This is a genomic window from Desulfonatronovibrio hydrogenovorans DSM 9292, assembly GCF_000686525.1.
GTDB lineage: Bacteria > Desulfobacterota > Desulfovibrionia > Desulfovibrionales > Desulfonatronovibrionaceae > Desulfonatronovibrio > Desulfonatronovibrio hydrogenovorans.
Window position 1 is genome coordinate 1 of record NZ_JMKT01000009.1, and the last position, 55,510, is coordinate 55,510.

A 55,510-nucleotide genomic window follows, 5' to 3' on the forward strand; every position below is an offset into this window, starting at 1 on the left:
CCGCTGCTCCCGCCACCTCTTGATGTTTGAGTGATAAAGACCTTCTCTGCGCAGCAGGGCTCCGAATTGGCCTTGGCTGGTACACTCATCAGCCTCCTGGAGGATGCGAAGCTTGTAGTTGGCGGTGTAATAACGTCTTTTTTTCTTGGGAACCACCTCAGGATCGTTTTGGTTCCCGTTTCCCACCCCCTTCCGGAAGGGGGTGGGACTGCCCTGGCAGCTGCCAGAGGTTAACTTGAAAACATCATGTTCATTCTTCTTGTGCATCATGTGAGCCACCTTAACCGCCCTTGCTTAAATTCTCAAATGGTCGGTGTCTCACTCTCATTGGCACAGAGGGGGCAGGGAATCAGCATGATCAACGTGCAACCCGGAAGACAACAGTGATACCCCCTGTGTTTGTGACTTTAAATTGCAAACACAGGGGGTTGACGGGTAGTTAAAGAATAATATTTACTTGAATTTGTTTTGAATAAGTTCCATGGCCGGAGTTCCTGCAGGGGTTGTGATTCCGGCAAACCAGCTGGAAACAATGTCCATATTGTCTTTTATCCAGGTAGTGGCCACTTCTTTGGCAAGCAGGTTTTTCTGACCATACTCATTGATCCAATAGCTCTGGATCTCAGAGGTGACCTGCATTCGTTGTAAGAACTGATATGCATCCGGGTACTGGGCAGCAAAACCGTCACGAACAACCGTGTGGATAAGTGACTCGCTGGCAAAACTTTCTGTTCCGTCCACCGGTTCAAGATACTTCATGTCAATTCTGATGTTCATCCAATGCGGCCTCCAGCAGGCAAATGCAACCCACTGATCATTGTTGATCAGATTCATGACCTCGGTGAGCATAATGGGAGTGGTGGTTCCTGTCTGATCCCAGTCGCCCAGTCCTGCCACATCATTGGCGATGATATCCTCCATGGCAGTGTGCATAGGCGATCCCACCTCAATATTGTAAATATGGCGTCTGAACTTGTCAGCATGAGGGTTGAGATCGGCAAAGCTTTGTACTCCTGCTTCGGCCACGAAATCAGGTACGCACAAACCGATAAGGGCGTCGTCCAAATTGGTCTGAACTATTTCCACAGCTCCCGTGTCAAGCAAGGGCTCCAGAAGAGGGTTCTGCTGCGGAGTCCAGACCCCGAGAAAAACATCCACCTCACCGTCTTCCATGCCTTTGTACACTACTGGAGGACCGATCTGCAGCTGGTCTGAATCATACCCCAGTGCATCCAAAAGCTGTGCAGTGATCTCGGTTTTGACCTCTACACCCGGCCAGGGCGGCACACCAAAGCGAATCGGGTCTTTAGCCATCGAAACTGAACCCAGCCCCAGGAAAAGGATAACTGCCAAGCATAAGGTGATAGTCGATTTTTTCATTCTGCCTCCTTGTTAAAATTCATGAGAATGATCCTGTCTGGACCATCACCCGGATATGTTGCGGGTGATATGCATAAAGCGAGGAAGTGATTTGTCGTAAAAATACTTCCACCCCCCGCACAGAACGCTTTTTTGATTGTTTTGTTTTAAACGGAATCCAGGGCAGTCTCCCTGGCATAGTTCAAGATAGGGGCACTGGCTGCACTCTGGGTTCCGGTCTGATTTGAGACTGGAAAACTCTAAACTCTTGGCTGAATGAAAAATCTGTGCAAAAGAATCCTTGTATATATTTCCCAGCCTGTACCCAGGCTGAACAAAAAAATCACACGGATAGACATCCCCATTGTATTCCACAACCAGGTATTGACCACAGAGGTCTGCCATGCGGCACTCGGCTGCCTGGCCCATGATCAGTTTAGCCAGGATCGACTCAAAATTGCGGATGCTGACCTTAAAGACATCGTCTGCAAACCATTGGTCAAAAACCCGGATCAGGAATTGTCCCCACTCTTTCCCGGTTATGCCCGGGTCAGGCCCATTGCTCCTGGTTTCTTGCTGCAGGCAGGGTATAAACTGGATGTGTCTGAAGCCAAGATTTTTCAGGTGGGCATAGACTTTCCCGGGATGATCCACGTTGGCCGATGAAACCAGGCAGACCGCATTTACAGCTACCCCATGCTCGATAAAGGTCCTGATCCCCTGGACAACCTTTGCGTGAGTGGCCTTGCCTGCCAGGGTTTTGCGAAAGGAGTCATGCACTGCAGCCGGGCCGTCAATGCTGCATCCGGCAAGAAACCTGTACCTGGCCATGTGTGCGGCCATTTCCGGGGTGACCCGGGTGGCATTGGTCTGAATACAGTTGACAATTCTTGAGCCTTTAGGCGCAATTTGTTTTTGCAGCTCAGTGACCCGCCTGAAAAAATCAGCTCCCATCAGGCAGGGCTCCCCTCCCTGCCAGGTCAGCGAGTAGACCTCTTGATCCCAGGCAAAATAACTCTGCAGCAGACGTTCAAGGGTATTTTCAGACATGCGGTGCTCCTGCTCTTCTGGATAGAGTTTTTTCTTGTCCAGATAAAAGCAGTAGTTGCACTTGAGATTGCAGTCAGCAGAAGCCGGTTTGACCAGCAGGGAGAACTCACGCATTACTTGCTAAGGCCAGGCAGTCTGGCAGATTAATTATGTTTTTGATGTGATCCTGGCGCAACGCTCAACATCGTTGAGATTCAGGTGGTTGCGCATGTATTTCTGGGACGCATCCTGAACAGGTTGAAAATCCCATGAAGTATGCTTTCCAGACATGTGCGCCCGGAAGACGAGCCTTCTTTTTTTCTGGCTGTCTAAGATGTCTTTGTTCAGTTCGTCCAGATCCTGATGTTCTGAGATGATTTTTTCAAACTCCAGACACAAATCATGGTGTCCTGATTCCAGGGCAAGATTTTCCAGCTCGTCAGGATCAGCCTCAAGGTCAAAAAGAAGTGGTGGATCAGCAGGACTGTGAATATACTTGTATCTGCCCTGTCTGACCATGATCATGGGCGCAACTGCTCCTTCGCCCAGGTATTCAGAAATGACCGGCCTTTTAAATTCTTTTGCTTCACCCCTAAGCAGAGTCAGCAGACTGTTGCCGTCCAGCCTGTCCGCTGGATCTTGCATATGAGGGTCAGCAGTCAAATCAAGCAGGGTGGGCAAAAGATCAACCAGAGAAACAGGGGTGGTGATCCTGCCCGGTTGAAAGAATTGTGGACTGGATACAATAAAGGGCACCCTGGCTGACCATTCATGGAAAGACATCTTATACCACAGCCCACGCTCGCCAAGCATGTCACCATGGTCAGCCGTAAAGATGACTACTGTGTTTTCCTTGAGTCCGCTATGCTCAAGGGCTTTAAGGATGCGCCCGATCTTGTCGTCGATGTAACTGATCTGGCCGTAGTAGGCATGTCTGGCATTGCGGATGTAGTGTTCATCTATTTTCTGCCTGTCCATTTTACAGGCGTGGCGCAGTCTCTGACTGTGCGGGTCACATTGTTCATAGTCAATATGCTCCACCTTAGGCAGATCAATGTCTTCGTGGTTATAGCGGTCCCAGTATTCTTTTGGACAGGCATAGGGGTCATGCGGATCAGTGAATGATACTGCCATACAGAATGGACGCTTATCATTGTCCCTGGCCAGATCGTAAATGTGTCGCTCGGCCAGAAAGCCGACTTCATCGTCAAAATCAATCTGGTTGGTCCGCTCACACGGTCCGGCCTGATAGACACTGTCCATATTGTGATACCACCAGTCAAAACGATGCGTTGGCCTTGTCCAGTCCGGGGTCCAGCCATGGTCAGCCGGGTAGACGTCTGTGGTCAGGCGTTCTTCAAAGCCGTGCAGCTGGTCGGCTCCGACAAAATGCATCTTTCCGCACAGGGTTGTCCTGTATCCGTTGGCCCTGAGATAATGGGCAAAAGTCGGAATGTCAGCCGGGAACTCAGCTCCGTTGTCATAAGCCCCTATTTTTGATGAATGCTGTCCGGACAACATGGAGAACCTTGAAGGAGCGCACAATGGGTTGTTGCAGTAGGCGCTGTCAAAAATTACTCCACCTTCGGCCAGGGAGTCTATGTTGGGGGTTTTGGTCACCTTGTGCCCATAGCATGACAGGGCAGGCGCTGCCAGCTGGTCAGCCTGGATAATCAGAATATTCGGTTTTGGTTCAGCCATGATTAATCCTTATTTGAATAGTCGTTGAACACTTCCTCCAGGCTGGACCTTGTTTGTTCCAGTCTGGAGGCTATTTTTCCGCACAGGTCGTTTTTAAGCATGCGCGCTTCAAGCACCCCAAGCCCCAGGACCATTACGGTCTGGTCCTGTTCCCTGATGGGAATGGCAAATCGCCTCATTCCCGGATAGAACAAAGCCCTGTCATCCTGCATTTGTGTATTCCCGGCCTTCCGGATCATTACCTGCACATCATCTAAGGAGATTGGTTCATGATGTGCTGCAAGCTCTTGCTTTAAAAAAGTTTCATCAGTGAGCGTTGCAGGATCATAGAAAAAAATCGAGCCCACCACAGGCAGGCTTAAGGCCAGGCTCTGCCCGGCAGGCCACATGGCAGGCGATTCAGGGGCTACAAAGCTCTCTAAACAGAACAGTCTGCCCTGAGACAAGGTAAACAGATTCACAGATGCCTGGAATTCATCATGAAGCCAGCGCATATGTGCTCTGACGACCTGCATGGGCTGGTTTCTTTTAGCTGCTGCCTTGCCCCAGAAATAGGTTTTGGTTCCCAGAACGTATGTTCTCCTGGATGTTTTGTGCAGAACATCCACAGCTACCAGCTCCTTGAGTATCTTGTTCACCGTGGTCGGACTGGGGTTGCCCAGAAATATTCGGATTGCTGAAAATCCCAGTCCATTCTGATGTTTGCTTATTTCGTCAATTACCCGGAGTGCTCTGGCCAGGGTTGTTTCACTCATAAATTATACTCATTTATGTAGTTTGGTATCTAAATATGTATTGCGTAGCACTTGCAAACTGAGCTGTCAAATCCTTAAACAAAACTTCCTCCCTTATTATGGAAAGGGCTGACAGTATGTCGGACTCAGATTGACATCTTCAGGGGTTTTATTAATGAGAATATTATGAACCCCTTACAAGGAAGCACCTATGAAAGTGCAACCTACTAGAAGGCTTGTTTTTATTATCACTGGCATTAAGTAATGTCATGGATGCTGAAGCACAAAGAGGGTGGTAGGTGCCGGGATATCAACAGAATCAGGATGTCGAAGGCACGTGGGGCTCTAGGAAAAATCCAATAGATTCGGAATGATGGGGACGGGTATGATGACTGGATCAGGCATGATCCGGTGAAAACACCAATTTTTTCGGAAGCATGCGGCTTGTGGCTCAGGCCCGGCACTCCAAGTCCCGGGGCCAATACCTGGCCGACCGGGCCGCTCATATCCTTGCCAGGGCAGCGCTTGGTGCTGGAGTTTGCCCCTTATCACTTGGCAACTCTTGGGCGTTCCCCTTTTTGTTTGCCCCGCTTTAGGCTGGAAGTTTGCTAATATTCGCCAGAGGGGGGGAACTGCCCCCTTCGGACACTTAACAATTTGGTTGCAAACGCGGGGCATCAAAAAGATATTTATTGCTGAAGCCCATGCCCGGCAGTACTGGATTAGAACTGCCGGCAACTGTTCAACACATGGAGACAAGATCAGATATCAGTCACAACCGTCTTTACAAAAATAATGCTCTGATCAGGGTGGATACGGATTGTAATTCAGGTTCAGGAAACATTGTCAATAAGTTCCATGAATCTTCTGAAAAAGTATCTGCTGTCATGAGGGCCTGAACTGGCCTCAGGATGATGCTGGACAGCAATTATTGGCTTGGTTTTGTGCCGGAAGCCTTCCAGGGTCTGGTCATTCAGGTTGACATGGGTCTGTTCCAGAAAATCGAGCTGGCTTATATCAACGCAGAATCCGTGGTTTTGGGATGAAATCTCAATTTTTTCTGTAACCAGGTCCTTGACTGGATGGTTGGCCCCGTGATGGCCGAATTTCAGTTTAAAGCTCTTGCCGCCCAGGGCCAGTCCCAGAAGCTGGTGTCCCAGACAGATGCCGGCTATTGGAAATCTGTCCGCCAGTTTGGCTATGGTTTCTATGCTGCTGGTCATGGCAGCCGGATCACCTGGTCCATTGGTCAGGAAAATCCCGTCAGGATCAACTGCGCAGGCCTCATCAAAAGTAAAGGAAGCCGGGACCACCAGCAGGTCAACCCCCTGGGCCTTGAGCAGCCTTAGGATATTCCATTTTGTTCCATAGTCGTAGACAAGGACTTTAGGTCCGTGGCCAGGCCAGTTGTATTTGCCCTTGTCCAGCCTGGCCGGGATGGGTCCATCATCGGTCCAGGCATAGGGAGCTTTGCAGCCGGCCTGTTCTCCAAGGTTCAGGCCTTCCATATGAGGGAGTTCTTTTGCCCTTTGGCTCAGTTTTTCTGGATCAAGTTCTGTTGTGGACATGATGCCCCGCATGGCCCCGTGAATTCTCAGATGGGTGGTCAGAGCCCTGGTGTCAATCCCCTCAATGCCCATGACATTGTTCCGGGAAAGGTAATCCGGCAGGTTTTCTGTTGACCGCCAGTTGGATGGTTCTTTGCAGCATTCCTTGACAATAAGGGCGGCAGCCTGAACTTTATCCGATTCTACATCTTCTGGATTGACCCCGTAATTACCGATCAAAGGATAGGTCATGCAAACCATCTGCCCTACATAGGAAGGGTCTGTAATGATTTCCTGATATCCGGTCATGCCAGTATTGAATATCACTTCTCCGCCGGACTCTCCAGGTCCGGTAAAAGACTGTCCTTCAAACCAGGTACCATCCTCAAGTGCCAGAATAGCTTTCATTATGTTTCTCCTGAATCAGTTTAGTTACGTTTATGATATCATTGGGAGTATCTACTCCATGACATTTTAATTCGGTCACCACCACATGAATGGGAATATCAGCCTCAAGCAGTCTTAATTGTTCAAGTTTTTCCGTAAGTTCCAGCCTGCCCTGGCTCAGGCTGCTGAAAAGCTCCAGGTGGCTCATCCTGAAAGCATAGAGTCCGATGTGGGCAAACTGGACAGCTTTATTGCCCCGGGAAAAGGGAATGGGACTCCTGGAAAAATATAATGCCCTGTTGCTTTGGGAAAAGACCACCTTGACAACATTTGGGTTTTCCACCTCGTTTTGGGCGGCCTTTCTGGCCAGGGTACAGATGTTGACATGGGGATCTGATACAAAGGGAGACAGAAGCTGTTCCAGCATCCGGGGATCAAGGGCCGGTTCATCTCCCTGGATGTTGACAACTATTGCCTTGGAGGAAATATCGAGCATTCTTGAAGCCTCAAGGACTCTATCGGTCCCGCTGCGGTGGGAGACAGCAGTCATGACTGCAGGTACCCCCAGCTCTCTGGCTGCATTTAAGATCTTTGGATGGTCAGTAGCCAGGACAATATGGTCCAGAAGGGTGCACTCAGCAGCCCTCTGATAGACATGCCAGAACATTGGCTTGCCAAGGATGCTGGCCAGGGGTTTTCCAGGAAATCTTGAAGACTCGTACCTTGCAGGAATGATTCCTATCATATCGGGTTTGCTGCTCATGTCAGAACCAGGTCCTTGCTATCTTTCCAGGGAATTAATGAGATCCAGGCTACCACCTTGGCGTTCCTCAACATATTTGCTGAACCCGGCAAAGACCTTGTCCCGGGAAGAGGAAGCATACCTGGTCAGCTTGTGATACAGGTCCTTTTCGTCTTTGACCATCCAGACCAGGCCCGATGATACCAGTTCTTGACCGACCCAGTGGAAATTTTCCCAGAATGGGCCTATGCAGGGAGAAACTCCCTGAGAAAGCGGTTCCAGAAAGTTCTGCCCTCCGCAAGGAACAAGGCTTCCTCCGACATAAACAGATTTGGCCAGGGCATAGGCAGACAAGAGTTCTCCAAATTTATCCCAAAGTACAACCTGGGGCAGGGTTGTGTCAGCAGAAAGTGAGCTTCGCAATGACCAGCTGATGGTGCATTGTTCAAAAAAGGTCTTCCAGGCCGGAAGACGCTGCATATGCCTGGGAAAAAGGGCAATGGTTGTTTTGGGACGGTTCTGGATGATCTTTTCAATCACCCACTGAATTTTTGATTCCTCCTGTTCCCGGATTGAGGCCAGTACAATCAGAGGGTGACCTGGCTTGAAAAAGGATGAAAGAGGGTTTTGCACATAGGGTATGGGTTTAGTACTGGCAGTGATATCAAACTTAATATTGTGCATGGATTCAACGCGGGCTCCAGGGAATATCCAGGAGAATCTCTTTTGGTCCCGATCCGAAACTGCCAGAATCCTGCCGGGCGCCATGGTATTGAGGATGCCGGAAATGGAGTAGTATCTGCAGAAACTTTTGAGACTGACCCGGGCATTGCCAATGGTCACCGGGATTTTTTGCTTTTGGCAGGCCTGGAGAAGAGCAGGCCATATCTCGGTTTCCATGAGTATCAACCGGGCAGGTTTGATTTTTCTGAGGGCCGCTGCCCAGACCAGGGGAATGTCAAAAGGAAAGAAAGACAGTTCAGCCCTTCCCTGGACCTGATCCTGGAGGGTTTCCATTCCCTGCCTGGTATTGGTGGTGATGAGCACTCTGGGATATTTGTCTGGAGGCAGCTTAAGGAGCATGTGCAGGGCCAGCCTGGCTTCACCAACAGAGGCTGCCTGGATCCAGAGATCAAAAGGACCCTGAGGCAGCTGAATGCCGAATCGTTGGGCAGCTATGGGCCTGAGCCTCTTTATGAACACCAGGATCGGAAGGGCAATTATCCAGATAATGGCGTAGGCAAAGTTGAACAGGCCGATGGTAAGGCAATTTGACTTATTCATATCGTCCTTGGGGTCTTTTGTCCCGGTCCCTGGCCATGGAGATGAGGCGCTGGATCAAGGCATTGAAATCCAGACCGGCTGCCTGGGCGGACTTTGGGACAAGGCTGGTTTGGGTCATCCCGGGCAGGGTATTAACCTCGAGAATATATGGTACTCCCTGTGGATCCACAAGAAAGTCTGTTCGACTGTAATCCCTGAGTCCCAGAATATGGTGAACCTTAAGAGATAAACTGGTGATCTGCTCAGTCAATTCTGGTGATACCGGGGCAGGGCAGATTTCCTTGGCTCCATCAATGTCATATTTGCTGGCATAGTTAAAGAATGACCCTTTTACTGGTTGAATTAAAATAGGAGGCAGGGGCCTGTCATCCAGCACAGCGCAGGTCAGTTCTGTTCCAGTGATATATTTTTCCAGAATCACTTCAAATTTCTGGGCCGGGATATCTTTCAAGTAAAAGTCAAGATCCTGCTGGTTTTCCAGGACAGCCATGCCCAGACTGGATCCTCCGGTATTGGGCTTGGCCACCAGAGGAAACTCCAGACCTTCCGGGACCGGCTGGTTGGGGCCGGTGATCAGGGTCCAGTCCGGTGTGGGCAGGTGGTGGTTGCGAAAAATCTGTTTGGAAAGAGCCTTGTTCAGGGCAAGATATGACCCCATGGGGCCAGTGCCTTGATATGGGAGGCCAATATCATCCAAAAGGGCCTGGATGGTTCCATCCTCGCCAGGCAGGCCGTGAAGATTGATAAAAGCAAGGTCAAAGTCCCTGGCCATGGCCGCAAGCTTACCCAGGTCCGGAGACAGGTCCAGGAAAAAAACCTGGTGGCCCAGGTTGTTCAAGGCTTTTTCGATCTGGGCGGCTCCCTTCAGGGAGACCTCTCTTTCCTCAGACCATCCGCCGGCTATTAAAAGTACACGCATTAAGATCTATTCCGGTTTTTTGATTGAGTTGGTCCTGAATAGTCAGGGCCTGATCAAGGGACCTTTGAATTAATCCCTTCATTCTATGGTTTGTGCCGTATCTTGCAAACAGGTCTTCAAATCTGGCCTCAAGGGAGACTATCCGGTCATGCATGACTCTTTTGTCGCTGTAAATAAGCACCAGGGGCAGAAAAAATTTCTCAACATCAACCTCTCCGGGCCAGTAGACATGGTGCATCACTCCCTGGGCAATGGCCGGGTTGCCGGAAATCTCCATGACCAGACTGGCCCCAAGCTGATGGTGGTAGCCTCCATGTTCTATGCAGTATAGTTTCCCCAAATCGTGCAGAAGGGCAGAAGCTACAACAGCCTCAATGGGAACATTGAGCCAGGATTTTGAAAGCAGGCAGATCTCCTGAGCAATAATGGCCACCAAGCGGCTGTGCTCTCTTATGTGCTCGGGAAGATTGAATTCCTGCCAGTATCTGAAGCACTGGTCTTTGTCAGGGATTTTCCAGCTTGAGTCGTAAGGGTAATATGAAGGCTTAAAGCTCATAGTTTGATACAGACGGTTGAAACCTTACCGATAACAATCAAATTTACCATCATGATGGTTAAAAGGCAAAATAAAAGTTTCAGCCTTTTTGACTGCTCATGTTGACCTTTGGGCATTGCCTGACTATGTAAATTGACTGCCAAAAAAAACCGGGAGGTTCTTATGTGTCTTGCCGTGCCCATGGAAATAATGTCCATCGAAGATAACGTGGCCCACGTGGAAGTAGGGGGGGTGAAAAACCAGGTTCGTCTGGACATCATTGATGAACCTCCTCAGGTGGGCGATTTTGTCATTGTCCATGCAGGCTTTGCCTTGCGCCGGATTGACCGGGAGGAAGGACTTGAAACCCTGAAATTATTTCAGGAGGGGCTGGGCCTTGAACTTATTAAATAAATTCAAGGATCCTGAGCTCTGTCTGAATATTCTGGACCAGATAAAATCAGAGATTCAGGGCGAGTTCAGGTTTATGGAAGTTTGCGGGACCCATACGGTGGCCATTTTTCAAAGCGGAATAAGGACTCTTCTGCCTGAGTCCATTATCCATGTATCAGGGCCGGGTTGTCCGGTCTGCGTTACCCATGATCGGGAAATTGCCTCTTATCTTGCTCTGGCTGAAAAGGATCTGATTCTGGCCACGTTTGGCGACCTGATCAAAGTCCCTGGTCCCGGGGGGAAGAATCTGAAAGCAGCCCAGGCCGAGGGGGCCCGGATAAAGATAGTTTATTCAGCCTTTGACGCCTTAAAGCTGGCCCTGGATCATCCCCAAGACAAAGTGGTCTTCCTGGGAGTCGGCTTTGAAACCACTGCCCCTACGGTTGCAGCAACCATCAAGATGGCGGCTGAACAAGGGGTCAGGAATTTTTCAGTCCTGTCCTTTCACAAGCTTGTTCCGCCGGCCCTGAAGGCCCTGGCAGCTGACAGGGACATCCAGGTGGACGGTCTGCTTCTGCCCGGGCACGTTTCAACCATTATCGGGCTTGAGCCGTACAGATTTCTGGCAGAGGAGTATCAGGTTCCTTCAGTCATCGGAGGATTCGAGCCTCTGGACATTCTCCAGGCAATTCTGATCATGATCAAGCAGAAAAACAAGGGCAGGCCCGAGGTTGTCAACAACTATAAGCGGGTGGTTCCGGATCAGGGCAATGCCAAAGCCATTGAGACCATGTATGAAGTATTCAGGCCTGCAGATGCCCTGTGGCGCGGACTTGGAATCATTCCAGGCAGTGGGCTGGCTGTTGCTCAAAGGTATGAACAGTTTGACGCAGCCCTGGTCTTTGACCAGGAACTGCCCCAGGTGGATGAAATACCTGGATGTAAATGCGGTGAAGTCCTGAAGGGACTGATATCTCCGGACCAGTGCCCCCTCTTTAGTACCAGGTGTACACCGGCCAACCCAGTGGGACCCTGCATGGTATCCACTGAGGGGTCATGTGCAGCCTACCATAAATACAGATTGTAGCCTGCTTCTGACCGGCAGATCTTCTGCAGAACTTCCAAGACTTAAAAAAAATGGAATACTAAATGCCTGAAAGAATAATCCTTGATTACGGCAGTGGTGGAAAAGCTTCACAAAGACTGATCAAGAATCTGTTCATGAAGCACTTTGCCAACCCGGGTTTGAACAGGATGGATGATGCAGCATTGATTTTGGATCTGCAGGGCCCTCTGTCCATGAGCACGGACACCTTTACAGTGGATCCTGTCTTTTTCCCAGGCGGGGACATCGGGTCCCTGGCTGTGCATGGCACTGTCAATGATGTAGCCATGCTGGGAGCTGTGCCAAAATATATCAGCTGTGCTTTTATTCTGGAGGAAGGGCTGGTCATGGATGACCTTGAGAGGATTGTCCAGTCCATGGCCCGGGCTTCTTCACATGCAGGAGTGCAGATAATTACTGGAGACACCAAGGTCGTGCCCAGGGGGGCTGTGGACAAGATCTTCATAAACACCACCGGCATAGGTCTGGTGGTTGCTGACCCTGCACCTTCAGGTCACCGGGCAGAGCCAGGAGATGCCATCCTGATCAGTGGAAGCATGGGTGATCATGGTCTGGCCATCTTGTCTCACCGCCAGGGTATTGCTTTTGAAACTGATGTGCTGAGCGATTCCCAGGCCTTGAACCATCTTATCCTGAGGCTGATCCGGGAAGTCGGAGACATTCATGTCCTCCGGGATCCTACCAGGGGAGGGCTGGCCACTACTTTGAATGAAATAGCTCAGCAGTCAGATCTTGAATTCATCATTGATCAGGAGTTGATTCCCATCAAGGAGGCTGTTGAAGGCGGCTGTTCTTTTCTGGGTCTGGACCCACTTTATCTGGCCAATGAAGGCAAGTTCATCTGCATCTTGCCCGAATCTCTGGCTACCAAGGCCCTGGACATCATGCGCAATGATCCGGCTGGGCAGGATGCAGCCTTTATCGGGCGGGTGGCAGAAGGCAGAAATGGAAAGGTGGTGCTGAAGACTGCACTGGGTGGACACAGACTGCTGGATATGCTGGAGGGGGAGCAGCTGCCAAGGATTTGTTGAGGATCAAGCTATGAACGACTGGTCCGCAATAGGCAAGGCCATCATTTTGGCCGGAGTGGTGCTGGTAATCATTGGGCTGGCAGTCCTGTTCAAAGACAAGCTGCCCCTGGGCATGGGACGGCTGCCAGGGGACATTACCATTGAAAGGGATAACTTCAGGTTTTATTTTCCACTGGGCACAAGCATTGTCATCAGCATCATCCTGACCCTTATTTTTTCCATATGGAAAAAATAAGGGTCAGGATGTGCCCGGGATATGGCCGGTCATTTTTTCAACATTTGACCTTAATTCACACCGCTTCTCTAAAATAATCAGCCGGAAGCCCGCTTTAAACGGTTCAGTACTTTTTCTCTGCCAAGGACCTCCATGGTTTCAAAAAGGCCTGGACTGGCGGTTTTTCCGCTGATGGCAACCCGTAAAGGCTGGGCAATGGCCTTGAATTTGATCTTTTTCTCCTGGATATAGGCACTGAATTCCTGTTCAAGACTGTTCTGGTCGAATTCATTCAGATTATTATCCAGTCTGAAAGCAATTTCCTTTAGATATTCTTTGGCTTCAGGGGTCAGGAATTTGGCCACGGCCTTGTTATCAAAGGCCAGGTTTGTGTCTTCAACCAGAAAAAACTCTGCCATCTCAGCCATTTCCTGCATGGTTCCGGCTCTGGTCTGAAGCAGGGGGATGATTTGCTCCAGGTAGCTGCGATCATTCGGGATCAGCTCCGGAGCAAGATGCTCTGTCAGGATATCAGCCAGCCTGGAGATGGCTGTTTCCTTGATGTAGTGGGAATTGAGCCAGGTCAGTTTGTTCACATCAAAGACACAGGCTGAAGATCCCAGATTGTCCAGTGAGAATTTTTCAATCAGGTCCTGTCTGGAAAAAATTTCCTCATCCTGGTACGACCAGCCAAGACGGACCAGGTAATTAAGCATGGCCTCAGGCAAATAGCCCATTTCCTTGTAGGCCATGACTGAAAGAGCTCCGTGTCTCTTGGACAGTTTTTTCTTATCCGGTCCCAGGATCATGGGGACATGACCGAACAGGGGGAGGTCTGCTCCCAGGGCCTGGTAGATCAGTATCTGTTTGGGTGTATTGTTGATGTGATCGTCCCCGCGCAGGATATGGGTCATTTTCATCTCAATGTCATCTACTACCACAGCCAGGTTATAAGTGGGAGAGCCGTCCTTTCTCTGGAGCACAAAGTCATCAAGCTCCTGGTTGTCAAAAGAGATGGGCCCCTTGACCAGGTCCCGGAACATGGTCCGGCCGGTCAGGGGGGCCTTGAGCCTGACAACAGTGTCCGGCCCGGGTTTGATCCCAGCGTCTCTGCATTGCCCATTGTATTTGGGTTTTTGTCCCTTTTGTCTGGCCTGTTCGCGCATCCTCTCCACCTCTTCCGGGGTGCAGGTGCAGTGGTAGGCGTTACCGCTTTCAACAAGTTTCTGGATATATTCTAAATATAAGCTGGTCCGTTCACTCTGGAAAAATGGTCCTTCATCGCAATCCAGCCCCAGCCAGTTCATGGCGTCAAGGATGGCTCCGGTCATTTCCGGGGTGGACCTTTGCTGGTCTGTGTCCTCTACTCTCAGGATGAAGCGTCCTTTGTTTTTTCTGGCAAAGAGCCAGCAGAAAATTGCGGTTCTGGCTCCTCCGATGTGCAGGTAACCGGTTGGACTGGGGGCAAACCTGGTTGCAATGGTCGTCATAAAAATGTGCCTCAATCTACAGGATTATGAAAAAAATGGCGGACCATAAAGGCCCGCCCGTGACTTTTAATAAAAAGATTCTATTAGGATACCGGCTCTACACCCTTGATCTCGGGCAGCTCCTTTAAAATCAAGCGTTCAATTCCATTTTTCAGGGTCATCTGGGACATGGGGCAACCCTTGCAGGCCCCAGTCAGGCGGACCTTGACAATATTCTGGTCAGTTACTTCCACCAGTTCCACATCTCCACCATCGGCCTGCAGGGAAGGCCTTATCTTGTCGAGTACAGCCTGAACTTTTTCCTTCATTTTCATCCTCCGTATAAAGTTAATTAATAATTCTGATGCTCAGGTTTGTCAAAACAGCCGGATCAAGTAGCCAGGAAGCGCTGTTGAAGATACTATGTTCTGGATATGGCCTGAACAACCTCGTCGGCTGTGTCCACCAGCTGAAACATGGCAAAATCTTTTTCGCTGATGTAGCCATTGGTCAGGAGTTGATCCTTGAACCAGTCAACTATTCCAGACCAGAAATCCTTGCCCACAAGAATTATGGGAAAGGGCTTGATGCGTTTGGTCTGGGTCAGGACCAGGGCTTCACTCAATTCGTCCAGGGTGCCGAACCCTCCGGGCATGACAACGTAGGCCTTGGCATACTTGATGAACATGACTTTTCTGACAAAAAAATACCGGAACTCACACCGAATATCGATAAAGTCGTTGGACTTCTGCTCAAAGGGCAGGTGGATGTGAAGACCTACTGAGCTGCCGTCACCTTCCATGGCTCCTCTGTTTCCGGCCTCCATCAGGCCTGGCCCCCCGCCGGTAATGACATTGAACCCGGATTCAGTAAGTTTTTTAGCGATATCAAAAGTCAGTCTGTAAACCGGATCGTTTTCCTTGACTCTGGCTGAGCCGAAAATGGAAACAGCCGGTCCCAGGTCGTTGAGCTTTTCAAAGGCATCCACGAATTCGGCCATGATTTTGAAAAGCCGCCAGGAATTAGCCTGGGACAGATCGTCAATAAGGTATTGTCTGGAATTTGCCATTATCTCTCCTGAAAGGATTTATTCTCAGCAGCTTGCTCTGCAGAATCAAGGCCTGTCCCGGGAACAGCCGGTGCTGGACAGGCGCTGTCCTGCAAACCGGTCCTATTACCGGCAATTTCCTGATAATTCAAGTCCTGGACAGTGGCGGGCCCGGTGGTGGCTGTTTCACCATCTCCGGGACAGGACAGACGGCCATGGGTCCTCCAGGTACGGTCTGAAATCACAGCCGATATCAGGCAGCGAATAAAGCCTGCCTTTCAGTTCTATGGCTCTGGGGTACATGAGATGCAAAGGTTTTCCAGGGATCTGGTGAAAATGGTTATCCTGGTTAAGAATAACCGCGTTTTTTCCAGAAATTTCTGCAGCAATGACCCGGGCCGGGAAGAAAAAGGCCTTGGCCAGCAGGTGGGAAAAGTTGGCAAAAAGAACTCGGTTGATTTTGATGAAGTCCTCTTTCCAGAGCCTGGCTGATGCTCCGGGCAGGGTTTCATTGGTCACACAGGTCACAGGCCTGTTTTTCAGACAATCATAAGAAGACACTTTTCTGGCATCTGCCATGGACACTTTGCCCAGCCGCAGTGTCCGGGCAATAAGGGAGGTCCGCTCACAGGTGGGCTGATCTCTTTCCAGGCCAATGATTTCCATCCGGCTGAACCTGTTCCGGCGGGCTGCGATCTGCTGGGCAAGCATGAGGATCCCGGTACCGGCACCGATGTCCAGACCGAGAAATGTATCTTTGTATTCATCCGGGTTCAGGGTCTGGCCTGCGATTTCCCGGAAAATGGCGGCGGACTTGGGAATATCCGCCAGCATGGCCAGGGCGAAGCCGTACTTTAAGAGGGTGGCCCGAAGTTCCTTTTGATCCCAGAGCAGCTCGCTTCCCAGTCTTCGATGCACAAAAGCATCAAAGCCGGCAGAAATTTCTTTGAGGCTGATTACTGTTTCAATGCTGCCGGGATGGATATAAGCATGGAAATACTTGACCAGGATGTTCATGATGTCCTGGTCTGTAACCAGGTGGTCCGGACATGACGCTTTTTCTATGTCCTGGACCAGGGAAGTGGGCGAGTATATACCGGGTTTGAGTATGTTCCGGTCAAGAGGTGGACGGAGCAAGAGCCTGAGGCTGGCGGACTGAATACTGTTCAAGCCTGGTCCTTCTGTTTATTCCTTGTTTTTCCTGGTCTTGTTCATGGTGAAGTTGAGCATCTTCCTGGCCTGGTCAAAGTCCGGATTGATCTTCAGGGCTTTCTCAGCACAAAGTCTGGCCTCTGTTAATTTCCCGGCATCAATGTAAAGCCTGCCCAGGTTGAAGTGCAGGTATTCGTCCTTGGAATGAATCTGGATGGCCTGCTGATAGGCCTTTTCCGAATCTTCAAAACGTCCGAGCTTTCTAAGGGCCATTCCCAGGCGGTTATAAATATGAACTGAACCTGGATTGTCCTTGTAGGCCAGTTTAAGATACTCAATGGCCTTCTGGTATTCCTGGGCATTGATGAGCAGGTCGGTGATGTCGATTTTCAGTTCAAAGTCTTTGTCAAAATCCCGGACCAGTTTTTTGAAGATGGCCTGGGCATTATCAATATCTTTTTCATCCAGGCGCTGCCTGGCCTGGGCAAGGGATTCTCTTTTTCTTTTTTCCAGCTCGGCCAGGGTGTCCTTGGCATTGTCCGCCAGGGAATTCTGCATGGCATTCAGGAGTTCCCGCAGATTTTCAACCAACTCTTTTTCTTTGCCTGACTCAAAGGTCAAAAGGATAGGATAAATTTCCCTGACTTTGGGATGGCTGTTCACCAGGTAGACGGTTTTGTCCAGAAGATCGGCAAATTCTTTTTTTTCATTTTGCAGCAGATTGCCTTTGAGATAGGTCAGCAGACCATCATAAAATGCGTTTACAGCCGGCAGGATCTTGTTCTGCTTGAGAAGGGAAGATACACTGTTCAGATTTTTACGGGCTTTGGTTATTTCGTTGGACATTACGGGTGGCTCCGGATCCGGCTGGTTGAGATTACCTGGGTGCCTATGGCCGGAAATTTTGCTTATGGCTCAGATTAGGTGTTACCGATGTCTTTGTCAAAAGGTGGATTAATCCCTAACACGTCCTTCATCATGGTGCCAGGATTAAATATGATCTTCCCGGACCAGTCTGCACAGGATTTTTTTGAGGTCCAGGCCGGCAGCTTTAAATCCCTGGGTGCCGAACTTCATATTGGCTTCCAGAACATAAAACTTTCCTTCTGATTCGCAGATATCCATGCCTGTATAATTGAATCCGCATAAATGGCAGGCGGTCAGGGCCAGGTTCTCGGCCTGTTCAGGTATGTCCTCAAAGCAAAGGGTGGCTCCCAGGGAAACATTGGCCCTGAAGTCATCCTCCTGGGGAATACGCTGATAGGAGTGAATAATTTTTTCCCCGGCAACAACGATCCGGAAGTCTCTTATCCGGGGAAGAAATTCCTGGATATAGGCCGGTTGGTTGCTCTCCAGGTAGGAGCTGAGTTCTTCTCTGTTTTTGACGAGCCAGACCCCGTTGCCCCTGGATGAGTACCTGGGGGTTTTGGCGATGAAGGGAAAAGAAAAATCCCTGCTGATATTCTGCTGCTGGACTGGTCCGTAATAAAATCTTGTTCTGGGCACTGGAAGGCCCACAAGCTGGAACATGATCGTCTGCTTTATCTTGTCTCCAACAAAGCGGTACGATTCTATGGATGGAAAGATTTCCTTGCCCATGGCCGAGAACATCTCCGCATAAAGGGAAGTGGGAAAGAATATTTTTTTGGAATCCAGGATCAGCTGGAGTTTCCACTGGGGATAGTGGCTCAGGTTGGGACAGACTCCCAGGGTGGTGATCTGGGGACAGTGTTTAAGCTGTGATCCAATTGCCACCTTGGGCAGGCCGCAAGGTTCGGTCATTGTGGTTATCCCCGGCTGTCTGCCGGGCCGGACCCGGGGGAGAGGCCGGATGAATTTTCCAGGAGCTTGATGTCCATGGGCTTGCTGGCAGATCCGAAGTAGACTGATCTGTGGGGAAAGGGGATTTCGATCCGGTTTTCATCAAAGGTCTTTTTGATCCTGCGTAGAAATTCCCTGCCTACTTCCCATTGTTTAATGGGTCTGGTCTTGATGCGTCCCCTGATCATGACTGCAGAGTCTGCAAACTTGTCCACTCCAAAGACTTCCAGGTTGTCCACCATCAAGGGACCAAAATACTCGTCTGTTTTAAGGGACTCACCAACTTTTTTGATGAGTTCCACCACCTTGTCGGTGTCTTCCTTGTAGGCCACGCCAAGGTCAAAGATATAGGCCGACCAGGTGTTGGTCATGTTGGAAAGGGTGTTGATGGTGCCATTGGGGAAAACATGGACTGTCCCGGTCAAATCGCGAAGAACAATGGTCCTGAAATTCACTTTTTCCACCAGTCCTCCGGTGCCGTTGATTACAGCCACATCTCCCACCCGGATCTGGTCTTCCAGGATAATGAAAAAACCGGAAATAACGTCCCGGACCAGGTTCTGGGCTCCAAACCCCACTGCCAGCCCGATAATGCCTGCTCCGGCCAGGATGGGAGCTATTTCAAAGCCCAGTTGGCGCAGCAGGACCAGCAGAGCCAGGACCCATATGGCAGCATAGATACCCTGGCGTAAAAGTTTGATCAGGGTCTCAGACCTCTTCTGGACTTCAGACGGAGGCTCGCCGGTTGTTTTCCCGCGCTGGACCAGTCTGCCTTCCAGACGTTCCAGGGCTGAGCGGACAACTTTTTTGATCAGATATACAATGAATAAAATGACCAGCACCCTGAGGGTGGTTGGGATTATGGATTCCCATCCGATCTCCTGGATGATCTGCTGAAGCATATCCATGCATACCTCCTGTGGTTCAGTTCCAGGTCTGTCAGGTAAAATCCCATTTAGGACCTTCAGGAGTATCCATTACTTCAATGCCCAGTTCTGTCAACTTGCCCCGCAAGTTATCAGCCAGCTCAAAGTCTCTGGATTTTCTGGCAGCCTGTCTCTGCTCGACCAGGGCCTGGATTTCAGCCGGGTCAATGTTCCTTCGTTTGCAGATGATCTCCTTGATGCGGTCCAGAAAAGTCAGGGAGTGCAGGCTGAGCAGTCCCAGGACTTGTCCCCATTTTTGATAGAGTCCCAGAATGTCTTTCATAAGCTTGCGTCCGGCCTCTGATTTGCGAAAGGACTTGGTCTCAAGCATTCTGTTGGCCAGCCTGGTCAGACTGAAGACATGGCCCAGGGCTTCAGCCGTGTTCAGGTCATCGTTCATGGCCTGATCCCATTTGGCCGAGATTTCGCTTATTTCCTGCTCAGTTTCTGGAAATTCGGGTCCCCTGGTCCATTTGGTCTTAGCCAGTTCCCCTTCCAAAAGAGAAATGGTCTGGTATATCCTTTTAATGGCCTTTTCAGCTTCCTCCAGATAGGAAGTGGAGTAGTCAAGAGGACTTCTGTAATGCTTGGTCAGAAGAAAAAAGCGGAGAACTTCTTCATGGCAACTGGAAAGGATATCCTTAATGGTGATGAAATTTCCCAATGACTTGGACATCTTTTCAGAGTTGACCCGGACGAATCCATTATGGACCCAGTAGTTGACAAATTTGGTCCCAAAGGCGGCTTCGCTCTGGGCCATTTCGTTTTCATGGTGAGGAAAGGCCAGGTCCTGCCCGCCACCGTGAATGTCAAAAGGAATTCCCAGGTATTTTTCACTCATGGCAGAGCATTCAAGATGCCATCCGGGCCTGCCCGGACCCCAGGGACTGTCCCATTGGGGCTCACCAGGTCTGGACGACTTCCACAGGGCAAAGTCCAGAGGGTCTTCTTTTTCTTCGCCTGGAGCCACCCTGGCCCCGGAATTCAATTCTTCAATGTTGCGGCCGGAAAGCTTGCCGTAGTGTTCCATCTTTCTTACCCGGAAATAGACATCTCCGGATTTTGTGGAATAGGCAAAGCCTTTATCTTCCAGGAGCCGGATAAGACTGATCATTTCAGGAATGTGTTCAGTAGCCTTGGGTTCAATGTCTGCCCGTAAGATATTCAGCCGGTCCATGTCCTGATAGAAGGCCTGGATGTATTTTTCAGCCACCTGGTCAGAAGTCAGACCTTCCTGACGGGCTCTGTTGATTATCTTGTCGTCTATGTCAGTGAAATTGCGGACAAAGGTAACTTTGTACCCAATGTGGCGCAGGTATCTGACCAGGACGTCAAAGACCACGGTGGACCGGGCATGTCCGATATGACAATAATCATAGGCAGTTATGCCGCAGACATACATTTTGACATGGTTGTCTTCAATGGGAGTGAGTTCCTGTTTTTTTCTCAAAACCGTGTTGTAGATGAGCATGGTCAGCTCCGTGGTTGTTTTTTGGTTTTAATGGCCGTTACTGCGGCCATGGCCTTGATTCCCTGCTTGGCCCCTGTAAAGCCGAGCTTTTCCTCTGTGGTGGCCTTGATGTTCACCTGATGAGGGGCAAGCCCGGTCAGACCCAGCAAATTGGACTTGATCTGTTCTTTATACGGGGCGAGTCGGGGCACCTGGGCTATGACGGTGATGTCCATGTGCTGGATCAAAAGGCCTTCTTTCTGGGCAAGATGAAGGACTTCAGCAAGAAAAACCGTGCTGCTCATGCCTGCAAACCGGTTGTCGCTGTCTGGAAAGAGATCTCCGATGTCCCCTTTGCCCAGACATCCCAGGATGGCGTCCACCAGGGCATGTAACAGGACATCACCATCAGAATGGGCAGATACTGAAGGAGCTCCGGGAATGGGGATTCCCCCCAGTACCATGGGTCGCTCACCGCCGTAACGGTGTACATCATAGCCAAGGCCGGTGCAGGTCAGAGGAGGCTCAGGATTTTTAACAAGCATGTTCAGATCTTCACAGGTAGTGATTTTAATATTGTTTTCCAGGCCGGAAACAGTCCTGACTTTGTGTCCAGCCAACTCAACCATGGATGCGTCATCCGTGACCTGCAGGCTGGAAGATTTAGCCCTGGCATGGGCCTGGACCAGGATTTTTCTGGGAAAGAACTGGGGGGTCTGGACGAGAAAGAGTTTGTCCCTGTTCAGGGTCTCAACCACCTCTTGAGACTCAACTTTTTTGACCGTATCTTTGCAGGGGATGACCGGGATGGTACCGCCTAGGCCGGGGCCGAATGCCTGCACCAGTTCCCGGACAAGGCCGGCTGTAAAAAAAGGCCTTGCTGCATCATGGACCATGATGTGGTCGCATTCATCCGGCAGAACAGATAGGGCGCTTTGGACCGAGTCCTGGCGGAGGATTCCGCCCTGGACGCAGTGAACCGGAATTCCCGGATGCCTGCTGTTCAGCAGATCTTCTACCTGTTGCCTGCACCAGGACATTTCATCAGCAGGAAAAGCTATTACTGTTCCGGAAATAATGCCTGAACGGGCAAAGGTGAGGACGCTGTGCCAAAACAGGGGCAGACCTTGATGGTCCAGGAACTGTTTTTTTTTCCCAAGTCCGCTTCGGCCAAGTCTTGTGCTTTGGCCGGCGGCCAGGATTACGGCCCATATATTCATAAGCAGATATTTGATGGAGTCGGACTGTAAGCCGGGTTCTGTAGGCGGCTGGCTCCAAAGGAAATCAGCCGCTGATTGTCATTCATCTGGGATCTGGATTACTCCAGACCTCAAGCAGCCTACCCGAAGACATTGGCCGGGCCGGCCTCGTACGTCTTCCTATTTGGCCTTGCTCCGGACGGGGTTTACCTAGCTTGCTGCGTCACCGCAGCAACTGGTGGGCTCTTACCCCACCGTTTCACCCTTACCCTGCACTTACTTCAGCAATGGATTTTTGGTCTGCTGTTTGGTCACCACCAATTGTGGATCCGACTGATCAAGTAAGTGCAGGGCGGTCTGTTTTCTGTGGCACTGTCCCAGGGTTGCCCCTGCTGGACGTTATCCAGCGTCCTGCCCTGCGGAGCCCGGACTTTCCTCCCTCCGGCACCCGCTTTAATCGTGGAAAAACAATAAAGACCGGCTCCTGAATTCTGCAGGATTTAATCAGGGGCCATATTCCGCTATTAAAGCAGGTGCCGGACAGCGACAATCCGTCCGACTCCAAAATTAATTATAAGTTATTCTGCAGACATTGCAAGGCAATACCTGAATCCGGGTTCTAGTTTTCGCAGAAGTGCTCTTCCCAGAAAATCAGCCTCTGGCAGTTGGGGCAGCTCAGAATCTGTTCCCCTTTCTGGATTTCAATGAAAGACTGGGGGGGGATACTTATGTAGCATCCTGTGCATACACCTCTTTTGACAGATACGATGACCGGGTTGTTCAGCCTGTCTTTGATGAAATTATATCTGGAAAGGATGGGTACCGGGACATTGGCGCAGGCTTTTTTTCTGCTTTTTTCCAGCTCATTTATCCTTTTATTGATTTTGTCCATTTCAGAATCAAGGGTGGACTGGCTGATGGTCAACTCCTCCCTCAGAGACTCGATACGGGTGGTCAAATCTTCTTTTTTGTCCTGATGAATATTAATATCCTCGATGAGGTTGGTCATCTCTTCTTCCCGGAACCGGTTCAGTTTTTCCAGGTTGTCCATCTCGCGCATCATGGCGTGGTATTCTTTGGTATTGTTGACCATCATCAACTTGTTCTTGCTTTTCTTGACCTTGTTGGAGTCCTCCCCGATATCATGCTCCAGCTTGCTCTTCTGCTGGTTCAAGAGGTCCAGACGTTCCTGGACCTGGCTTTTCTGGTCTTCCAGGGCCTCCAGAGTGGACTGCAGCTCTTCAAGATGCTTAGGGGCCTCAATCAGTCTGGTTTTGAGCTGAATCATTTCAGAATCAACTTGCTGAAGTTCCACCAGTTTTTTAATTTGGTCAATATACTTGCTCAACTTAATCCTCCCCTGAAAAAGATTTCAGTATGTCTTTATCAAAAATTCTGTAAGGGTTTTTCCCTCTTATAAAATGGATCTCAACCTGGCTCAGCCTTTTGAACAGGGCTTCATGCCAGGAGAGCATCATTTTTTCCTCCAAAATAAAATGCCCAGGATCCAGGGTGCACCCCTGGTCAAAGACTTCCTGGGCCTGGTGATACTTGAGATCACCGGTAATAAATATGTCTGCACCCAGGGAAAAAGCCCTGGCAGCCAGATCGCCTCCTGATCCAGGGCAGTAGGCCACCCTGGTTACGGTTTCAGGAATTTGGCCCGCGCAGATGATTCTTTCCATGCCCAGGATTTTTTGCAAACCGGCCATGAAGTCAGCAAAGAGAGCCGGGCCTGGCAGATCCCCGATAAGGCCCAGTCCGTATTCCTTGCCTGGGGAACTGCTTTCCAGAATCTGAAAGGAAAAAGGTCCGATTTTTTCCTCCAGGCTGCTGATGAAAGGTTCAACCTGGTCACAGGGCAGGGTCAGCCCCTTCAGCAGACCCTGGGGGGTATGCTGGAGGTGGCGGATATATCGGCCATGGGGGATATCCTCCAAAGGAAGCTCCACAGGGGAATCCAGGACCAAGCAGGTATTTTTCTGGGTAAAAGTTGGAAAGAGGACCGCAGTGTTCTGCATGCCCAGGTCCCTGGCCAGCCACGATACCGGTCCGGCCGGGTTGACATCCAGGCTGGTGTGGGCGCTGTAAAGAATGGTGTTGGTGGACAGCAGTCGGGACAGGATACGGTGGAAGGAATCCACCTTGTCAGGAAGCTTTGGCTTGAGAGTAAGAGGGTGGTGAGTCAGCAGGAAATCCACCTTGAGCCTGACAGCCTGGTCAATTGTTTCTTCATCAGGGTCAAGGGCCACAGCCATGCTTTTTATCTGCTGTTTTGTCCCGGCAACCTGGACTCCGCATCTGTCCCAGTCCAGGGCAAGCTGGGAAGGAGCAAAGGATTCAATTGTTTCAATCAGTCTTTTTAATTCCATTGAGGTCCAGGGGCATAAAAAAAAGGTGCTTCCCTGTCCTGTTCGTGGGAAGCACCTTTTTTCGGTTTTGACTTAAGCCGGTCAAAGGGCATTGTTTTATTATTTTGTTTTAAAGCCAGCAATTTCACTCCCTGAAATGGTGGGCCAACCAGGATTTGAACCTGGGACCTTCCGGTTATGAGCCGGTGGCTCTGCCAACTGAGCTATTGGCCCAAAAAAACTTGAAGAGGACTTATTTAATTTTTATAAAGAGCACTGTCAATGATTTTTTGGTCAGGTTTTTCTTTAGAACAAAAAAAGACCCGGAAGATACCGGGTCTTTTAAAGAAGCAGCAAAGCTGAAATTCAGCTTATTCTGCAGATGTTAGCCGGCAAAGGCCTTTTCAAAGTTGGGAACAACCTGCTTTTTGCGGCTCATTACTCCATCCAGCCAGACAGAGGTTCCATCAACGCCTTTACCAAATGCCTTTTCTACAACAGCCGGGTCATCGGAAATGACCAGCATTTCTGAACCTTCCTTCATGATATCTGTCAAAAGCAGGAATACAGAATGCCTTCCGCCTTCGTCCTTGACCTTTTTCATTTCTTCATAAAGGGCGTCCTTGACCGGCTCCAGGATGGAGAGGTCAACAACTTCCAGCTGGCCGATACCGACTTTGTTTCCGCTCATATTGAAATCCTTGTAGTCTCTGAACAGGAGCTCCCTGGTGGGAGTTCCGTCAACTGCGGACTTCACTTTGAACATTTCCATGCCCAGGTCCATCATGTCGGAGACACCGGCTATTTTGGCCAGGGCTTCACAGGCCTTCTTGTCAGCGTCAGTGCAGGTGGCGGACTTGAATATAACTGTATCGCTCAGGATGGCGCAAAGCATGATCCCAGCAATATTTTTGGGAATTTCAACGCCGTAGAAGTCATACATGGATTTAATGACTGTGCAGGTGCAACCCACCGGCCATATCCAGCATTCAAGGGGGTTGGGTGTTGTTACGTCGCCAAGCTTGTGGTGGTCGACAATGCCGACGATTTCAGCTTTGGACAGGTCATCCAGGCTCTGGGCAAGATCAGAATGGTCCACCAGGATTACTTTTTTGCCTTCTCCGGAAGTGATAACTTCAGGAGCATTAAGGCCGAATTTGTCCAGAACGAACTTGCTTTCAGGATTCAGCTCTCCCTGGGCAGCAGCAGTTGCGGATACGCCCAGCTTGCTCTTGAGATCGGCTACGGCAATGGCTGCGCATACTGAATCACTGTCTGGGTTTTTGTGACCAAAAACGATTACGGACATAAAGTACCTCCTACAGATTGGTTGTTTCAGCTTGTCGTTTTCAAAAAAACACTTTGTGCAATTTAGCACAAAGTGTTTTCACTGCCAAGCTTAAATTTGGCTAAATAAGGCTTGCCCTTGACTTGAGTAAGTGCCAGAAACAGGCTTTTCATAGGACAATCTTATATAAGATTATTTTTTTGTCCAGTCCTGCAGGGTAATTTGTAAATGAGACGTAACACCGGAAATTTAAAGGCCTATCTGGCTCTGATCACAGCCATGTTTTTGTGGGGCAGTTCATATATTGCCCTGAAAATAGCTTTTATGGCCTTTGACCCCATGACTGCGATCTTCGGGAGGATGCTTTCAGCCGCACTGGTCCTGGCCCTGATTTTCCCAAGATTCCGGAGGGTCAGGAGGCAATCCGGAGACTTGAAGCTCCTTTTGCTCATGGGCTTTTTTGAGCCCTGTCTGTACTACATCTTCGAAGGATATGCCCTGGTTTATACCAGCGCTTCCCAGGCCGGGATGGTCAGTGCCATGCTTCCGCTTATTGTGACCGTAAGTGCCTTTTACCTGCTTAAGGAGCGGGTATGTACCAGGACCGTGGCGGGATTCATGCTGGCCGTGGCTGGCGGGATATGGATAAGCCTGTTCAGTGAAGTCACCCATGGTGCACCAAGGCCTGTTCTGGGCAATTTCCTGGAATTTCTGGCTATTTGCTGTGCAGCCGGTTATACCATCTGTGCCAAATATCTCAGTGCAAGATATAATCCTCTTTACCTGACCGCAGTTCAGTCATTTCTGGGAACTCTCTTCTTTTTTCCCTTGATGCTCATTTCCCCGGCCGGCATTCCGTCCGAATTTCCGGCTGCTCCCTCCTTAGCCGTCCTCTATCTGGGAGTGGTGGTCACATTGGTGGCCTATACCTGCTATAATTACGGGGTCAGCAAGATTTCAGCGGGTCAGGCATCTTCTTTTATCAACTTTGTGCCGGTTTTCACCATATTACTGGGCTGGACCATTCTGGGTGAGAGGTTCAGTTCGATCCAGGTTGTGGGCGTGGTCATGGTTTTTGCCGGGGTGATACTCAGTCAGATTACAAGGGCCGGGACCAGAAAAGGTGATTTTGAGCGGATTGCCGGGATAAACAAGGCCTAACTGCTCCGGTCTGAGGGTTCAGGCGATGACAACTGGCAGATCTTTCCAGGAAGTGGTGTAGGACGGTGTCACTGCCTGTCCCGGGGCCTTCCATTCTTTTTTTCTGCCTGCAGCGGCCGGATAAATGGTGTTGCTGCCCCAGCGGGCATTAATCCGGTCCATTGTCTCCATGACCTTGTCCTGCTTGCGGATCTCATCTCTGTCCGGCATGAAAAAGGAGAGCTGTCTCTGCCCCTGGGGTTCTATTCCGGACAGCATTACTCCGGCTTTTTTATAGGGGTAGCCTTTTTGATAAATTTTTCTGAGAACAGTCAGGGCCTGCCTGATCAGGGTGGGGGTGTGGGCAGTGGAGTACATCAGGCTGGCGGAACTGTGTCCAGAGTACTGGGGCAGGCTGGCCTGATGTTTGCTGGTGCGGATAAAGACCGTAAGTGTGGAACAGGCTGTTCTCTGGGAGCGGAGTTTTTCCGCTGCCCTGGCAACGAAGCAGGCCACAGCCTCTGACAGAGGTTCCAGGTCCGATACAGGTCGGCCAAATGACCTTGAACTGATGATTGTCTTGTTGGGCCTGGGTGCAACATGCAGGTCAAGGCAGGGAATCCCCTGGATTTCCATAAGGATCTCCAGGCCGGTCACGCTCATTCGGTCCTTGACCCAGTCTCTGGAGAGCTTTGCGAACTGCCGGGCATTGCTGATGCCGTAGCTTCTGAGGAACAGGGCGCTTTTCCTGCCTATTCCCCAGACATCCTGAATAGGGGTCTGCTCAAGGTAGTGATTAAGGCCGGGGCCATGGCTCAAATCCATGACTCCGCCATGTTCAGGGTGTTTTTTGGCGAACCGGTTGGCTATCTTGGCCAGGGTCTTTGTGGGTCCAATGCCTATGGAAACAGGAAGTCCGAGCCATTTGAGCATTTTTTGGCGGATTTCCCTGGAATACTGTTCAGGCCCCTGGTTGATCCCTTTCAGATCAAGAAAAGCCTCATCAATGGAATAGACCTCCATGGACGGTGCCAGGCCGGAGAGAAGATTCATGGCCCGGCAGGACATGTCTCCATACAGGGGGTAGTTGGATGAAAGGACCTTGACTCCATGTTTTTCAAAAAAATCCCTGTACTTGAAAGCCGGGACACCCATCCCCACCCCCAGGGCCTTGGCCTGATCCGATCTGGCGATTACACAGCCGTCATTGTTTGACAGGACCACCACGGGTATGTCCTCCAGACCGGGATTGAAAACCCTTTCACAGGAGACATAAAAATTGTTGCAGTCCACCAGGGCGAATATTTTGGTCATGACAAGCTGAGGTTCTTTTTTTTGCCAGGGAATGTCAAGATGGACCAGCTGGAGAGAACCGGCTGAAACTAACCCTGCAGGACCGGACTTGATCTTTTAGATTCAAAATTCCATGATCTGGATGGGCAGGTCTGGAAATATATAAATAGGGAGGTTTGCAATGGATGATACTGTTAAGGCCAGGAATGGAATTTTGACCAGGTTCTGGCTGGGCCGGACAGAATTATGGAAAGCCTTCTGGGTGCTGGGGTTATTGGTGCTGCTGTTGAAAATTCCGGGCATTTATGCCCTTGATCTTGATCCACCCCTGGCCTGGTGGTATGGATATGTAGTGATTATTGCAGGAGCCCAGGTATTCTGGATCGTTTCGGTCTGGAGATGCGCAGCCAATGCCTCCATGAAACTGTGGACCTTCCTGGCCAGAGGGGTGGCGTCCCTGGTGGGGATCAATCTGGGATTGAGCCTTATTCTGCTGTTTACATGATCTGGAGAACCGGATGTATCTTGCCCAGAAAGTTATAAGCGGTGAAAGACACTATTTTATCCGTGAATCAGTCCATCGGGACGGGGTGTATGTTTCCAGGGAGCTGATGAGCCTTGGGACGGACCCGTCAGGTTATCTTGTTTATCCCGGAGGAAGAAGTTTTTATATCCATGAGCAGGTGGAGGAGTGCCTGGCCCGGTCCGGAGCTGATCCGGACTATGATGAACTGGAGGAACTTTTCTGGCCGTTTGTCAGGCCGGATATCAGACACTCCATCCAGGGTTTCAGAAGCAGGGGCAGAAAACGGTTTTCCGAGTTGACCAGGCAGGAGGAGGACTTTATTGCCAACCACCTGCACCCGGTGGACAGAAGACGTTACAACTATCTTCGTACAGGCGAGCTGGACCAGTCAAAGCAGGCCGCCATTTCTTACAAGTTTTACAGGAGTCTTGCCTTTAAATCCAGGGATGAGCTTGAGCACAGGTTCATGGACATGGAAAAAGAATTGGAACCAGATGAATTCAGCCTTTATGTTTATTCTTTCTTATATCTGCGCAGACATTTCTCCGAGATCATTGCCGGGAAAATGCCTCAGGGCCTGGACCCAGAAAAGCTGGACCGGCTGTTCCTGGAGGAATTATGCGGACTGAACAGGGATGACCTGTTCTGGAAGGGAGCTGGAAAACCTGAAGATCTCCATCCATATCTGCTTCGTTATGTGATCATGTTCTTTGATCATCCCCTGGGCTCGGAAAGCTTCATGCAGGACCATCTGCGGGATTTTTTTGCCAGGACCAGGAGAAGGTTTGGAGATTTTCCAGTTAAAAAGCCAGATCTCAGCCCGGATGAGGCAGGCAGGATCATGGGTATTTCATCAGCCATTCTCAGTTCCATGAGCCAGAGGGAGCTGACCAGGATATACAGGGGGCTGGCCATGAAAATGCATCCGGACAGGGGCGGTGATCATGACCAGTTCATCAGGCTGACTCAGGCCTACAAAATGCTTTTGAGTAAAAAGACCACAGGAGGCATTTAGCCTTTTTCGCCATTGCCAGGTCCAAAGGAGCAGGATTCTTTAATTTTCTTGATTTGCGGATCCTGACCGGTCAGCTGGTCCGGCTCCAAATAATTCCAAACCTGTACTGCCCGGCAAGTGCTAAGTGCCTGTTTTTCTCAGGTAACCACAATTTTACAGATCCCGGTGGAGCAGGCCCGGATGGAGCCGAAGCAGTTCTCCACCTGATCAAAACCCAGCCTTTTCAGGATCGAGGCAGCAATGACAGCCCGCTGTCCACTGCCGCAAAAGCAGGTCAAAGGCCGCTCAGCTCCAATCTCCCTGAATCTTTTTTCAAGATCGCCCAGGAACATGTGCTGGGCTCCGGGCAGGTGCCCCTGGTCAAACTCCTTTTGGGTCCTGACATCCAGGAGAGTGAATTTTTCATTGCTGCTGATCCTTTTCTGAACCTCCTTGGCATGCACGGCCCGGATGCTTTGGAAGGGTTTTCCCAGGACTTCCCATGCATGGAGACCCTGATCCAGATAGCCCGTTATCCGGTCGAACCCGATCCTGGCCAGATAACGCAAGGCTGGATCCAGACGGTTTCTGGAGGAGACAATTAGGCCGATATCCTTTTTATAGGAGAGAAACCACCCGGCGTACAAGGGAATCATGTCCAGAGGGATGGAAAGGCTTCCTGGGATGTGAACCCCGGCAAAGGCCTGGGCGCTTCTTGTGTCCAGAATCAGCATCCCCTGACTGGCTCTGTCCTCAAACTCGTCCGCATCCATGGGTTGAGGGAGATTAATGCAGCCAAGGGCAGGTGGACCGTTCAGGTTGAACTCTTCCATTTTAGAGAAGTAAGGGGGAAGGGTGTGTTTTTCCCTGGTCTTGATCCTGATGAATTCATCCCGGTCCATTCCCTTGAGCATTGGATTGGTGCGCTTTTCAAAACCCAGGGTTGAAAATTCGCGCTGGGCCATGCCTGAGCCGCAGACTGACCCTGCTCCGTGGGCCGGGTAAAGAATGACCTGATCTCCCAGGGGTAGAATTTTTTGGAAGATACTGTTGTAAAGCAGACCGGCCATCTTTTCTTCCTGCCCTGGAAAGAAGTCTGTCCTCCCTACATCGCCGATGAAGAGAGCGTCACCTGTGAATACCCCTACCGGGTCATTGCCAAAGCCGGCATCAGACAGGACCATGGAAATGCTTTCAGGGGTGTGTCCGGGTGTTTCCAGGGTCTTCAGACGGATGTCCCCAAGTTCAAATTCATCTCCTTCACGGGTTGTCCGGCCATAGGTAAAGGGTAGTCCTGCTCCGTGATAGATTTCTGCCCTGGTCAGCATGGACAGTTCCTTTGATCCCACCACATAGTCCTCGTTGCGATGAGTTTCAAAGATATGGGTTATTCTGCAGCCGTGTTCACCGGCGATTTTCAGGTAAACCCGGCAGTCCCGCCTGGGATCAATGACTGCTGCCCGGCCCTTGTGGCCGATGATGTACGAGAGATGGGAAAGTCCCTGGGACTTTATCTTTTTTAAAAACATGGTTGCCTCGAGTTCCAGATTTTTATCTGGTTTTTTTGACCGGACCGGGCTTTTCACTGGTCTTTTTGGCAGTTTTCGGGGAATGGGCCGGTTTAGGGACCAGCTTGATCTGGGGCACCAGGATTTTGCTGACAAAGAGAACCTCATCAACATCCTGAAGTTCTTCCCATCCCGGATTCTGCTGGTCAAAGCTGTCCGGAGCAGGGGTCAGGGTGCCGTCCTTTTTTTTGAATAGATACATCTTAACTCTCCTTGTTTTAAATCCAGTCATGATTTTGATTACAAAACCCTGTTCAATATATCGATCAATCTCCTCGTCCGAGAACAGGTCGCATGGAAACTTTGGGCAGGCCCTGATACACCGGGCAGGGGTTGTGTAATAGCTGCCCGATATTTTGTGCTGGGCCGGGCAATAGATATTTCGGTACATTCAGTTATTCACCCACCAGAACCTCGATTTCTGCTTCCTGAATGGTGACCCCATTGTGCCGGATAAGCGGCCTGATAACCCTGGACACGACCTGTTCCCCAGGCATGAGTTCATGGGTCAGGAAAAATTCTGCCTTGGCCTCCATGTCTTCCTGGTAGGGTTTATTTTCCAGATCAATAAGCTCATAGCCTTTTTCCTTAAAGAGCTTCCAGAGTCTTTGAATGGCTGTCTTTAATTCTTCGACAGCCGGACCATCTTTGGTCAGCTCTTTTTTTCTGCGGGATATTCTGTATATTTCCTCTCCCAGGACAATGGCCAGGGTGTGGTCTGGCCTGGTTTCGGGGCCAGGTCCGGGCCGGTCCGGATCAGGATCCTGATCCGGAAGCAGTACGGTCTGCTTTTCCAGCAGGTTGACAAGTTTTGAATCCAGCATTGCTGACTGCTCTTCAAGTCTTTCAGTGAGGGACCGGCTGTTTTCCTGAACCAGCTGCTGGATTTTCCCGGATTTAAGTCTGGCTGCAAGGCCCAAGACAAGGGCAGCCAGCCCCAGGGCCAGTGCTCCCAGGGCAGCGGCTCCAGCCTGAACTTCCCGTTTTTCCAGACGTTGCCCAAGTTCAGATACCCCTGACTCAGTCTGGAGCATTTTTTCAGCCAGCCCCTGGTCTGTGTAGGTTATTCTTTCAGCCAAAACGGAAAGCTCTTTTTTTAAAGATTCTTCAAAATCTGAAAAATCAGTTTGGTATTCCTGGAAACGCTGATCCACCGACGCAGCCAGGCTGCTTATTTCAGATTCCAGGGCAGCTTTTTTTTGGGAAAGACCGGCTACAGCATCTTCAGTCTGTTCCAGCCGGTCCATCCTAGCAGCCTGTTCAGCCAGGGTGTTTTCAAGGGAGGCCATTTGAGGCCGGGTTTCCTGCCAGTCCTGGACATGATCAGCCATGGCCTGTTCAATGCTGGAAAGTTCTGAATTTATGAGCCTCATATCTTCTTCAAAATTTTTCAGTCTGGTTTCCAGGGAACCAATGAGTTCATTAAGGATTTCAATATGTTTTTTTAAGGAGTCCTGGTCTCTGGAAGTTTCCGAGCGAACAGCGGATATATTCTGGGCCAGCTCCTGTCTGACTGTCCTTATTTCATCTTCCAGGTTGATGATCCGGGAGGCCTGCTGGTCGCGCAGAGTGGACTCCCGCTGCGAGATTTCATCGATCTTGCGGCTCAGCTCCAGTATTTCTGCTGACAGGGGGGCGAGTTCATCCGCTTTAACCGGGCTGGCTGTAAAACTGCCCAAGAGGATCAAGACGGATATGAAGCAGGCTGATTTTTTCATAAGTACTCCAGATATGGAGCCAGGCTGGATGGCTTTCTGTGTACGGTTCAGCATGAAGTCCATAGTTGGCCCGGCTTTGGCTTGTTGGAATTAGAAAATCATGTTTATGGATCTGATGGATTGATCAAGTCCAATTCAGGGCCTTTTATGACAGGGAGCAACAGCTTGGTCCAGAAGGATTATTTTGAAAGCTTATTCAAGGCTTGCACGTGTTCATCCTGATTCCGGATTAACCCTGATTCCCGGTCTGATCCGGTCTCCAGGGTGGGTGATGATCAGCTCACCAGGTTCAAGACCTTCCAGGATCTGGGTATTCAGCCCGCTGCGCCTGCCGGGAACAACCTGTCGGAGCCCGGCGCGTTCTCCCTGGACAACAAATACATGCCAGTTGTTGTCCAGGCGGAAAAGGGAGCTGGTGGGAATGAATGTGGTCTGGTCGTCTTCCCAGAGGATGAATTTGGCTTCCACCCGGTAGCCGTGCCCCAGACCCAGCCATTCATCCCTGGCCGAGGTAATCTCCACAAGAACGGGAACCCGCTGCTCGTCAACCCCCAAGGCTGACACCTTTTTAAATCCGGCTGGTTCCACCAGGCGTACCTTTCCTTCAAGATCACCTGGTCCGCCCCAGTGCTCAAGGATCACCCGCATGCCGGGACGAACCCGGACAGCATGTATGGACAAAAGGTCAACCTGAACTTCGAGTTCGTCCAGCCTTCCCATTTCCAGAATAAATTCTCCGGCATGGATTACACCTTCCTGGTATCGCTCCCTGTTCAGAATCACAGCATTAACCGGTGACTTGACAGTCAGGAGCTGGTTTTCCCCGGACCTGGCCCCACTGGCAACTTCCAGGGCTGCCCTGGCATTTTCCATCTCATAGCCGGCAGCCTGAACATTGGCCTGGGCTGCATCTTGAGCTGAAATGCTCCGGTCCAGATCATTCCGGACCCGATCCAGGGTGGCCAGGGAGATGACACCCTGCTCATAAAGTCTGGCATGGCGTTCCAGCTCTTTTCGGGCAAGGCTGGTGCCATGTTCAAGGTTTTCATGTTCAGCCTTGGCAGCCATGAATCTGGCCCTGGCAGCTTCGAGGTTTTCCCTGGCCTGATCCCGGGCCCTCCTGTCCAGGGCCGGAGCTGGCAGGGATTCCATGGCCAGGAGGGTATCCCCGGCAGCCACCACATCCCCAGGTTCAAGGGTTATCCTGTGCAGGTATCCGCTGATGGGGGCGGATATGGCATGGGTGAACCTGAGTGAGGTAAACCCTTCATCCTCAACGTATTCGGCAAAATAGCCCAGCTGGACCCGGTCGACATTGACCGGAACAGGAGAAGGCAGGACCGCAACAACCAGAAGGCTGATCATGACTGCGCCAGCCAGGAAAAGGAATATTTTCTTTTTTATGCTCATGTGCTGCTCTGATATCAAAAAAAGGTGTCGGATTCCAATGTCATTTTCCTGCCATAACAGCGGGTCAAGGTTGCTTAAATTGTAAGTTCATCCTTAACTTGAGCGATTTTTCTTGGTGATTGCGAACAAAGCGAACCAATCTAAGTTAGCTGTCCATGAGATTGCCACTCACCCTCCGGGTGCTCACAATGACAGTGAGACCGGGAAGTTATATTAAAAATCGCTTAGTTCAGGTTTAGAGCATAGTGGTGCTCACTCGGTTTTTAAGGCCAGGACCATATCCAGTTTGTTTATCTTTCTGGTAATGGAGAACAGGGACAGGGCTGAGGCCAGCAATACCCCTCCGGCAGAAAAAGCAAATATTTCAGGTTCCATGACAAAGGGCAGCCGGAAAAGGTCGGAGCTCATGGCCTGGTTCAGCAGCAGGGCAAAGCCGGCACCCAGCAACCATCCCAGGGGAATGGAAATTATGGAAATCAGGATAATCTCCCCAATGAGTATCCAGGCCACTTCTGTCCTGGTAAAGCCCAGCACCCTTAAGGTGGCAAGCTCTCTGGCTCTTTCAGCAAAGGCAATCCGGGCATTATTGTACACCATGGCAAAGGCTATTGATCCGGCCAGGATCAGGAGAATGAGCATGAAATAGAGTACAGTATCCTGGATGTAGCCCCTTATATTGTCCTCAGACCTGGAAAGGATACTTATTCCTGCCACCCCTGGAAACTCCCAGAGTCTGGCAAAAAGGTCCGGATGCATGGACTGGTCGGTCAGGAGCCAGGCTCCAGAAATGGCCGGACCTTCACGCATGACCCTGTTCAGGGCAATTCTGTTCATGTATGCGCTGACGCCTATGGGCTCTTCCACGATCCCGGCCAGGGGGATGTCAATGGTCTTTCTGTGGCCTTCCATTACTTCGACCCTGACCAGGTCTCCCAGGGCCAGGCCCAGGTAATCAGCCAGATACCATGTAAGCAGGAGTCCTTCCTGGGGAATGTCCACAGATTGGAGACTTGAGTCAAGTACAGGCCTGAGTTCAGGATTTTTGTCCAGACCCAGGATGGAGGTCCTGTAGTCCCTTTGTCCGTGGCTCAGGCGGACCTGGACACTGCGGTAGGTTTCAACATGGTGGACTCCGGGCAGGGCCAGGAGGGTGGATTTGGCCCTTTGGGAGACCACGTCGTTGAAGCTCAGGTGCAGATCCATCTTTTGAATCTTGCGGTACTGGATGTCCAGCATATGGTTGACCGAACCGAACTGATAGCTTCCCAGGAGGAGCAGGGATCCGGAAAGGGCAATGCCCAGTATGGACATGGAAGTTTTGAGCCTGTGCCGGGAAATGTTCCTAATGATGATTTTTCCGGGTTGATCCAGGAGTTTTCCCAGAAAGGATCTTTCAATCAGACCCAGGGAAAACCGTTCCGGAGACGGGGGACGCATTGCTTCAGCCGGAGCCTGGCCAGTGGCTTCAATAACCGCCCTGGCAGCACCCAGCAGCCCGGCACCCAAAGCTACCAGCACGGCCAGGCCGACAGTTCCGGGCCTGATCCTGAAACTCATCTCCGGAAACCTGAAGTATTCTGCGTAAAGCTCTGATATTCCGTCGGCTGCCCAGGCTCCAAATGCAACGCCAAGGACCGAACCTATGACAACTATCAGCCCGGTGAACAGAGCGTAGTGCAGCCCTATTGCAGCATTGCCGTAACCAAAGGCTTTGAGAACAGCGATTTGCTGCCTCTGGGTCCGGACGATGCGGGCCAGGAGTATGTTCAGCAGAAATGCTGAAACACCGAGAAATATCGCTGGAAGGACAATGGCCATGGTTCTGAGCTGTTGAAGTTCATCAGTGAGGATCCGGTTTGAAGGCTGATCCTCCCGGTCATATGATCCCACACCTCCGTAAGGAGCCAGGATCTGGTCCAGAGCATCCATGACCTGTTTTTCTTGGGCCCTGGTCTGAACGGTCAGGCTGACACTGTTAAAGGCACCGTCAAGGTCAAAGGCATTGGCCAGTTCCCGGCGGTTCATCCAGAGGACAGCATACCTTTCATAGTCCGGGATCAGATCAGCTGGGCCTATCTGGTAGACAAACTCAGGAGACAGGGCCAGACCGGTGATGGTCAGGGTCTGCATGCGCCCCTTGATGATGGCCCGGATCCGGTCTCCGGTATTCAGATCATGGGCCAGGGCAAAGGCCTCGCTGACCACTGCCTGCCCCAGCTGATCAGGCTGGGGCAGAGAACCCTGACGCAGATGGAGACGGTTGAGATCAGGCTGACGACCCTGGGGAATGGACAGGATGGTCGCAGTAATGGGGTCTTGGAATCCCTGGACTTCCAGGCGGGCCGAAGCCCTGACCCTGGTTTCGACAATATTGACTCCGGGAATTTCTTTGAGGCGCTGGGCCATGATTTCCGGGGCACGCTTGGCTTCACTGAAGATATGGGCAAAATTGTGGGTCTGGTAGAAGTGGTTTCTGGACTGGGTTACAGCATCCAGGGATGTGGCAAAAAAAATCAGGACCATCACCCCGCTGCCGATGACAATGGCAATGGCCAGGACCTGGCCCTTCATGGTCAGGATATCCCGGACGAGTTTTTGGTGAATGGCCCTCACCAGCTTATTTCTCCGGGTGGTATTTTGTCCGGATTTTCAGTTATGCCTGATATCTTTCCATCGCTTATTCTTATGACCCGGTCAGCCATTCGGCTTATGGCTTCGTTATGAGTGATGATCACAGTTGTGGTGCCAAGCTGCTGATTGATCCGGCTGATGACTTCCAGGACCCTGACCCCGGTTCTGGAATCAAGGGCACCGGTGGGCTCGTCACACATGAGTACGGCCGGTCTTTTGGCTATTGCCCTGGCTATGGCCACCCTCTGCTGTTCACCGCCGGACATCTGGGCCGGAAAATGATCCATTCTTGAGCCCAGTCCGACCATGTCCAGAGCTTCTTCCGGCGGCATGGGGTCCTGGCTGATTTCGGTGATTACAGCAATGTTTTCCCTGGCCGTGAGGCTGGGGATGAGGTTGTAGAACTGAAACACAAAACCAACGTGCTCCCGTCTGAACCTGGTCAGGACCTTGTCCCCGGCATTGGTCAGGGGCTGGTCATGGTACCTGATGTCACCACTGGTGGCTGAATCGAGTCCTCCCAGGATATTGATCAGGGTTGACTTGCCTGAGCCCGAAGCACCCAGAAGGACCACCAGTTCGCCTGGATAAAGCTCCATGTCCACACCCCGCAGGGCGTGAATGGTGACTTCCCCCATGGTATAGGTTTTGGTCAGCCCCCTGATCTGGAAAACTGGTTTTTTGAATCTGGAATTCCGGCTCATGCAGAACCCGGGGTTGTGGGTTTTAGCGTGGATGCTTCAGTCCGGTTTGAGCGGTCAGGATTTGAATATAGGTCGGGCTGGTTAAAAAATCAAACAGGGCTTGGGTCCATATTAAGGAGAATGGATCACTTCTGGTTAATGCCTTATGTTGACAGGGTGAATGTGGAACCGACCCGGCAGGAAAGGAAAGCAGAACAGAATTTTTGTCTGATCATGGTTATAGCTCTGGTTCCGGTGCAGTGACCGGGGGCGATAATTTTTGGGGATATTTTTCTCAAAAGGCTTAAGGTCAGGTCCAGACGGGGCTGGTTTGCATTTAAGAGGTGAAGGCCCCCAACAACAGCTGCAATTTTCTGCCTTGAAGTGATTTTCTGGATGTAGGTCAGGGTGTTGATAATGCCTGAATGGGCACACCCTGATACAACTATCAGACCGTCAGGCGCATTGATCCATAGTGCCTGGTCATCCCAGAGCGGATCTTCATTTTTGGCTTCTGGATCAGTATAGAATTCACCTCCGGTGTTCTCAAAGTGACAGATCCTGGGTATAGTTCCGGTGAGCCCAATTCCTGGAGCCAGCATGGTCGGTTTTGACACCCAGCATACCTGGATATCCGGAAGATCAGCCAGGCAGGCAAGGGTTTTTCTGGGCAAGCCTATTGACCTGACCTGTCCGTCCCTGTCCAGAGCGTACCTTGGGATTACTGCACCGGGATGAAGGTGGAGCACTGCTTTGCCAGCCTGTTCTGTTACCATGGGGATGCCTCCGCCGTGGTCGTAGTGTCCATGACTCAAGACCAGATGGCTGGTCTGGTCCAGATGGATACCCAGTTTGGCTGCATTACCGGCCAGAGCAAGACCCTGGCCGGTATCAAAGAGGATGTTAATGCCAAACGCTTTAATCCAGGCGGAAAATCCGTGCTCTGACTTCAGTCCGGGAGCTGCAGAGTTATCCACCAGAATGGTGATTCTGATTCTGTTGTCCATTACGGGCCGGCAAATATTTTTTCTGGAATATATTCGTGAGTTCCTGAAATAACCTTTATCCCGGCTTTGTTTTTTATTTTTGCGGTAATTTCATCAGCATGGGGACAATGGTCAGTTATACATGGGCTGATATGGACCCTGGTGGGCACTTCCTGCATGGGAGAGTTCCACAGCTTAACCTGGGCCAGTCTGGTGACTATGGTTGAACCTGGACAGTCTCCACAGCTGAGCAGACCCAGGATCTGGGCGTCCTTAGGATAATCCCCAAACTTTCCCTCCCGCCGGTTAAAGGCTACAAGACATCTTGAACACCCGATACAGACTTCATTCATGGCTCGCTTGCAGCCGATGATCAGTATTTTTTCCATGGGATCTCCGCATATTTTTATACTCAGGGTGGTGGCAGTCAGTTGAAGCTGTCTGCATCTCTGCAATCTTGATGGCAAAGTTCAGAATAATGGCTGGGCAGAGTTTGCAGTCCAGCCGGACAACTGCGGGATTACCCTGCAACAGCCTGTCCGGCCCGGATGCAGCACTTTATCATGGTTAAATGGCATTGGAAATGTTTCAGTTGCTCATCCTGGTATCCCTGAATCCTTGACCTGCTGCCCGGCCTTGTCCACGGCACCTTGCATGGGCGGACTTTTCTTGCCTCCTGGCTGGCCGGTCCGGAAAATCTCGGTCATTCTCCATTTTTTTACCGCAAAAACCTTCCCTCAAGCCTGTTTTTGGTCCCTTTCCCAAAGGCCCTGTCCTGTCTTTTCCTGGCATGTCTGTTCCCCCTTTAAGGTGTAACTGTTAGTTATGACCATGAACTGAACTCTGACTTTCCACATTAAGAGCACTAACCATGCCAGGAACAATCGGTGTTCCTGTCAATATAATTAACTGAAATTGATTAGTTATTTTTTATTATCAGAATCGGGACTCGGAAATGCGTTGCATTTATGAAATGGTTGCTGGAAGGTATAGTCTTAAAAATGAGCATGATGATCTGTTTTATCCTGTCCCAGGAACGGATGTGTTTTTAAAACACGTTATAGAAACAATGCTGACCAAAGGGCTGCTGGTGCAATCCGGGTCTGTCTGGTTGGGGACAGAACAGGAACCAGGACGTAAACTGGTTTAGTGAATACCAGTGGTAATTCTACTGAGTAAGCAGGAAAAGAGACCTGGTCAGGCTGAAAGGGGCAGGGTCCGGGCTGCAATGGAACTGGAAGCTCCCGCAGCCCGGGTCATGTCCGTTACTCCAGTCTGGCAATGGCCAGACACAGGTTATCTCTGCTGTTATTTTTAATGGCCTGTTTGAGCAGTATGTCAGCAGTTTCGTCCAGGGCCCGGGTGGGTAAAAATGCAGAAACCATCTGACTGGCCTGGACATGGTCATGCAGGCCATCGGTAGTCAGGAGGATATGATCCCCAGGTGAGAGTTTGATCCTTCCAGTATCTGGTTTCAAATCCGGACAGCCCAGGCACTGGTCCAGAATGTTTTTCATGGGATGGGTCAATGCCTGGGCCGGGCTTAATTCTCCGGTATTGATCAGTTCCTGGATAAATCTATGATCCTGAGTGATGGTTTCAAGAGAGCCTTTAACCCTCAACTGGTGGACCCTGGAGTCTCCCACATGAACCCATCCAGCTTCAAGGCCATCAACAGCCACAGCCGTCAGGGTTGTTCCCATGGGGTCACTGTCGGCCCGGGCAGTATTGAGGGCAGTAATCATCTCACCGGCCTTGCTTGCCACATCAGCCATCTGTCTCAGGTCTAAAGGAAACCTGGTTAGGTGTTTATTAATGAAATCCACAGCAGAAAATGCAGCCAGTTTTCCATTCTTTGAGCCGCCCACCCCGTCAGCCACTGCCAGGATGGCCCGGGTTGGGCTGATCATTTTGACCAGGAAAAAATCCTGATTTTCCTGTCGAAAATTACCTTTGCAGCTCCTGGCATAAAGGCTGATTGATGAATACACTGGCATTCCCTAAAAATCACTGAATTGGGTCATATGGATACTGATGCCCATCCCTGCTGCTTTTGACCCCAGTTCTCTGATGAGTTCATCCAGGGCGATTTTCTGTTCAGGAGAATGTGAGATCAGCAGGGATGTAACTGAACGAGGGGCGATTTTTTTGAAAGGCTGATCAGGGAGAGAGCAGGAAAGTTTCTGGAGCATTTTCCCGGCTTCTTCTGCACACTGGAAACGCAGGTCAGGATCTCGCCGGCAGCATTTCAATATAAAATTGCGCAAATCGCATGGAATGTCCGGCATAAGGTTGCAGGGATCAGGAATATCGGCATGGCAATGCATGTCCATGAGTTTAGCTATGTCATCTTCAGGATAAGGTCTGGCACCGATGAGCATTTCATAGGCCATGATGCCCAGGGAATATAAATCAGACCTGTGGTCGACTGGAGATCCCTGGATCTGCTCTGGCGGTGAGTAGAATACAGTGCCTGCGATACTCATATCTTCTGTGCCTGAAGGGCAGGCCAGTCCGAAGTCAAGGATTTTGACCTGGTTGTTTTCCAGAAGAAAGATGTTTTCAGGTTTGATGTCCCGGTGGACGATACTGTAACTATGGGCACAGCTGAGGCCTTGGCATATCTGGAGGAGGATTTTGACACACAGTTCCACTGGGAGCTGACCGATTTTCTTAAGGTATTCCCTCAAAGGCATTCCCTCAAGATACTCCATGATGATGAAGATGGTCCTGTATATTTCCTCAATATCATAGACACAGACAACATTCTGATGCCTGATCCGGGCAATGGTTTCAGCTTCCTGCCTGAATATCTTCAGGAAATGAGGCTCCATGGCCAGATCATGCTTCATCATTTTTATGGCTGCCGGCATCTTGAGCAGCCTGTGCATTCCAAGATAAACAATACCCCAGCTTCCTTTGCCAATCCTTCTGGTCAAAATGTATTTTCCGACGGTCCTGTCTCCGATGAACAGACTTGTGTCAAAGCGGTTAGCCATGACTTCAGTCAAAAACATTCTCAGGTCAGGATTGGTCAGAGCCAGGCCGTTGAACTGATCCTTTTCCAGCTTCCAGATGACCCCCTGGGTTTCAGCATCCACATTGGCTGTCCTGGGTTCACCGGTCAGGACAGACATTTCTCCGACCACATCCCCAGGTCTAAGCCTGGCAATAACCTGAAAAGCCTCTTCCCTGGTTTCTACAAAAACCAGGAAACTGCCTTCCTGAATAAGATAGAGACAGTCTCCTGGTTCACCTCTGGTGATCAGTCTCTGGCCCGGGCTGACCCGGATCTTGACAAGGGCATTAAGCAGGGCACTCAGGCTGACCCGGGAAATGGATCTGAACAGCTCGAGATTCATCAAAAAGAGCAGGTCAGAAGGTGAGGGGCTTTTGATTCCGGAAGGATAATCCTTCCTGGTTTTCTCTGGAGCCTTGCCTGTGAACTGGACTCCCATGTGATGCTCTTCAGTTCCTTTGGCAGCTGTCCAGGCCACCCTGGCCTGGTGGTGGATCCAGCTGCTGCCAAGCTTTTCAGGTAATGAAACAATGTGGTCTGTGCCTTGAGGCAGATGAAAAGGACATTGTAAAAGAGCCCCTCCAGGAGAATAGTTCAGCAGGTCAGCATAAAGGAGAAATAGATCATCCCCGCACCGGTCCGTACTGGCCGGAAGGGTATTAGTCTGCACAACGCAGACCGGCCAGTCCGATGGATGGGTTCTGTCCCAGTTTCGCCGGTCATCAAAAGACGCCATTCAGCCTGCCTCCATGGATGTGTTTATTGCGGGCATCCTTTCATAACAAAGAGCCTTAACTGGAAGTGCAGCTGGTAAAAAGACGAATCAGTGAAGGTGATGGAATGATACTAAAAAATACCTGATTAATCATTTGATTGTCCAGTAAAAAAATATTCACAGACAAAGAAAAAAGAAAAGCAGAGGGGGTGAAAAGAGAAAAGCTGGGTTGGTTCAAAGAACCTGTCTTTTTGGCAGGAAAAACTGGCCTTTGGATTCGGGCAGAGCGCAGTTGACCGGCCAGCCACCTCAACAGCCGGTTAACCGAGCCCTGCCCGGCGCATGTCAAAAATTATTCAGGAGAGTGCAGATCTCAACTGTTATCAATTATTCAACATTTGTCCGGATGACATCCCTGCAACCATTTATCTTGTCAAGCCCGGCTGAGGGCCGCCAGCCCTCCAGTGCGGGCAGTCAAAGTCCCGCATGTCCTGCATGAGGCAATCGTTTCTGGTCATCACGCAGGAGTCAAGACAGTCCATGTCCCCAGGGGGGCACAGGGCTTCGCACTGGTCCCGTTTACCATCGCAAGCTCCCAAAATGCTGCGGAAGGTCTCGTTGCAGCAGTTGGTGCAGACGATGAGGTCAGGGCAGCCTTGCATGCAGTCGACGTAGGTGCCGGTGACGGCATAAAGGTTGGGCGTTGCCATGAACAAGAGGGCCAGGGCCAGGCAAGGGGTCAGGAATAGTTTCTTCATTTTCAAGCTCCTTATGGCGAGGTCAGTGTGAAAAGTGTTGATCAACCAAATACTTCGAAAGGCCAAAGCTCCAAAGCACTTAACTGTCCGGCGTGGACTGGCCACACGTGGCAGGTGAGGATCTTGACGTCGGATGTAATTGTAGTGGTTCATTATGAGTTATTAGAGATTATTCCCTGCAGACGCCATGAAAGCACTCATCCAAACATGCTCGTGCATCCTCACCACTCACCATGTTGCGGCATTTCCATGTGCAGGCCAGGCAAGGATCATCCTGAGGCATGACTGTGGTACTTCTGGTCAGGCCAGACTGAGGCACGGAACAGAACGGTTGGCACATTTCCTTGCATTTTTTGTGATCATTCGCGGGTATGCTCCGGCAGACGTTATGGCATTCGGCGCAATGGGAGGTGTCCAGGGGTGGATCCTCGTTTTGTGCATGGCTGGAGGTGATGGGCTGGCAGAGCAGGGCAGCTATTGCTGTGATAGTGAAGTACTTTTTGCTCCAGATATTCATGAGAATCACCCGTGTTGAGTGTTGATGTTTTTCATATACTAAGCACTATCTATGCCACATAATAAAATCATTAAATATCAGCATATTATTAGAATTGCCAACAGGGCTGGCCCTTAAGTTGGCACCAATATGGTTGGCAGTAATTGGCACTTCATCTTGTGGTCCAGGGTGCTGAATTGCAAGAGAGGGCTGAGTTCTGCCCTTAGCTGGACATTATCCTGCTTTGGGGGGAGGTTACAAGAATTATATCGTGACTGTGGTGGGGATGATGGAAGCTGCAAGGCCAGATACCCTGCCTAAGCCCGGAGCATGGCCTCTGGATCAGCAGCTCCGGGAGGCAGGTAGTCTTCAAAATTCAGGGGACAGGACTACTGCAGGAAAATAGCCGTAGGCTTGGATAACGTCTAAGCTAAGCGGCGCGGCGTTAGCCGCGTCCGGTGGAGCGCGAAGCGCGGAACGAACTTGAGCGACTTGTTAGGCTTCGTTTGATTTTGGCTGAGCATTGACAAATCTTTTGAACTTTTCCGAATCATCCATCAGGCCGTTTGCGACCATATCCTCACCCCATTGCACAAGAGCTTTCTTCATCCAGCGCATGTCCCCTTTCCAAACAGGCCCAACGTGCTTTTTCCAAAGTTCAACCTCCAGCTCTGTAAACTGTCGAGAAGGTGAAAGCAGCTCCGCGGTTGATACAAGATACATTGCAAGGCTTTCGTCAATGACCTCCGCTGGAATAGACCAGTGCGCTTCACCAAGGCAATCAGTATAGAATCCAATTTGTTTAATGCGATCCAGCAGTGCTGGGTGGTCTGATTTAGGGTCAACGACTTGGCGAAGCTCCTCCAAATTGGAAGCACCGGAAGCTGCAAGCTGCGGCAGAATCCAATGTGTGTTTTTGGACCGATGAGAGCGATACCGCTTCCAGGCGTCTTTGAGATCCTCCTGATTGCGAGCGAGTGCGAGTTCTCGAAGAATAGAAACCTTCCCGGCCTCTTCAATTGCAAGAGCTGCGAGGGAGGCCCCGGAGGCAAGACCTCCTGAGTCCACTAGAATCCTAGCGTCATTGGCCAATCGGCGCGCATTCATTGCCGCCGCATTCATTCCAGCTACGATCCGGCTTGTCTCTAGTGGTCCCTTGTATTGCTTTAGGTCAGTAGACATATGTACCCAAGGCTAACAATGTTATTATACGGAATTCAAAAAAAATACTCTTACATGTTTTTCCAAAAATTACTTAACAATTTCATACTATTTTTCTAAACTCAGTATCTGTCGAAAATCATATTTTTCAATACATTATAATGCCTAATCAATTTATCTCCTAGGGCCCAGGTCAGCTTTATGCTTAATGTCCAGGTCAGTTTTGTACAGCATTCATTTGCTCATCATGTTCTGTGGAACATAAAGCCAACCTCGGAGAAAAACCAAGGATGCAACTGTGATCATTTTTTAGGGTTAAAGTAAGGTCTTGAAAGACAGATGCCGTCTGAATCGTTACTAAGCATATCTGTAAGCCATTATCAAGTCAGTACTGGCTCAGGGAAACTGAAAAATCACCCTGTGGTGTGCAAGACTACGGGCATGCTCTGAGAGAAATTTAAGCCCGTCTGAATAATCAATTTTTCTTCTGTATTTTACAATGTCTGACTGCAGCTTCAGAGCGTCAGGGTCTGAGTATGTCAATGACAGAACTGACAGCCGGTCTTTGTCACGCCCGGCTGAGGGCCGCCGGCCTTCCAGTGCGGGCAGTCAAAGTCCCACATGTCCTGCATGAGGCAATCGTTTCTGGTCATCGATCGGGTCGAACCTAACCATCATACTCAAATATCAGGATAAATTTCCCAAATTAGCCTGTTTTCAGTCACGCGCTTCGCGTGATTAGAAGCCCCTTTTTACCATCAAAAACATCATTGTAAGCCGACAATGGTTCTTTCAAAGCATATAATCCAGCCTTGCCTACTTCATGAACCTTGCGGCCACAAGCTCTTCCGCCAAGCATCTCCTTGACCTTTTCTACAAAATCCTTGCAGCCCACAGCAACACTTTCAGTCCAACCGGCTTGTCTGGGAGTGCGCTCATCCACTGCTGCCTGAACCCATCCAGAGTAAACCTTGGATAAATGATCGTCGATATCCAGTAGTCTATTCAAAAGATCCCTGCTGATAATCCGGTATCTTTGCTGTGGCTCGATTATCTCATGGTATCCGCCATGACTCCATTCTTTGGGATGTTTAACTACTTTGTTCCTGACCATATTTAAGTCAATGTAAACCAGGAACTTTACCAGGTGCTCGTCCACATCCACTGCTGTGGCGTGATACCTGTCTTCCCAAAAAGCACCCTTCCGCTTTTTCCTTTGATTATATTCCTGGCCAGTCCTGCCAGCTATCAATTGCAAAGATCTGGGAATAAATCTTTGTCTTCATGTCCGTGCACCAACAAATGAATGTGATTTGAGGTGACAGTATAATTCAATACCTGCAGTCCATACCTCTTTTTCGCTTCGAACAACCATTTGATCCAAGCTGACCGGTCCTTGGCGAATTTCAGCAGGAATTCTTTTTTGTGGCATCTATGGGTTATATGCCAAACATGATCAGGCAATAAATATCTGCTGGCTCTGGGCATAATATGGTTACACCTATATTTTTGGCCCCAAAAAAGGCATCCTAAGGCATTTTTTTGGCCCTGTAGAGACCCTTTACTCAATTAGTTAAATAGGTTGGTTAGGTCCGACCCCATGCCCGCATGCCCGTCTTCCCATTTCCATCTCCTTGCTTATGAATTCATGGTTCAGCATCTGGTTGCAGGTACTTTTTCCTGACCAGGCGCCATGCCACCACAAAAAAGGCGGTCAGAGGAATGGCCAGGATCATTCCCAGTATTCCGCCAAATGCCTTGCCCCAAAAAAGTATGGCAATAATTATGGCCAGAGGATGAAGTCCTGTGCTTCGCCCCATTATTTTTGGAGTTAGCAGGTAGCTTTCCACAAGCTGCACAGCAACAAATATTCCCAGTACCATAAGCAGTAGCATCAGTCCCCCGCCATCCTGCATGTAAGCCAGAGGAAGAACTGTAAGCAGGCCGAGAATGCTCCCCAGATAAGGAATTATGTTCATAATTCCGATAAACAGACCGAGAAATGCCCCAAATTTGAGATTGACTGAGGAAAAACCCGCTGCCATGAGAACTCCCATGATCAGCCCGATGAGAATCTGACCCCGGAAAAAGGCAACCATGATCCTGGCGAATTCCCGGGCAAGGAAGGCCGTGTCCTTGCGGATATTGTCTGGTATGAATGAGAGCTGTTCATCCATAATGCTGACCGGATTCTTATCAGCCAGCAGGAAAAAAAACAGATAAACAGGAATGATTACAAGGCCGACAGCCAGTGTAATAAAGCCGCCCACAAATTCTCCAACACTGCTCAGGGCCGGCTGGGAAGCCTCATAAACATCCTGAAACTGCCCGAACATGCTCTGCACAATGCCTGAAGCACTGATTGAGTCCAGAAAATTGTCCATCCATTCAGAAAAAACAGGAAGAAACTTTTTCAGGTAACTACCCGATTTTTCCAGTAGAACCGGCAGGTACTCCATAAAGGCCTGGGCCTGGGCTAATATCACCGGCAGTACCATGGCCGTAACCAGCAATAAAAAAACAATAACCAGGCCGTAAAGCATGGCTATGGCCCCTATGCGTCCGGTTTTAAGTCTATGCTCAAGCCAGAGCACTGAAGGCCTTAGCAGCAGAGCCAGGATTCCGGCAATGGCCAGAGGCCAGAGTATATCTGAAAAATATGTTACAACCCAGCGCAGGCCAAGGAAGATAACAACGATGAATGCAGCAATAAGAGCAAATGCCGTAATCATCAGGGCATAGCTAATCACCTTGCGCTGAAAGGAATTGAGAATTGATGGATCTTCCTGTTTTGTCATGACTCACTGATGCTTAAATGTAATAGTTCGTATAGAAAACAGACTTGGATTGGTAAATAAAACTGTCGCTAAAAGCAATCTTAATTGAGACTTTGCTTCAAAAGTGGGATTAAAGATGCGGCAGGGTCAAGACTACGGGCATAAGTCTTATGCTGTCCATTTTTCCCAATACTTCTGCCAGTCCGGATTTTCCAGACCAAAGGATATCTTCCCTGGTCTGTCTGGGCCTGGAAGAGCTTAGTAAGGGCAATTGAGTTTCTAGGTCAGGATTCAAGAATAGAGATTTTTTGGAAGCAGGGCAGGGACGGTCCGGGTATACCATTCAATAAATATCCCTTTCCATTTCTGCATATCCCATTTTTCTCATAATAAGTGGCAAGGCATACTGGGAAAGGCGTTTTTTTGTGTGTATGACTTAGCAGGTATTATGAGAAAAATGGGATATGGCGAAATGAAGAGGGACATTGTGGGATGAACTTAGGAGTGGGGCGGGTTTTAGAAGGTTGGAACGACATGAAAACAGGCCATCTTTAAAATGAGAAAAATGAGCAGAAATCGCCCTGGTTTTGCACGTGACTTGAGAAAAACGCTGACAGATATCCGGGACGCAATACCAGCGACCCGGATATCTTAACACATAATCAGCCCCCTACTGAATTAAGCAGCCGCCTGGCTGCGTGGTCTGGGTAGTCAGGCCACGTTTAAAAACTCTACATATATAATGTTACCCACCCGCTTGATGATGCGGGAGCGGATCAGGGCGTGGTAGTGCAGATCAATCCGAGTTCGCAGCCTTGCTGCCGGACTCATCATCATCCGGATCTTGAAGCTGACGCCGGAGCTGGCTGTTCTCCTCCCTGATAGCTTGATTCTCCTGCCGTATCTCCTGGAGCATACCGAGTATATGCTCCAGGTTGTCCTGAAAATTCTCCTGCCGCTTTTGCATCTCATCAAGCTGATCCTCAAGGATCACCGACTGATAGAACGCATCGATATTGCTCTTTAGTGCCTCAGAGTAGACAGTCTCAGAACGAAGCACCGTTGATGTTTTTTCCATATACTCTGAATGTTCATGGTTGGCCTTATCTTTTTGAGGCTTTTCGTCCGTCGATTTATTGTTTTGGGATTTGCACGTCCACGCTGCAAAGTCATGCAACATATTAATGTCTTGATCGGACTGCGTCTGTGCTTCCCGTGTCTTCTTTGGACTCTGATCCGCCACGGCCTGCTCCAGGTTCGACTCAAACCCCTTACCAGTCAGCAGCCAGTCAACGGAACAGCCCAACGCTTGAGACAGAGCAATCAGATTGTCACCTTTTGGAATCTTACCACCCTCATAGTTTTGGATAGTTGTTTTAGACAGTCCGGTTTTTTGGGCTAACTTACCTTGTGTCATTCCTGCTTTTTCTCTCAGAAAAATTAGCCTGCTGGCAAACGAATCTTGGTTGCAGTTCATGTCCCCTGAAATGCAACCGGAAGTGCAACCGTTTTTTTGGTAATCTTTCATGTCGTAATTTCTTGTAATAATTAATATTAATTAAATTAAAAAGAAAAATTTGCTCAAAATCGAAATGCAACCAAGATTTCTTGTTGACAGCTAAGAATTCTTTGTCTAGTCCTCTGACTAAAGGGACAATGGATTGTCCACATAGGACTTTTAATAAACCAAAAAAAAGAGGCCTGCAATGACAAGTCTGACCAAGAAAACCAGGCAGAGGGAGGTTCAGCTGACCATTCCTATGTCAGAAATTCCCAGCCGGAAGCGCAGAGCCGGGAGCCTGCGCCGGTGTGAGGCTGTCCAGGAGTCTATATACGACGCTCTGAAGCAGTGCGCCTTGGGCAGAGATTTTATTGCCGAAGAAATGTCCAGGCTGACCGGCGACAAGATATCGGTAAACCACATCAACAACTGGACAGCTGAAAGCAAAAACGGCTGGAAGCTGCCCCTGGAGTATGCAGCAGCCCTGGCAGTGATCACCGGAGACGACCGGATACTGAGGGCAGCCTTGGCAGGTTCAGGGCTGCACGTGATCAACCAGGAAGAAAGGGACCTGCTGGACCTGGGCCGGATCACAGCTGACGAGATGCAGCGACGCAAGAAAAAGAGAGATATCATCAGGAGGCTGGACATATGAGACGGCTGGACGTGCGGATCTGGATGCTCAGAAACGATGTCAGCGTGGCCCAGGTTGCCAGGGATCTGGATGTGTACCCATCTATTGTGTCCCGATGGCTTGACGGAAAAAAGTCTTCCAGCCGGGTTGAGAGGTGGTTCCTTGATCATGGTTGCCCGGCACGGGTTATTGAGCGCAGGGAGCAGGCCGCATGAAAGAGCACTACACCGCCCAGGAGCTTTCGGAGCTATTAAACATCACACGCCAAGCAGTGCAGAAAAGAGCCAAAAAGGAAGCCTGGAAAACAACTAAGGACGGACGTAAACGGCCGTATCTGGCTGAAACTCTCCCCCCGGACATAAAGAAAAAAATCACCCTGGCTCAGGTTGAACACGCTGCCAGGACTACTCCAGCCCACCCGCCAAGCGAAGTCAATCCGATGCCGGTACCGCCTCGGGATATCCAGCGCACCGGTCTGGATCGGTACTCAGTAGTCATGGCCTGGAGAATGTATATCCAGGCAGCCGGACATGGCAAAAAGGGTGAGGCAACCCAGGCTTTTCTGCTGGCCTATCACAGCGGCCAGGAAGTGCCGGAAGTATTCCCCAGGCTGGGCAGAATCAGTGAAAAATCAATCTACCGCTGGGACAAGCAGCTCAGGGAAAACAGGGACGACTACCTTATATTATGTACCCAGAAAGGAAAGTGGCTGCAGAATGAAGAGCCTGCCCAGGGCCAGCTGAGCAAGAAGCAGGCAGAGACATTCCTTCAGTTATGGCTGAATGCCAACAAGCCTTCCATTCGCCTGGCCTGTACTGCAGCAACGAATATCCTGAAAAAGCAGGAGGAAGAGCCTCCATCATACACCACATTTTACCGCTTTGCCACGAGGTGGAAAAAAGAAAACGCCAACATCTACACCTTGATGCGTAACGGGGAAAAGGCCCTGAAAGACAAGATCATCAGCTATATCACTCGTGATCCGGGCCTGCTTCAGGTCGGGGATGTACTGGTGGCTGACGGACACAAGCTGAACTTTCTGATCCGGCACCCCCAGACCGGCAAGCCCTGCCGGATGCAGCTGATCATGTTTTATGACTGGGCATCACGCTGGCCTGCAGGATGGCAGCTCATGCCCACGGAAGATACAGTGGCCATCCATGCGGCCTTTCGGCATGCCTGCATGAATCTGGGCAAATATCCCCTGGCGGTTCTGCTGGACAACGGCAAGGCATTCAAGGCCAAAATCTTCACAAAAACTGCTCCGGACCTGAGAGAGTTCCAGGGCCTGTATGCCCGGCTGGGCGTAGAGCCATACTTTGCAGCCCCATACAATGCCAGGGCTAAAGTTGTGGAACGCTTTTTCGGGACATTTAATGAGCAGTTTGAGCGTTTGGTGCCCTCATACACGGGATCATCCATCGGGGATAAGCCTGCCTGGATGCTCCGGAATGAAACCTTTCACCAGCAGCTGCACAAGGAAGACCACCAGGATTGGGTCCCGGACATCAGAGAAGCAGCCCACATCATCAACACATATATCATGTGGTACGGGGACCAGCCCCATTCCGGCATGAATGGCCGCAAGCCTGGCGATGTGTTCGTATCCGGGCGTGGTCCGGGCATTGATCCGGCAGAACTAAATTATCATTTCCTTTGGACTGAAATGAAAAAGCCCCGCAACTGCAGGATTACCCTGTGGGGCATCGACTACGAATCAGACTGCCTGCTGAGCATCGGCCACAAGATTGAAGTCAAGTATGACACTGCGGATCTGAGCCGGGTGCTTTTCTATAAAGGTGGGCGGTTCCTAGGTGAAGGCCTGCCGGTCAGGGCGCTCAGCCCATTGGCCAGGCTTTTCGGTGATAAGGTTGGAATGCAGGAAGTTAAGGCCCAGCTTAAACGTCAAAAAAATCTGATCAAAAAGACTCAGGACGGAGCCAGGGCCATCCTGGGCAAAGACAGTCAGGCAATGGTTGAGGCCCTGCCCTGGACCAGAAAAGAGGCAGTGGCCAGGCCAGAGTTGCCAGAGTTGGAACATGGCCAGCCGGTCAGGGCTATAGAGGCCGAACCCATGACCGAGGCTGAGCGCACCAGGCTGGAGAAGATCCAGGCTGAGGCAATCCAGGAGATGGAACAGGAAGAATGGGCTCCGGAACGGCCCAGATTCTTCCGGTCAGACTGGGAAAGATATGAATGGTGCCTGAGGCACAGTCTGGAATACGGCTGCAGGCTGAATCCGGAAGATCAGATATTCATGTCTGATTTCAGAAATTCACCGGAATGGCCGGACTATGCCCAGAGGGCTGAGGATCTGGAACTGGTGCTTGGCCTGCTGCAGCAGAAAGAAGCTTCAAATTAACAATATATAAGGAGGAAAAATTGAAGAACTATTTTCTGGAGACCAAAAATGTTCTGGCCTTTCGGGAGGCCATGAAAGTGTTGTCAGATGCGAAAAAAGGACAGCCCGGCCTCGGCGTGGTCTGGGGGCAAGCGGGACGTGGTAAGACCGAATGCGCCAGAGAATACTGCGTCAAGACCGGGGCTGTCTATGTCCGAGTAATGCAAGACTGGACACCAAGAGCAATGTTAGCCGCGATCTGCTTTGAGGTCAACGGTTCTGATCCGTCCAGGTCAGATGTGGCCAAGCGAACCATAATCAATTTCCTGGAGTCAGAACGGCTGCCCCTGCTCATAGATGAGGCTGACAGGCTCAGGCCAGCATTGATCGAGCATCTCAGGGATCTGCACGACATGTCCGGGGCTCCGGTGGTCATGGTCGGGGAGGAAGCGCTGTTACCCATGATTGAGTCCAGGCGCAGGCTGTGGAGCCGGGTTACTCAATGTGTTGAGTTCGGTCCAATAGAGCAGGAGGATATCCTGCTGTTTGCCCTGAAAGCGGCCAGCCTCAAGTTAAATCCGGAAGCAGCCCAGGCAGTGCGCAAAAGATCAGGCGGTGATTTTCGCCTGGTCTGGCGTGACGTGCAGACATTGGAGCGCCTGGCCAGAGCAAACAAGCTGGAAATTATCGGGCAGGATGCAGTTGAGTCTCTGCCCAGCCACAGGCAGGCCCGGAGGGTGGCAAGATGAGTCAACATGAACAGGTCAGACAGTTCTGTGCTGCTCACGGCACAGTCAGGAATGCACAGATCCGCCAGGCCCTGGGCATCCCTTCGACTGTGCTGAGCAAGATCTTGAGAGACCTGGCCAAGCAGGGCTGGCTGAAGAAGATTTCCAGAGCGACATGGGCCTGGCAGGAAAAACAGCCTGAAGGCCGGGGCACGGTCTGGCAGCAGATCTGGACGGCAATGCGGATCAACCCGGTGTTTTGCGTGGCTGATCTGGCCAGGCAGGCTGGGACCTCTGATCATTATGTGCGCAAGGTGCTCAGGGAGTACAAAGACGCCGGACTGGTGGAGCCAGCAGGACGCAGGCCGACATATGGATCAGGATCGACAAAAATGTGGCGGCTGACCAGCAAGGCCAGGGCAGCCAGGGAAGCTCCAACAGTGGACAAGTTTCAGCCCAACCCCCTGGTTGAAAATGTGTGCAGGTTGACCAGGCTGATCTGCACTGGCCAGGCCACCAGGTTTCCGGGGAAACGGGACCAGGCTCTGGAGCTGTGTGAAAAAATTGCAGGTGATTTGAGAAAAACGGAGGGACAATAGGATGGCAAAGGTAATCATGGAGGTGACACAGATCGTCACTCACAAGAGGCAGGTTGAGATGGATGACACCGAACTGCAAGAGTTCGTCGATGAGTTTTCGGAGCACCTTAAGGCGGGCAAGCCTTATTTTGATGACAGCGTGGGTGACTGGATGGGGCCTGGCACAGAATATGACGGGGAATGGGAAGATGCTTCTATCCAGATAATCAAGGACGGCAACGTCGTTCATACCATAGAATAGCGGAGGAATAATAGAGTGATAGTGGTTATTGGGCAGTACGTTAAAACCTTTGCTGAGGCATCGCATGTGTTGTTTGATGGTCCCCTGGATGAACCAAATTTCAGCCGAATTGCAATTCAGGCGATAGCCGATATCGGTGATGGCTTTATCGCCACCAGGAAGTCTGGAAAAATGCAGATAATCGGAACCAAACAAGAAAAAGTTTATCTGACATATGAATCCTTTTTGGGGAAAAAGATAAAGACCGCAGGCTATCCATTTAAAGACAACGTGACCAAGGCCATAAAATAACGGAGGAATAACAATGCTGTACGAAAAAATCATGGGTGCAAGCAAGGCCCTGGGCGCACTCGGCGGCCAGGTAGAGGAAAATCACTGGCAATTGATCCGCTTAGTAAAAAAGGAACTTCTTGACGCAGCTGATCAGGCCAGAGAGCTGGAAGGCGGCCTGGGTCCTGTCGACACTCCGCAGTGCCGGTGTGTCGTGAACCCTGCCTTGAAAAACACCAGAGAAAATGGAGGGGACGATGCAAGAGCGGCGTCATAGCGAACAAGACAAGTATAAAGTCCTGGCTGTGCTCAGCAGGCATCCCGGGCCTGGCAGAGCTATCTCCATGCCGGACCTGTACCGTGCAGTGTACGGCGGTGATCCCAGGACCAGGATAAACGGCACGCGCAAGCTGCGCTCTCTCATTACTCAGCTAAGAAAAGAGGGGGTGGCTGTGGGATCCACAGCTACCAGGTCCGGCGGTGGGTATTACCTGGCCACTGCCGGATCTGACCTGGCTGATTACTGCCGCAGGCTCAGAAGTCAAGGTCTGAAAAAGCTGGCCCTGGAAGCAAAGATTAGGAAGACGACACTGCACAAGCTTGTGGGCGAGATCCAGCTGAATCTTCAGGCGGAGGTTCCCCATGACTAAAGATAGCAGCAAGCGTCCGGTAGTTAGGGGAATCACTCCAGTCAAATCTAGAGGAGCTGCGGGTAACAGCTTAAATGTCACGCCGCAAGAAAGAGCTGAAGAGCTCATGGAATGGATATCCGCCGCCTCAGCCGAGCTGCGCAGCGCCCAGGCCGAATATCAGGAAGAGCTGGAAGGGTTAAAAGCAAAACATCAGCCCATCATTAATGAGTACAATGAAGTGCTTAAGGGTATGGAAAAGGAGCTTTTCACCCTGGCCAAAAAGAACAGGAAAGAGATTTTTGACGGGGCGGATTCGGTCCACCTGGAAACGGGATCTTTGTTCTATACTTGCCGCCTCATGGTTCGCAAGGCCAAGACCGTGAATGTGGAGCTGCTGAAAGGCCTGGAGTGGCATGACGGCATACGGATTGAAGAAAGTGTGGACTGGGACGTGATCCAGGACTGGCCGGATGAGCGCCTGGCAGCCATCGGCACGGAACGGAAGAAAAAGGAGGATATCAGTTATGAGCTCAAAGAATAAACCTGGAACTTGGCTTTGTGGAAGACAGGAGTTGCAGATCTTTAAGGCCGTCCAGGCCGAAAGGGTCAGGGCGGAGAATATACACCCGGACTGGCCTGATGATCCAGTCCATGCGGCAGGGATTGTGGCCGAGGAAGCCGGGGAGCTGATCCGGGCGGCAAACAGGTTTTATTATGAGGGCAAGCCTTTGGAAGATATGCGCAAAGAAGCCATCCAGACCGCTGCTACCTGCCTGCGCTTTCTGGCTGCAACGAGCAGCTACAGGAGGAAAGAGGATGCCTGAATTCACAAGAAAGAGAGCCCGTCAGCACACCAGAGCCAGGCTGGGAAAAATTAAGAAAAGCCTGGAGCAGTGCGCGTATTATTGGGATGACCTGGATCTGACCGTAATGGGCGAAATCGAACGGATACATGGAGATGTCGAGGATCTGTACGAACTAATG

57 protein-coding genes, 1 tRNA gene, 1 other RNA gene and 1 pseudogene (1 of these 60 cut by a window edge) are annotated in these 55,510 nt (G+C 50.5%); 19 read left to right on the forward strand and 41 right to left on the reverse strand.

Annotated features, from left to right (window positions below):
- The 10 genes and pseudogenes from P771_RS16535 to P771_RS0105090 form a co-directional block, all read right to left on the reverse strand.
- Positions 1 to 270 (reverse strand): annotated as a pseudogene (locus P771_RS16535) (hypothetical protein); the annotation flags it as partial.
- 183 nt (positions 271 to 453) lie between these two features.
- Positions 454 to 1,380 (reverse strand): glycine betaine ABC transporter substrate-binding protein, encoded by a 927-nt coding sequence (locus P771_RS0105050; RefSeq protein ID WP_028574282.1) that lies wholly within the window; start codon positions 1,378 to 1,380, stop codon positions 454 to 456.
- A gap of 45 nt (positions 1,381 to 1,425) precedes the next feature.
- Positions 1,426 to 2,523, reverse strand: a complete 1,098-nt coding sequence (locus P771_RS0105055; RefSeq protein WP_028574283.1) for an anaerobic sulfatase maturase — start codon at positions 2,521 to 2,523, stop codon at positions 1,426 to 1,428.
- Between the two features lie 33 nt (positions 2,524 to 2,556).
- Complete coding sequence (betC, locus tag P771_RS0105060) at positions 2,557 to 4,089, reverse strand: choline-sulfatase (protein ID WP_028574284.1); 1,533 nt, start codon at positions 4,087 to 4,089, stop codon at positions 2,557 to 2,559.
- A 2-nt stretch (positions 4,090 to 4,091) separates the two neighbouring features.
- Positions 4,092 to 4,844 (reverse strand): IclR family transcriptional regulator, encoded by a 753-nt coding sequence (locus P771_RS0105065; RefSeq protein WP_028574285.1) that lies wholly within the window; start codon positions 4,842 to 4,844, stop codon positions 4,092 to 4,094.
- A gap of 812 nt (positions 4,845 to 5,656) precedes the next feature.
- Entirely contained in the window at positions 5,657 to 6,778 is a 1,122-nt protein-coding gene (gene carA, locus P771_RS0105070; RefSeq protein WP_028574286.1) for a glutamine-hydrolyzing carbamoyl-phosphate synthase small subunit, read from the reverse strand.
- Positions 6,756 to 7,520 (reverse strand): 3-deoxy-manno-octulosonate cytidylyltransferase, encoded by a 765-nt coding sequence (gene kdsB / locus P771_RS0105075; RefSeq protein ID WP_028574287.1) that lies wholly within the window; start codon positions 7,518 to 7,520, stop codon positions 6,756 to 6,758. Before kdsB ends, carA begins: the two co-directional genes overlap by 23 nt.
- 18 nt (positions 7,521 to 7,538) lie before the next feature.
- Positions 7,539 to 8,783: a 3-deoxy-D-manno-octulosonic acid transferase gene (locus P771_RS0105080; RefSeq protein WP_051617131.1), complete on the reverse strand. Its 1,245-nt coding sequence runs from the start codon at positions 8,781 to 8,783 to the stop codon at positions 7,539 to 7,541.
- Positions 8,776 to 9,702 (reverse strand): D-alanine--D-alanine ligase family protein, encoded by a 927-nt coding sequence (locus P771_RS0105085; protein WP_028574289.1) that lies wholly within the window; start codon positions 9,700 to 9,702, stop codon positions 8,776 to 8,778. Before P771_RS0105085 ends, P771_RS0105080 begins: the two co-directional genes overlap by 8 nt.
- Positions 9,668 to 10,258, reverse strand: coding sequence for an HD domain-containing protein (locus P771_RS0105090; RefSeq protein ID WP_035243975.1), 591 nt, complete (start codon positions 10,256 to 10,258; stop codon positions 9,668 to 9,670). Before P771_RS0105090 ends, P771_RS0105085 begins: the two co-directional genes overlap by 35 nt.
- Positions 10,259 to 10,420: 162 nt before the next feature.
- Between P771_RS0105090 and P771_RS0105095 the strand changes: the two genes are divergently transcribed.
- The 4 genes from P771_RS0105095 to P771_RS0105110 all read left to right on the forward strand — a co-directional run bounded on the left by P771_RS0105095 (position 10,421) and on the right by P771_RS0105110 (position 13,022).
- Positions 10,421 to 10,651 (forward strand): HypC/HybG/HupF family hydrogenase formation chaperone, encoded by a 231-nt coding sequence (locus P771_RS0105095; protein WP_028574291.1) that lies wholly within the window; start codon positions 10,421 to 10,423, stop codon positions 10,649 to 10,651.
- Positions 10,635 to 11,717 carry a hydrogenase formation protein HypD gene (gene hypD / locus P771_RS0105100; protein WP_028574292.1) on the forward strand — a complete coding sequence of 361 codons (1,083 nt, stop codon included), beginning with the start codon at positions 10,635 to 10,637 and terminating at the stop codon, positions 11,715 to 11,717. The genes P771_RS0105095 and hypD overlap by 17 nt, the downstream gene beginning before the upstream one ends.
- A 62-nt stretch (positions 11,718 to 11,779) precedes the next feature.
- Entirely contained in the window at positions 11,780 to 12,787 is a 1,008-nt protein-coding gene (gene hypE / locus P771_RS0105105; protein WP_028574293.1) for a hydrogenase expression/formation protein HypE, read from the forward strand.
- Positions 12,788 to 12,797: 10 nt separating this feature from the next.
- Complete coding sequence (locus P771_RS0105110; protein ID WP_028574294.1) at positions 12,798 to 13,022, forward strand: DUF2905 domain-containing protein; 225 nt, start codon at positions 12,798 to 12,800, stop codon at positions 13,020 to 13,022.
- A gap of 77 nt (positions 13,023 to 13,099) precedes the next feature.
- On the opposite strand, the gene gltX is transcribed toward P771_RS0105110, so the two are convergent.
- The 14 genes from gltX to P771_RS0105190 form a co-directional block, all read right to left on the reverse strand.
- Positions 13,100 to 14,491, reverse strand: coding sequence for a glutamate--tRNA ligase (gene gltX, locus P771_RS0105115; protein ID WP_028574295.1), 1,392 nt, complete (start codon positions 14,489 to 14,491; stop codon positions 13,100 to 13,102).
- A gap of 83 nt (positions 14,492 to 14,574) precedes the next feature.
- Positions 14,575 to 14,799 (reverse strand): NifU family protein, encoded by a 225-nt coding sequence (locus tag P771_RS0105120; RefSeq protein WP_028574296.1) that lies wholly within the window; start codon positions 14,797 to 14,799, stop codon positions 14,575 to 14,577.
- 92 nt (positions 14,800 to 14,891) lie between these two features.
- Positions 14,892 to 15,539 (reverse strand): LOG family protein, encoded by a 648-nt coding sequence (locus tag P771_RS0105125; protein ID WP_028574297.1) that lies wholly within the window; start codon positions 15,537 to 15,539, stop codon positions 14,892 to 14,894.
- Positions 15,540 to 15,704: 165 nt separating this feature from the next.
- A complete protein-coding gene (locus P771_RS0105135) occupies positions 15,705 to 16,688 on the reverse strand; it encodes a hypothetical protein (protein WP_028574298.1) in 984 nt (327 codons plus the stop codon).
- Between the two features lie 15 nt (positions 16,689 to 16,703).
- A complete protein-coding gene (locus P771_RS0105140; protein WP_028574299.1) occupies positions 16,704 to 17,516 on the reverse strand; it encodes a tetratricopeptide repeat protein in 813 nt (270 codons plus the stop codon).
- Positions 17,517 to 17,660: 144 nt separating this feature from the next.
- A complete protein-coding gene (locus P771_RS0105145) occupies positions 17,661 to 18,452 on the reverse strand; it encodes an ATP-grasp domain-containing protein (RefSeq protein ID WP_028574300.1) in 792 nt (263 codons plus the stop codon).
- 5 nt (positions 18,453 to 18,457) lie between these two features.
- The gene (locus P771_RS0105150) at positions 18,458 to 19,399 is read right to left on the reverse strand and encodes a mechanosensitive ion channel family protein (RefSeq protein WP_028574301.1); all 942 of its coding nucleotides are present in this window, start codon (positions 19,397 to 19,399) and stop codon (positions 18,458 to 18,460) included.
- Between the two features lie 31 nt (positions 19,400 to 19,430).
- Positions 19,431 to 20,888, reverse strand: a complete 1,458-nt coding sequence (gene cysS / locus P771_RS0105155; RefSeq protein WP_028574302.1) for a cysteine--tRNA ligase — start codon at positions 20,886 to 20,888, stop codon at positions 19,431 to 19,433.
- A gap of 2 nt (positions 20,889 to 20,890) precedes the next feature.
- Positions 20,891 to 22,087 carry a 2-C-methyl-D-erythritol 4-phosphate cytidylyltransferase gene (gene ispD, locus P771_RS0105160; protein WP_028574303.1) on the reverse strand — a complete coding sequence of 399 codons (1,197 nt, stop codon included), beginning with the start codon at positions 22,085 to 22,087 and terminating at the stop codon, positions 20,891 to 20,893.
- Positions 22,088 to 22,098: 11 nt separating this feature from the next.
- An RNA gene (gene rnpB / locus P771_RS18275) (RNase P RNA component class A) lies at positions 22,099 to 22,629 on the reverse strand.
- Positions 22,630 to 22,685: 56 nt separating this feature from the next.
- Entirely contained in the window at positions 22,686 to 23,414 is a 729-nt protein-coding gene (locus tag P771_RS0105165) for a zinc ribbon domain-containing protein (protein WP_028574304.1), read from the reverse strand.
- 1 nt (position 23,415) lies between these two features.
- Complete coding sequence (locus P771_RS0105170) at positions 23,416 to 24,438, reverse strand: Nif3-like dinuclear metal center hexameric protein (RefSeq protein ID WP_028574305.1); 1,023 nt, start codon at positions 24,436 to 24,438, stop codon at positions 23,416 to 23,418.
- Between the two features lie 137 nt (positions 24,439 to 24,575).
- Positions 24,576 to 24,651, reverse strand: a tRNA-Ile gene (locus P771_RS0105180).
- A gap of 151 nt (positions 24,652 to 24,802) precedes the next feature.
- Positions 24,803 to 25,726, reverse strand: coding sequence for a manganese-dependent inorganic pyrophosphatase (locus tag P771_RS0105190; protein ID WP_028574307.1), 924 nt, complete (start codon positions 25,724 to 25,726; stop codon positions 24,803 to 24,805).
- A gap of 207 nt (positions 25,727 to 25,933) precedes the next feature.
- On the opposite strand from P771_RS0105190, the gene P771_RS16540 reads away from it, so the two are divergent.
- A complete protein-coding gene (locus tag P771_RS16540; RefSeq protein WP_051617132.1) occupies positions 25,934 to 26,866 on the forward strand; it encodes a DMT family transporter in 933 nt (310 codons plus the stop codon).
- 18 nt (positions 26,867 to 26,884) lie between these two features.
- On the opposite strand, the gene P771_RS0105205 is transcribed toward P771_RS16540, so the two are convergent.
- The gene (locus P771_RS0105205; RefSeq protein ID WP_028574308.1) at positions 26,885 to 28,159 is read right to left on the reverse strand and encodes a Y-family DNA polymerase; all 1,275 of its coding nucleotides are present in this window, start codon (positions 28,157 to 28,159) and stop codon (positions 26,885 to 26,887) included.
- 160 nt (positions 28,160 to 28,319) lie between these two features.
- On the opposite strand from P771_RS0105205, the gene P771_RS0105215 reads away from it, so the two are divergent.
- On the forward strand, positions 28,320 to 28,643 hold the full coding sequence (locus tag P771_RS0105215; RefSeq protein ID WP_150112137.1) for a hypothetical protein: 324 nt from the start codon (positions 28,320 to 28,322) through the stop codon (positions 28,641 to 28,643).
- Positions 28,644 to 28,656: 13 nt separating this feature from the next.
- A complete protein-coding gene (locus tag P771_RS0105220; RefSeq protein WP_028574311.1) occupies positions 28,657 to 29,679 on the forward strand; it encodes a J domain-containing protein in 1,023 nt (340 codons plus the stop codon).
- Positions 29,680 to 29,816: 137 nt separating this feature from the next.
- Here the strand turns inward: P771_RS0105220 and P771_RS0105230 are convergent, their stop codons facing one another.
- The 16 genes from P771_RS0105230 to P771_RS18205 all read right to left on the reverse strand — a co-directional run bounded on the left by P771_RS0105230 (position 29,817) and on the right by P771_RS18205 (position 49,108).
- Positions 29,817 to 31,187 carry an MBL fold metallo-hydrolase gene (locus P771_RS0105230; protein WP_028574312.1) on the reverse strand — a complete coding sequence of 457 codons (1,371 nt, stop codon included), beginning with the start codon at positions 31,185 to 31,187 and terminating at the stop codon, positions 29,817 to 29,819.
- 22 nt (positions 31,188 to 31,209) lie between these two features.
- The gene (locus tag P771_RS18800; RefSeq protein WP_150112138.1) at positions 31,210 to 31,428 is read right to left on the reverse strand and encodes a hypothetical protein; all 219 of its coding nucleotides are present in this window, start codon (positions 31,426 to 31,428) and stop codon (positions 31,210 to 31,212) included.
- Positions 31,429 to 31,621: 193 nt separating this feature from the next.
- Positions 31,622 to 32,944 (reverse strand): coiled-coil domain-containing protein, encoded by a 1,323-nt coding sequence (locus tag P771_RS0105240; protein WP_028574314.1) that lies wholly within the window; start codon positions 32,942 to 32,944, stop codon positions 31,622 to 31,624.
- Positions 32,945 to 33,157: 213 nt separating this feature from the next.
- A complete protein-coding gene (locus P771_RS0105245; protein ID WP_028574315.1) occupies positions 33,158 to 34,354 on the reverse strand; it encodes an efflux RND transporter periplasmic adaptor subunit in 1,197 nt (398 codons plus the stop codon).
- 252 nt (positions 34,355 to 34,606) lie between these two features.
- Positions 34,607 to 36,967 carry an ABC transporter permease gene (locus P771_RS0105250; RefSeq protein ID WP_028574316.1) on the reverse strand — a complete coding sequence of 787 codons (2,361 nt, stop codon included), beginning with the start codon at positions 36,965 to 36,967 and terminating at the stop codon, positions 34,607 to 34,609.
- Positions 36,964 to 37,689: an ABC transporter ATP-binding protein gene (locus P771_RS0105255; protein ID WP_028574317.1), complete on the reverse strand. Its 726-nt coding sequence runs from the start codon at positions 37,687 to 37,689 to the stop codon at positions 36,964 to 36,966. Before P771_RS0105255 ends, P771_RS0105250 begins: the two co-directional genes overlap by 4 nt.
- Positions 37,690 to 37,832: 143 nt before the next feature.
- The gene (locus tag P771_RS0105260) at positions 37,833 to 38,675 is read right to left on the reverse strand and encodes an MBL fold metallo-hydrolase (RefSeq protein WP_028574318.1); all 843 of its coding nucleotides are present in this window, start codon (positions 38,673 to 38,675) and stop codon (positions 37,833 to 37,835) included.
- A complete protein-coding gene (locus tag P771_RS0105265; RefSeq protein ID WP_028574319.1) occupies positions 38,675 to 39,043 on the reverse strand; it encodes a CGGC domain-containing protein in 369 nt (122 codons plus the stop codon). The genes P771_RS0105260 and P771_RS0105265 overlap by 1 nt, the downstream gene beginning before the upstream one ends.
- Positions 39,044 to 39,242: 199 nt before the next feature.
- A complete protein-coding gene (locus P771_RS19210; RefSeq protein ID WP_161635945.1) occupies positions 39,243 to 39,446 on the reverse strand; it encodes a DUF5320 domain-containing protein in 204 nt (67 codons plus the stop codon).
- 473 nt (positions 39,447 to 39,919) lie between these two features.
- Entirely contained in the window at positions 39,920 to 40,645 is a 726-nt protein-coding gene (locus P771_RS0105285) for a PP2C family protein-serine/threonine phosphatase (RefSeq protein WP_028574321.1), read from the reverse strand.
- Positions 40,646 to 40,654: 9 nt separating this feature from the next.
- A complete protein-coding gene (locus P771_RS16545) occupies positions 40,655 to 42,409 on the reverse strand; it encodes a protein kinase domain-containing protein (protein WP_028574322.1) in 1,755 nt (584 codons plus the stop codon).
- Between the two features lie 404 nt (positions 42,410 to 42,813).
- Complete coding sequence (locus tag P771_RS0105300) at positions 42,814 to 43,146, reverse strand: hypothetical protein (protein WP_028574323.1); 333 nt, start codon at positions 43,144 to 43,146, stop codon at positions 42,814 to 42,816.
- Between the two features lie 991 nt (positions 43,147 to 44,137).
- Positions 44,138 to 44,824 carry an AbiV family abortive infection protein gene (locus tag P771_RS0105315; protein WP_028574325.1) on the reverse strand — a complete coding sequence of 229 codons (687 nt, stop codon included), beginning with the start codon at positions 44,822 to 44,824 and terminating at the stop codon, positions 44,138 to 44,140.
- Positions 44,825 to 45,524: 700 nt separating this feature from the next.
- Positions 45,525 to 45,962 carry a hypothetical protein gene (locus P771_RS19110; RefSeq protein WP_244147293.1) on the reverse strand — a complete coding sequence of 146 codons (438 nt, stop codon included), beginning with the start codon at positions 45,960 to 45,962 and terminating at the stop codon, positions 45,525 to 45,527.
- A 487-nt stretch (positions 45,963 to 46,449) separates the two neighbouring features.
- Positions 46,450 to 47,601: an AI-2E family transporter gene (locus P771_RS0105325; protein ID WP_028574326.1), complete on the reverse strand. Its 1,152-nt coding sequence runs from the start codon at positions 47,599 to 47,601 to the stop codon at positions 46,450 to 46,452.
- A 775-nt stretch (positions 47,602 to 48,376) separates the two neighbouring features.
- Complete coding sequence (locus P771_RS18205; RefSeq protein ID WP_084301701.1) at positions 48,377 to 49,108, reverse strand: helix-turn-helix domain-containing protein; 732 nt, start codon at positions 49,106 to 49,108, stop codon at positions 48,377 to 48,379.
- A gap of 178 nt (positions 49,109 to 49,286) precedes the next feature.
- On the opposite strand from P771_RS18205, the gene P771_RS18210 reads away from it, so the two are divergent.
- The 12 genes in view from P771_RS18210 to P771_RS0105395 are tightly spaced (at most 20 nt apart) and all read left to right on the forward strand, a layout consistent with a single transcriptional unit that may run on beyond the window.
- On the forward strand, positions 49,287 to 49,736 hold the full coding sequence (locus P771_RS18210; RefSeq protein WP_028574327.1) for a hypothetical protein: 450 nt from the start codon (positions 49,287 to 49,289) through the stop codon (positions 49,734 to 49,736).
- Positions 49,733 to 49,930 (forward strand): hypothetical protein, encoded by a 198-nt coding sequence (locus P771_RS0105345; protein ID WP_028574328.1) that lies wholly within the window; start codon positions 49,733 to 49,735, stop codon positions 49,928 to 49,930. Before P771_RS18210 ends, P771_RS0105345 begins: the two co-directional genes overlap by 4 nt.
- Complete coding sequence (locus P771_RS16565) at positions 49,927 to 52,077, forward strand: DDE-type integrase/transposase/recombinase (protein WP_084301703.1); 2,151 nt, start codon at positions 49,927 to 49,929, stop codon at positions 52,075 to 52,077. Before P771_RS0105345 ends, P771_RS16565 begins: the two co-directional genes overlap by 4 nt.
- A gap of 20 nt (positions 52,078 to 52,097) precedes the next feature.
- On the forward strand, positions 52,098 to 52,805 hold the full coding sequence (locus P771_RS16570; RefSeq protein ID WP_035243976.1) for an AAA family ATPase: 708 nt from the start codon (positions 52,098 to 52,100) through the stop codon (positions 52,803 to 52,805).
- Positions 52,802 to 53,383, forward strand: a complete 582-nt coding sequence (locus P771_RS0105360) for a hypothetical protein (protein ID WP_028574329.1) — start codon at positions 52,802 to 52,804, stop codon at positions 53,381 to 53,383. The genes P771_RS16570 and P771_RS0105360 overlap by 4 nt, the downstream gene beginning before the upstream one ends.
- A gap of 1 nt (position 53,384) precedes the next feature.
- A complete protein-coding gene (locus P771_RS0105365; protein ID WP_028574330.1) occupies positions 53,385 to 53,624 on the forward strand; it encodes a hypothetical protein in 240 nt (79 codons plus the stop codon).
- Between the two features lie 15 nt (positions 53,625 to 53,639).
- Positions 53,640 to 53,915 carry a hypothetical protein gene (locus tag P771_RS0105370; RefSeq protein WP_028574331.1) on the forward strand — a complete coding sequence of 92 codons (276 nt, stop codon included), beginning with the start codon at positions 53,640 to 53,642 and terminating at the stop codon, positions 53,913 to 53,915.
- A gap of 13 nt (positions 53,916 to 53,928) precedes the next feature.
- Positions 53,929 to 54,171 (forward strand): hypothetical protein, encoded by a 243-nt coding sequence (locus P771_RS0105375; protein ID WP_028574332.1) that lies wholly within the window; start codon positions 53,929 to 53,931, stop codon positions 54,169 to 54,171.
- Entirely contained in the window at positions 54,152 to 54,544 is a 393-nt protein-coding gene (locus P771_RS18215) for a helix-turn-helix domain-containing protein (RefSeq protein ID WP_051617135.1), read from the forward strand. Before P771_RS0105375 ends, P771_RS18215 begins: the two co-directional genes overlap by 20 nt.
- Entirely contained in the window at positions 54,537 to 55,067 is a 531-nt protein-coding gene (locus P771_RS0105385) for a host-nuclease inhibitor Gam family protein (RefSeq protein WP_084301705.1), read from the forward strand. Before P771_RS18215 ends, P771_RS0105385 begins: the two co-directional genes overlap by 8 nt.
- Positions 55,051 to 55,350 carry a nucleoside triphosphate pyrophosphohydrolase family protein gene (locus P771_RS16580; RefSeq protein WP_028574334.1) on the forward strand — a complete coding sequence of 100 codons (300 nt, stop codon included), beginning with the start codon at positions 55,051 to 55,053 and terminating at the stop codon, positions 55,348 to 55,350. Before P771_RS0105385 ends, P771_RS16580 begins: the two co-directional genes overlap by 17 nt.
- Positions 55,343 to 55,510 carry the 5' portion of a hypothetical protein gene (locus tag P771_RS0105395; protein WP_028574335.1) on the forward strand. 36 nt of this gene lie beyond the right edge of the window, so 168 of the gene's 204 nt are visible here — the first part of the coding sequence; its start codon is at positions 55,343 to 55,345; its stop codon lies off the right edge, out of view. Before P771_RS16580 ends, P771_RS0105395 begins: the two co-directional genes overlap by 8 nt.

What these genes read in the sequence shown, in the direction of transcription:
- P771_RS0105050 (WP_028574282.1), bottom strand. Translation starts at nt 1,380, where the DNA reads ATGAAAAAATCGACTATCACCTTATGCTTGGCAGTTATCCTTTTCCTG.
- P771_RS0105055 (WP_028574283.1), bottom strand. Translation starts at nt 2,523, where the DNA reads ATGCGTGAGTTCTCCCTGCTGGTCAAACCGGCTTCTGCTGACTGCAAT.
- betC (WP_028574284.1), bottom strand. Translation starts at nt 4,089, where the DNA reads ATGGCTGAACCAAAACCGAATATTCTGATTATCCAGGCTGACCAGCTG.
- P771_RS0105065 (WP_028574285.1), bottom strand. Translation starts at nt 4,844, where the DNA reads ATGAGTGAAACAACCCTGGCCAGAGCACTCCGGGTAATTGACGAAATA.
- carA (WP_028574286.1), bottom strand. Translation starts at nt 6,778, where the DNA reads ATGAAAGCTATTCTGGCACTTGAGGATGGTACCTGGTTTGAAGGACAG.
- kdsB (WP_028574287.1), bottom strand. Translation starts at nt 7,520, where the DNA reads ATGAGCAGCAAACCCGATATGATAGGAATCATTCCTGCAAGGTACGAG.
- P771_RS0105080 (WP_051617131.1), bottom strand. Translation starts at nt 8,783, where the DNA reads ATGAATAAGTCAAATTGCCTTACCATCGGCCTGTTCAACTTTGCCTAC.
- P771_RS0105085 (WP_028574289.1), bottom strand. Translation starts at nt 9,702, where the DNA reads ATGCGTGTACTTTTAATAGCCGGCGGATGGTCTGAGGAAAGAGAGGTC.
- P771_RS0105090 (WP_035243975.1), bottom strand. Translation starts at nt 10,258, where the DNA reads ATGAGCTTTAAGCCTTCATATTACCCTTACGACTCAAGCTGGAAAATC.
- P771_RS0105095 (WP_028574291.1), top strand. Translation starts at nt 10,421, where the DNA reads ATGTGTCTTGCCGTGCCCATGGAAATAATGTCCATCGAAGATAACGTG.
- hypE (WP_028574293.1), top strand. Translation starts at nt 11,780, where the DNA reads ATGCCTGAAAGAATAATCCTTGATTACGGCAGTGGTGGAAAAGCTTCA.
- P771_RS0105110 (WP_028574294.1), top strand. Translation starts at nt 12,798, where the DNA reads ATGAACGACTGGTCCGCAATAGGCAAGGCCATCATTTTGGCCGGAGTG.
- gltX (WP_028574295.1), bottom strand. Translation starts at nt 14,491, where the DNA reads ATGACGACCATTGCAACCAGGTTTGCCCCCAGTCCAACCGGTTACCTG.
- P771_RS0105120 (WP_028574296.1), bottom strand. Translation starts at nt 14,799, where the DNA reads ATGAAGGAAAAAGTTCAGGCTGTACTCGACAAGATAAGGCCTTCCCTG.
- P771_RS0105125 (WP_028574297.1), bottom strand. Translation starts at nt 15,539, where the DNA reads ATGGCAAATTCCAGACAATACCTTATTGACGATCTGTCCCAGGCTAAT.
- P771_RS0105140 (WP_028574299.1), bottom strand. Translation starts at nt 17,516, where the DNA reads ATGTCCAACGAAATAACCAAAGCCCGTAAAAATCTGAACAGTGTATCT.
- P771_RS0105145 (WP_028574300.1), bottom strand. Translation starts at nt 18,452, where the DNA reads ATGACCGAACCTTGCGGCCTGCCCAAGGTGGCAATTGGATCACAGCTT.
- P771_RS0105150 (WP_028574301.1), bottom strand. Translation starts at nt 19,399, where the DNA reads ATGGATATGCTTCAGCAGATCATCCAGGAGATCGGATGGGAATCCATA.
- cysS (WP_028574302.1), bottom strand. Translation starts at nt 20,888, where the DNA reads ATGCTCATCTACAACACGGTTTTGAGAAAAAAACAGGAACTCACTCCC.
- ispD (WP_028574303.1), bottom strand. Translation starts at nt 22,087, where the DNA reads ATGAATATATGGGCCGTAATCCTGGCCGCCGGCCAAAGCACAAGACTT.
- P771_RS0105170 (WP_028574305.1), bottom strand. Translation starts at nt 24,438, where the DNA reads ATGGAATTAAAAAGACTGATTGAAACAATTGAATCCTTTGCTCCTTCC.
- P771_RS0105190 (WP_028574307.1), bottom strand. Translation starts at nt 25,726, where the DNA reads ATGTCCGTAATCGTTTTTGGTCACAAAAACCCAGACAGTGATTCAGTA.
- P771_RS16540 (WP_051617132.1), top strand. Translation starts at nt 25,934, where the DNA reads ATGAGACGTAACACCGGAAATTTAAAGGCCTATCTGGCTCTGATCACA.
- P771_RS0105205 (WP_028574308.1), bottom strand. Translation starts at nt 28,159, where the DNA reads ATGACCAAAATATTCGCCCTGGTGGACTGCAACAATTTTTATGTCTCC.
- P771_RS0105215 (WP_150112137.1), top strand. Translation starts at nt 28,320, where the DNA reads ATGGATGATACTGTTAAGGCCAGGAATGGAATTTTGACCAGGTTCTGG.
- P771_RS0105220 (WP_028574311.1), top strand. Translation starts at nt 28,657, where the DNA reads ATGTATCTTGCCCAGAAAGTTATAAGCGGTGAAAGACACTATTTTATC.
- P771_RS0105230 (WP_028574312.1), bottom strand. Translation starts at nt 31,187, where the DNA reads ATGTTTTTAAAAAAGATAAAGTCCCAGGGACTTTCCCATCTCTCGTAC.
- P771_RS18800 (WP_150112138.1), bottom strand. Translation starts at nt 31,428, where the DNA reads ATGTATCTATTCAAAAAAAAGGACGGCACCCTGACCCCTGCTCCGGAC.
- P771_RS0105240 (WP_028574314.1), bottom strand. Translation starts at nt 32,944, where the DNA reads ATGAAAAAATCAGCCTGCTTCATATCCGTCTTGATCCTCTTGGGCAGT.
- P771_RS0105245 (WP_028574315.1), bottom strand. Translation starts at nt 34,354, where the DNA reads ATGAGCATAAAAAAGAAAATATTCCTTTTCCTGGCTGGCGCAGTCATG.
- P771_RS0105255 (WP_028574317.1), bottom strand. Translation starts at nt 37,689, where the DNA reads ATGAGCCGGAATTCCAGATTCAAAAAACCAGTTTTCCAGATCAGGGGG.
- P771_RS0105260 (WP_028574318.1), bottom strand. Translation starts at nt 38,675, where the DNA reads ATGGACAACAGAATCAGAATCACCATTCTGGTGGATAACTCTGCAGCT.
- P771_RS0105265 (WP_028574319.1), bottom strand. Translation starts at nt 39,043, where the DNA reads ATGGAAAAAATACTGATCATCGGCTGCAAGCGAGCCATGAATGAAGTC.
- P771_RS19210 (WP_161635945.1), bottom strand. Translation starts at nt 39,446, where the DNA reads ATGCCAGGAAAAGACAGGACAGGGCCTTTGGGAAAGGGACCAAAAACA.
- P771_RS16545 (WP_028574322.1), bottom strand. Translation starts at nt 42,409, where the DNA reads ATGGCGTCTTTTGATGACCGGCGAAACTGGGACAGAACCCATCCATCG.
- P771_RS0105300 (WP_028574323.1), bottom strand. Translation starts at nt 43,146, where the DNA reads ATGAAGAAACTATTCCTGACCCCTTGCCTGGCCCTGGCCCTCTTGTTC.
- P771_RS0105315 (WP_028574325.1), bottom strand. Translation starts at nt 44,824, where the DNA reads ATGTCTACTGACCTAAAGCAATACAAGGGACCACTAGAGACAAGCCGG.
- P771_RS0105325 (WP_028574326.1), bottom strand. Translation starts at nt 47,601, where the DNA reads ATGACAAAACAGGAAGATCCATCAATTCTCAATTCCTTTCAGCGCAAG.
- P771_RS18205 (WP_084301701.1), bottom strand. Translation starts at nt 49,108, where the DNA reads ATGAAAGATTACCAAAAAAACGGTTGCACTTCCGGTTGCATTTCAGGG.
- P771_RS18210 (WP_028574327.1), top strand. Translation starts at nt 49,287, where the DNA reads ATGACAAGTCTGACCAAGAAAACCAGGCAGAGGGAGGTTCAGCTGACC.
- P771_RS0105345 (WP_028574328.1), top strand. Translation starts at nt 49,733, where the DNA reads ATGAGACGGCTGGACGTGCGGATCTGGATGCTCAGAAACGATGTCAGC.
- P771_RS16565 (WP_084301703.1), top strand. Translation starts at nt 49,927, where the DNA reads ATGAAAGAGCACTACACCGCCCAGGAGCTTTCGGAGCTATTAAACATC.
- P771_RS0105360 (WP_028574329.1), top strand. Translation starts at nt 52,802, where the DNA reads ATGAGTCAACATGAACAGGTCAGACAGTTCTGTGCTGCTCACGGCACA.
- P771_RS0105365 (WP_028574330.1), top strand. Translation starts at nt 53,385, where the DNA reads ATGGCAAAGGTAATCATGGAGGTGACACAGATCGTCACTCACAAGAGG.
- P771_RS0105375 (WP_028574332.1), top strand. Translation starts at nt 53,929, where the DNA reads ATGCTGTACGAAAAAATCATGGGTGCAAGCAAGGCCCTGGGCGCACTC.
- P771_RS18215 (WP_051617135.1), top strand. Translation starts at nt 54,152, where the DNA reads ATGCAAGAGCGGCGTCATAGCGAACAAGACAAGTATAAAGTCCTGGCT.
- P771_RS0105385 (WP_084301705.1), top strand. Translation starts at nt 54,537, where the DNA reads ATGACTAAAGATAGCAGCAAGCGTCCGGTAGTTAGGGGAATCACTCCA.
- P771_RS16580 (WP_028574334.1), top strand. Translation starts at nt 55,051, where the DNA reads ATGAGCTCAAAGAATAAACCTGGAACTTGGCTTTGTGGAAGACAGGAG.